Here is a 46,149-nt window from a genome sequence, read left to right as displayed (position 1 = left end):
GCGCGCGGCGTGCGCGGCGACCAGCGGGTTGTCGGTGCCGGCCCGGATCAGCTGGTCGCCGGGGCGGGCGAAGGAGTGCATGAGCTTCAGCGCGTGGTACGGCGCGAAGGGCGTGTTCATCGCCGGCTCGCAGACGTTGTTGGCGCACCCGCCGCTGGACAGCATGCCGAAGTCGCCGTAGTCGGTCTGCCCGGCGACGGTGGACACGGTGCCGATGCCGTTGTGCACGTCCCACCAGTCGACGGTGAAGACGCCGTTCTCCAGCATGCCGCTGTACGTCTGGGCCAGGAACAGCGCCCCCGGCTGGGTGTTCTGCCCGACCCCGACGTTCGTCTCGGTGAGGCTGATCCCGATCCGGCCGGCGTTCGCCCCCGCGTACCGCGCGATCTGCGCCTTGGCCAGGTACATCATGTCGTCGATCTGCGAAGGCTTGGCCAGCGCCTCGGCCTCGCTGCCGCCGCCCGGGTACCAGTGCAGGTCGACGAAGTCGATGGACGGCCCCGCGATCGACAGCACGACCTGGTTCCACGTCCCGGCGTCCCCGCCCCCGACCAGCCCGTCGGGCCAGTTGGCCGGCGTGGTGAGCACCGCGCCGATCTTCACCGTCGGGTCGACCGCCTTCATCGCCTGTGAGAAGGCGACGACCCCTTCGGCATACGCCTTGGGGCTCTTGTCGGCGTGGTCGTCGGCCTCCCAGGCCGTCCCGTAGTGCCCGTTGCCGTAGTTCTCGTTGCCGATCGTCCAGTACTGCGCGTGGTAGCCCTTGGTCACGTTGGCGTACCGCACCCAGTCGGCCGCCTCCTGCGCCGTCCCTGTCCCGTAGTTCGCGATGATCATCGGCTGCGCGCCGATCCGCTGCATCGAGGCCATGAACGTGTCGAAGTCGGTCCCGGGTGCGACGTAGCCACCCGGCGCGGTGTGCGTCTGCCAGTGGTAGATGTCGGCGTACGAGCCGCCGGGGTAGCGCACCATCCCGGCCCCGGCCGCCCTGAGCAGGTCCGACACGGCGGTGCTGCCCAGCTCGGAGTCCCAGATGGCATCGTTGACACCGAGCGCGGTGTCGGCCACGGTGGCCAGCCCGGCGCGTGCGTTGACGGTGACGTTGGCCGGCACGGCGTCGGCGAAGGCGGTGCCGGAGGCGGGCGCGCTACCGAGCGCCCCGGCGGTGAGCAGCAGCGCGAGCGCCCACCCGGCGCGGCGCACTGAACCCTGGGTCATGGCGGACCTCTCGACTCGGGATGCGGAAACGCTTCGACGCTCGATCCCGCCCGCCGCCAGGGCAAGGCCGCGCCCGTCTTGTCGGTGTTTGTCGATGTGTCAGCCGCGAACCTTTCATGAATGCTGGATGGGTGCTGACCGTCGAGGGCCGCGACGTGGCCGCCCGAGCCAACGCCGACCTGGAAGCCTTCTTCGGCCCGGGCTGGCGGGCCCGCGCCGAGGCGCGCCCGGCGGCCGAGCGCCCGGCCTGGCCGGCGACGTTCGTCGGGCTGGTCACGCTGTGGGCCAGCCTGCGCATCCTGATTCAGCAAGAGGTCCAGGGCATCTCGAAGCTGCGGGCCAACCTGTCCCGCAACGCGACCCGCGACGAGTACCGCCATGGCACTCTCCAAGCCCGCCTGGCCACCCAGGCGCTGCTGGCCGGGACCCGCCCGATCCTGGAGCCGCCGATCGGCGACATCCGCCTGAACGACCTCCTGCTGGAGCTGCGAGGCCTGAACCCGGCCGGCCCGGCGACCACCCGCCGCCTGATCCGCGCCGTGGAGCTGAAGGCCAAGCAGACGCGCGACTCCACCGCGGTATGGGTCTGGATCGAGGACGCCGGCGCCCTGCCCGAATTCCCTCGGGTCGACACCCTGGCCGAGGACCTGGACCGGGTCTTCACTGCCTGGCCGCACCTGCTGGGCGTGGTGCTGTCGACCCTGACCCCGCAGACCCCCGACGCCACCGAACTGTTCGAGCGCGGCGTCTCCTACACGAGACGCCTGCCGGACGCCCGCCACCGCCACACCGTCGTAGCCCACCGCCCGGCCCTGCCGGAGCCCCGCTTCGAGCTGATCCACCATCTCTGCGCCGAGGAGCCGGCCTGGCTGGACGCCGCCCTCCCCCTCCTGCAGATCCCGGGCGGCCTGCCGTCCCTGCTCAACCCGGCCCGATAGGCGTTGCCGCGAGCAACACCCGGCCTGCTCGACCGTCGTCGCGAGTAGGGCTCCCCGCCAGGCGGACCGCGACTACAAGCGGAGGGCGAGGCCACGGGAGTTACGGTCCGTACCCCGGCGGACATCGCGGTAGCTCGGAAATTTTTGAACTTGATCTTGCTTTCCGCCCGCGGCGGGCTTTTGCGTTGTCGCAGGCCACCGGCTTGGGCATAGCAGATCGTCGGGGTCCGCGCGACCCCGTCCACAAGCACCGAGTTATCCACAGGTTCGGGGGTCGGGCCGAGCGGCGGGGGCGCCGTTTCGCGCAGGCTTCGAGGCGAGCGAACCCGAGCAGTGGAGGGAGAAGCAGGTGTTCGAGACCATGGTGACCATGGTGAATGTTGGCAAACATCAAATAGCGCTGCGTGGTTTGCCATTCATTCACTTCAGCGGGCATCACGACCAGCACGGATGGGTCTATCGTGCAGGTGCACGCGGCGCAAAGCAGAACGCCCCACCCGCTCGCCTCGGGGGTCAGCCAAGGGGTTTGCGGGTGGGGCGCCCTCGGGCCAACCGGAGGTAGGACCCGAGCCCCAGTGCTCGGACAGTCGTCCACGATTGTGCACCTGTCGCACACCTGGTGTGCGCCGCGTGGCGCGCCGACGTGTCGATCGTTCGGAGACGAACGGTCGAATGTTGATCAGTAGAACGGCCGACCAGCAGCGACGTTTGTCGGATCATGGAAGCAATCCGCCCAGATTGATGCGACTTTGCCGCTTTCGGCAATTCACCCCTGGGGCTGATCACCCGAAAGTTGTCAGTCGGTAACCGACTCGCCCGTCCGGCCGTCCCCGCCCGCAATGTACGTGCCCTGGCCGCGCTTCGTGCGGATCTCCCCTGACAGCCGCAGCGCCGACAAAGCCATCTTCACCGTCGTGGCACCGACGCCATACTCCTCGGCGAGCTCGGAAATGGACGGCAGGCGATCGCCGGGCTTACCGGCGGCAATGCGTACACGTAGGCCAGCAACGACCTGCTCCCAGACAGGGCGGTCGTCGCCGATGTCTTCGGCGGGCATGGAGTTGAGTCCTTCAGCTTGGCAGCCCGTCCATCTGATCACTTCCTTGCGCGGTTCTCAACAACATGGGCGGCTAAGTCGACAAAGCTGTAGCTGTCTGGCCTAAGCCGCCTTAGGCGGCTATGTTGGCTGGTGGGCGCCGCCTTCAGCTTGGCAGCAGGGGGTGAGCCCAAGGGCCGGCGCGGCACCGTCTTGCTCGGATAGTCGCCGCGCCGGCCCGACCCCCGATCGTGTGGCGGTCTGCCCGTTGCACTTCCCAGGCCCGGCCGGGCGACCGCCGCACCTCGTGTTGGAGGTGCCATGCCTGAGCTCGCCCACCCCGTCTGGTGTTCGCGGGAGCGCTGCACCGCGGGCGCGCCGCCGATCCACGGGCACCGGGTCGGCTTGCATCGTTCGGCGCCGTCAGCGTCCGGTCTCACCGAGCTGGCGTTGGTGCAGTCGCCTGGCGCCTCGCTGCCGTCGGTGGAGCTGTCGCGGGAGGGGTGCCGCTTTGTGGTGCCGCTGGTCGAGGCGGGCGGCCTGGGCGATGCGGAGGCGGAGCTGCGTCGGGCGGCGGGGGTACGGCGGTGACGCCGCCGCGGCCGGTGGGCCGTGCCGAGCTCGAGCATCCTCCGTGGTGCGACGCGGAGAACTGCCCGCTGGAGTTGATGGCGGTTGGTGGCCGGCATCAGTCGCGTGAGGTGCGGGTGCACGACGATGAGGGCCGGGCGCGGGCGTCGGTGGTGTTGCAGCAGGCCGCGTTCGGACGGCTGATGGTGGCGATGTTTTCGCGCACGCAGTCGTGGGACCCGCATGTGGCGCGCAGGCTGGGGGAGGCGCTGGTGCGGATGGCGGACATGGCGGACGCGGAGCAGCAGACGGGCTGAGCTACTCGGCGGTCTTCTGGTGCTTCGGCATCGAATTGACCTCACTCCTGAGGAAGACCCACGTTGTGGAGCGGCCGAGGCGTCTGCCTTTGAGCTGCGACTTCCGGACCATCTTCAGTGCCGCCTGCTTGGACACGCCCATGATCTCGGCAGCCTCTTGGAGGCCGACGAGGTCGGGGATGCGCCGGTCATACGGCGGATCGCGGGGCGGATCGTCCACTGCGGCAGCGTAGCGATCACGGTTCACGAACGTCAACCAAAACCACCTGTTCGGCAGAGTGAACGTATCTCTATCGCGGTTGACAATTGTCAACCCAAAAGACATGCTCAGGAGGTAATTCACAGCGGACAGAAGGGAACTTGCTGATGCCCTACAACGCGTTCGCGACGGTTGACCCCCAGGGCGACCTCAACGCCTACAGCCTGGTCACGGTCGACGGCCTGCCCGGCGCCCTGCCGGTCCCGGAGTCCACCGAGGACGGCGACGCCACGTTCTGGCCGCGGATCGCGGCCGCCCTGCACGGGGCGGGCCTGACGCCGGTGCTCGGGCCGCACCTGCGGCGCGGCGTCAACGTTTGCTTCAACGTCGCCGCGAAGGAGTCCTGATGGCCGACCAGCGCCACGAGGGCGTCACCGACGACGGCGAGCCGTACGTCATCGTCCGTACCGACGCGACCATCGACGCCTACATCGGCTACGACGCCGAACCGTCGAGCTACACCTGCGATACCGAGCAGGAGGCGGTCGAGTTCTTCGACCAGATCGTCAGGGAGGTGAGCAAGCCGTGAACGCCGCCGACCTGCCCGACGGTTCGATCGTCGCCGCCCGCGACATCGTGTTCATCAAGAACGGCGACCGGGAGTGGCCGTGGCGGGGCACCCGGGGCGGCCTGCACGCCGACTGCGTGATCGACGACTACCTGCAGCGGGACGGCCGCGTGGTGCGGGTCGGCGTGGACGGGTGGCAGTCGTGACCCGCGTCCTCGGCGCCGCGCTGCACGTCGGCGACCGCATCGTCGACCCGGTGGATGGCTGCACCGTCCACGAGATCACCGCCCTGGTCGAGTACCCGGGCGGCTGGCGTGGCGACCACCTGCGACGCGCCCACGGCGACGACTGGCACGCCACCGTCGCTGACCATCACCTGTACGACCTGATCGCCGCCCAGCACCCCGTCCCGGCCTGAGTGGGACACGGCGGCGCCCGGCACATCCGGACGCTGGCCGTGGCCGTTCAGTCCGACGAGAGGAGCACCATGACCCGTACCACCACATGGCCGTTCGAGACCGACGCCGACCGCGACGACCCGCTGACCGCCCACCGCATCGCGGTCACCAGCTCTCACCCGCGCTGGTTCTACCTTGTCGCGTTCGACTGCGAGTCCGAGGCTCGGCCCACCGATGCCGAGACGGCGATGCTCGCGTCGTTCCTGGATGAGTACAAGGAGCACTGGTACGGGAACAGCGGCTTCCGGCAGAAGATGGAGCAGCGAGACCTGGACGTGGACGGCGGCGCCAACGGGGTCATCTTCCACAAGTGGGGCGAGGACGACTGGGGTTTCCGCCGGCACTCGTTCGAGTACGGCTACCTGTTCTCGATCGTCTGGCCGTCGCAGCGCGCCGGCAAGGAGCCGGGTAAGTATGTCGGCCCGTACTCGCTGGTCGAGCTGATGGACCTGATCCACACGATCGGCGACAGCAAGCCGATGCAGCGTTGGCTTGACTGGAAGGCCGCGCACCCGGAGGTGTTCGCGTGACCCGGGTTGCTGGCCACGGCCTGCTTCGTGAGGGCGCCATCTACGACGAGAACGGCCACCTGCCGCACGGTGCCGTCGTCCGCTCCGGTCCCGGCCGGGGGAAGTGCGAGTGCGGCTCCTTGTCGGAGGTGCTGCCGTCGACGGCGGCCCGCCGCAGGTGGCACGCTGACCACAAGGGCGAGGTGGGGCCGTTCTCGTCGCGGTACGAAAGCGGCGAGGAGGGGCGATGACCGCCGAGGACGCCGCCTACCGGGCGCTCGCTGTGTTCCGCATCCCGGCCGCCGAGCGGCGCGAGTTCGCCGCGAAGGTCGCCGCCACGGTGGCCAATGTGCCGACCGGCATGCTGCCGAACGTGGTTGAGCTCGGCCACGACGGAGGCCTCGCCGGGGACCTGTTCCACGATGTGCCGCTGTGCGTGTCGATCTACAAGCGGCGCGAGGCGGCGGGCGCTGCCGTGGTGGCTGCCGCGCGGGCGCTTCTGGAGGGTTCGGCGTCATGACGAATTGGACCGCAGTCAGCGTCACCGGGCACCGTGATCTCACCGATGCCCAGCTGGCGTGGCTGCGGCCCGAGCTCGACCGGGTCCTGGCCAAGCTCCGCGACGAGCACGGCACGACGGACGCGGCTACGGGTGTGGCGCTCGGCTCCGACATCGAGTTCGGCTGGGCGGCACTGCACGCCAACCTTCAGCTGCACGCGCACATTCCGTTCCCGCAGCAGCCCGATCGCTGGCCGTACCCGGACCGGGAGATCTACCGGCGGATGCTCGACCGCTGCACGTCCAAGACCGCGTACGGGCCGACCTACGATCCGCGCTGGTTCTTCGCCCGCAACCAGGGCCTGGTCGACTTCGCCGCCGAACGGGGCGGGGTCATGGTGGCGATCTGGGACCCGCGCCGGCGCGACGGTGGCACGTTCGACGCGGTCAAGCGGGCCGCCAGCGTGCTGCCGGTCATCCACTTCGACCTCGAGCGGCTGCAGGTGCACGGGCCGGGCTGCTCGTGTGTGGAGTCGTTGAAGCCGTCCGCGCTGTTCTGATTGCACACACGAGAAGCCCCGGCCACGCGGCCGGGGCTTCTGTTTTGCTGGAAGATGCTGGAACGTCAGTCGTCGACGACCTGCGCCTCGACGAGGTCCAACGCCTCGTCGAGCGCCGAGTACAGGTCGCTGAAGCTGAGCCGCGACGTGGTGCTGTTGCGCTCGTCGACGAGTTCGAAGCGGTCCGGGTCGCTGTCGACACGGCGGACGATGAAGTGGCCGTAGCCGGGCCGCGTGTACTGGTACGAGCCGCCCCAGCCGCCGATGATGTCCCACCTGTACTGCTCGCCCACGGCGTCACCCCTCGCCCGTCAGCGCGTTCGCGGCGGCCACGACAGCGGAGTGAATTGCGGACCTCGTCGCCGAGGTGAAAATCTCGTCCAGGAGGCCGTCAACGACGGCCTGCCGCTCGGCCGGGTCGGCAGCGAGCGCTTGCAGGCGCTCAACCCCGCCGGAGGTGCGCTCACGCAGCACGGCGACGGCAATCCGGTTGGCCATCTCCCCGCGCACCTGGGCCAGGGACACACCGTCGGCCTGCAGCGACTTGTACGCCGCCCAGAACGCAGCCTTGTCGACGTGGACGTCCATCGGGTCGTGGGACATGCAGCGATTCTCCATCCTCGTCAGCTGTAGTACTCAGGGTGGTTGGAGCGGAGGAACTCGTCGGTGTCGGCGCGCTCCTGTTCGAGGCGCTCGATGTGGGCGGCGGCTTCCCGGATGAGGCTGTAGTCGACGACGCCGCGGCCGGCGCGCTCGTACAGGTCGCGGAGGCGTTCGGGCATGTTGGACATGGGCTGCTCCTTCAGTCGATCGGGGCGATGGTGTAGCCGGCGGCGAGCCGCTCGGCGATGCGGTCGGCGGCGACGGTTACGGTCCGCCCGTCGCGGGGCCGGATCATGCGAACCGGCTGCTGGACTTCGACGGCGGCGAGCACCGCGGCCCGCTCGTCGGCGGTCATCTCGTTGGGGTCGGTCACTGTGCCGCCTCCTTAGCGGTCGCAGCGGTGCATGTCGGCCATGAGCTGGGCGCCGTCCCGGTTGGGCGCGAACGCGCGCGCGGGCGAGTAGTGGTCGACGCCCTCCTGGCAGGTGTCGCACGCCCAGGCCCATCCCCAGCCCCAGGTGAGCGGCAGGAAGACGCGAGCGCGGGGCTTGTCGAGGATGGTGCGGCGCATGATGTGTCTCCTTCAGGCGGCGAGGTTGATGGTGAGGGCGGTCGCGAGCCGGGCGGCGCGTTCGGCGGCCTGGCGCTCGGCGGCGGTGAGCTGGTCGAGGCGGGTGCGCCCGGCGGGGGTGATGGTGCCGCCGGTGACGACCTTGCGGGCGTCGCGGCGGCCGGCCTGGTAGGTGAGGTCGAGGTATCCGCGCTTGGCCAGGGCGGTGAGGACGCGGACGTTGAATTGGCCCTCCTTGCCGCCGCGCTCGACCCGCCCGTTCATCAGGGCGATGACCAGGGCGGTGTGCTGCGGGTCGGTGACCTTGGTGGCGGTGCCCTTGGCGGCGGCGGCGAGCCGCACGACCGGCGCGGCCGGGATGACCTCGGCGGCGGGGGCGGGCTCGACGGGGGCCGGGGTGTGCTCGGCGACGAGGGCCTCGTAGACGGGGATCGCGTGGGTGTCGAAGGTGTGCAGCGACGACGCGATCAGGTCGCGACCGCGGCGGGCTTCGACCTTGAAGCCGGCGCCGTTGACCCAGAACGCCTTCACCGTGACGTCGCCGACCTGGGCGGTGAGGCCCTCGGCGGGGATCTCGTAGATCTTCGCGGCGGTCGTCGTCTGCGTCATGCTCAAAGCGTCTCAGCCTGAGACGATTATGTCAACATGAGACGGTAACTGTTACCCTGGCGACATGATTCGACCCTCCTGGACCTTCAGAACCGACGAAGAACGACAGGCAATCGCCCGGCTTGAGATTGCTGCCGAGGAGCACAAGGTGGCAGAAGACCGACTCTGGCAAGCCGCCCAGCAGGCGCGCAAGCTGGGCATTGAAGCCAACTTCGTCGCCGAGAAGGCGCTCACATCCCGCGCCACCCTGTACCGCGAGCTTGGCAAGCGATTCCCGGCGAGCGGAGTCGCCGCCCCCGAGCAACTTGGCTAAGAGCCCTTGACAACATGCCGCTGGCGTCTCAAGATGAGATGGTCAAGCCAGTGAGCCGAGGGAGCAGAACGATGAACCAGTACCGCATCCTCACCGTCGTTCGCCTCCACGACGGCAGCACGACCGAACACGTCAGCAGCCCCATGAGCAAGGAAGGCGCCGAGGCCCACGCCAACGAAGGCAATCGCACCGGCGGCGGGCGCGCAACCTCAACCGTCATCACCGAGGCCGAATACGACGTGATGCTGGCCAGGTTCGCGTCCGGTCAGTAGCGCTTACACATGAAGCCCCGTGCCGCATCTCGCGGACGGGGCTTCGTCGTGTCTGCTAATCGATCTCACACATCATCATCCGCAGCCCGAACGGCGCGCCCAGGTCCGGCATCACCAGCAGATGCCGGCCCGGCTCCATCCGCGCCCGCACCTCCGCCCCGGTCTCGCCGACCTGCGGCGTATAGACGGTCGTCCCGGACGCCCAGCCGACGTCGTGGAGCCGCCGCCGGAACGCCGGGTCACGCAGCCTGCGGGCGAAGTCGAACGCCAGTGGGTTGTTCACTCCGCTCGACCCTCAAGGTAGGTCCGGCTGCACGGATCGTCGGGGAAGGTGCAGGTCAGGCACTCCCGCGTCGCCGGATCGTAGTTGGTGTCCCCGCACCGGTCGCACCAGTGGCCGGTGACGAGGAAGCCGATGGCGCCCTCAAGCACCACGGGGCTCGGGACGAGATCGGTCACGTCGCCCGTCCCTCCGGCGCCAACGCGACCCCGTAGTTCTGCCCGCGCTTCCGCACGATCCACGTGGCCTCGACCACGCCCATCGCCACGTCAGCGCGCCGCAGCAGGTCGACGCAGTCGGTCACGAACATCGGGAACCTGCGGCCGTCGACTGCCCGCCAGATCAGGTACTTGGCGCTGCGGCCAGACACCGTACCTTCGACCTCCAGCGTCGCCTTGAACGGTTCGTTGGGCACCCAGCGGTCCGGTTTTGCCCACCGGTCAGCGAAATGCAGCAGGTTCCCGTCGGCGTCGTATGGCACTTCGGTCACGGACGTCATCCGCGCGCCCCTCTCGGCCGCCACGCCAGATCCTCGAGCCGCCGGCTTCCGTCCGCCGGGTACACCGTCTCAAACTCGGGGCAGTCGCCGCGGTGCGCGCCGGCGTCGTTGCGCAGGCAGCCGCACGGCCACAGCGGGGAGCGGTCAGCCACGGCGCAACTCCTGGTCGACGTGGCAGTCCAGCATCACGCCCTCGTCGCCTGGCTCCCACGGTGGTTCGGCACCGCACACGTCGTTGCCGCTGTTGTCGATGACGAGCAAGTCGCCGTGCCCCTGCTCGATCAGCTCGCCGAGGCGAGCGTGCAACTCGTGAACCTTCACCGGCCGTACACGTCCATCGGATTCACGACCGGCGCCGTCCGCAGGTAGGCGAGCACGTCCCGCAGCGACTCCTCGGCGGCGCCGAGGTGCGCCTGATACTGCTCCCACAGGCCGGACGGCAGCTCCTGGTAGCTGTCGGCCGGCCCCGACACCTCGTGAACGAACGTCGTCAGGACCGTGTCCTCGCCGGACGTCACCTTCACCATGTTGCTCATCGCCCGTACTCCTCGTCGTCGAAAATGACCTCAACCTCGTCGTTCACGCCTCGTCGCCTCTCGCATCAGGGTCGTCCGGGTGCCGCTCGTCGCGGATCTGGTACTTCGCCTGCTGCGCCAGTTCGCCGCCGAGGATGCTCGTCCACTCACCCCAGGTCAGATCGTGTCCGCGGAGGAATTCGACGCAGAGCATCCCGAACTCGGCGCGGGCCTGCTGGACGAGCATCGTGCGCTCATGGAGCCTCATTCGTTCTCCTCGTCGGGCTGCGCGGCACACCACGCCGCCCACTGGATGTGCACGTCCAGCGGCACCTCCCACCGGACAACCTCGACCGGAGGCACGCCGGGCAGCTGCTGGCGGTGGCCGACGATCAGGCCCTTCTCGGCGAGCACCTTCAGGGGCGCCGGGTGGTTGCCGGTGTCGAGTCCGCAGGCAATTCGGCTGAGGGTGTCGCGTTGCCGTGAGGTCAGGGCGTCCATGTCCAGCACGGTCACGCCTTCACCGCCGCCAGCCGCTCGAACTCGCCGTCCTCGGCCGTGACCCAGCCGTGGCCCTGCGTGCACCACACCTTGCCCGGCATGAGCCGCCGTCCGTCGCTCCACACCGCCCGGAGCGTGATCAGAACGCGCGGGCCACCCTCGGTCTCGAACAGGTTCTCCTCGACCCCGTGGCCGCACGGCAGGCTGTCGACGGTCACGCCGGCACCCGCTCGAAGCTGATCTGCGGGGACCAGCGTCCGAACAGCGTGGCTACGTGGATGACCCCCGCGCCGCAGCCGGACTCGACGGTGTTCCCGTCCGCGTCGACTTGGCGGCGCTGAACCCGCGCCTGCCAGCCGGACACGGTGTTGCCCAGCGACGTGATCCGCACGATGTGCTGGTGGCCGTCCGGCAGCCACGTCACCGACCGGTCGATCCAGTCCTCGCCGACGTACGGCGGCGGGTCGAAACCGGCGGCGGTCAGGGCAGCGGCGATCTTCTCGGCGTCGGTCACCACTGCACCTGCCCCTTGTCGATGCGGTAGTAGTCCTGGGTGGTCTTCCAGCCGGTCTCACCGCGGTCGTCGGCCTGCCGGCCGCAGCACGGCGCCTTCCACAGCGTGCAGTCCGCATACCGGGCCGTCACCTCGACCTTGGCCAGGTCGTAGATCCGGCCGCAGGTGCAGCGGACCGGGAACATCATGTCGCGGATCTGCTCGGCCTCGAGCTGGCTGAACAGCGGGCGGCCGTAGATGTCGATCATCTGGTGGTCTCCTTCGTCTCGTCGCGGTCCAGCCACGACGTCTCGATGTTGTGCTCGACGTAGCCGGCGCCCCAGCGGACGGACGCCCGCCAGTACGGGCCGGCGAAGTGCCCGTACCGGGCGCAGTCGATCACAACGCCGGCCGCGCCTCTGCTGTCACGCCGCCCGTCGACGACGCGCTCACCGATCTTCGGCTCCCACTCCAGCATCGGCAGAACCCTCCTTCGCGGAGGAGCGGGCGCGCATCCGCGCCTGGATCAGGTCCGTGTTCGGCGGCGCGTACGCGTGCCAGCCGGCGTTCATCGTCCAGCGCTGGTAGTGACCGTGGCGGGGCCAGCCGCACTCGGCACAGCCCTCCGGTAGCGGCAGGGTCACGCCGCCACCTCGGCCGGCAGTGCCATGACCTCGGCGAGCTTCGCCTCCACCTCGGCGGTCGACAGACCCGGCGCGACGAACATGCCGTCCTCGCCGTCGTACTCGACGTCGAACCGGTACGGGTGCCGCTCGTGGTTCGCCGGGTACACCTGGGCACCGCGACCATTCGGGAACTCGTACCGCCACCACGGCGCCGGGGCGGCACGGTGGTCGGCGAGGTGGGCGGTGTAGTCGGTCACCGGGCGTCGCCGATCGCCAGCCGGCGGACCGCCGCGGCGAGGAGCTCCCCGAGGATCTCCGGCTCGAACGTGGCGTTGGCGGTGACGGCCAGGTCGGCGAGGGTCTGCGTCTCGCCGCGCTCGGCGGACGCCTCCCGGAAGCGGCGGATCATGAAATCGAGCTTGCTGTCGAGGTCGGCGAGATCCTGGTCGATTCCGGCGACGGCGTGCGGGGGCAGAGACATGGGGCTTCCTCCTTCAGGCGGGGTGGGGCCGGACGAGAGCCGCGTCGACCGGGTCGGCGAGCGGCCGGTACGCATAGCCGGACATCGGCGACCCGACCCGGCGGGACAGCTTGTAGCGGGCGACCCCGTCGGTGATGTCGTAGCCGAGCACCACGCAGTCGCTGAGACACTTCGGGTGCGGCAGGTCGGCGAGCACCTTCGCGCCAACCGGGAACATGCCTTCGGTCGCGTCGAGGAACGCGTCCTCGTCGACGCGGCGCTCCTGCTCGATCCGCTCCACGGCCCGGGTCGCATGCCACCCGTCGAACGGCTGAGCAACCGTCTTCGGCCGGCACGTGTCGGAGCCGTGCGCGTGCGTCCAGCGGTATTCGCGCAGACCGCTGATTGTCGGCCCGTCGGACGAGACGCGGGCGGTGGCGATGATCGGGTCTGCGCAGTTGCGGCAGCTGAGGTTCGCGTCGATCGGCGGGTTGTACGGGTAGTCGGTCACGGTCATCCGTCCTGGCTTTCGAACCGCGCCGCCTCGTCGGCCTCGCGGAATTCCTGGATGTGGTCGGCGAGGCGGACGATCATGCCGCCGCCGAGGTCGATGTACGGCTCACCGTGCGACTCGCGGGCCTCGGTGAGGAACGCGGTCACGTCGGGGATGTGGACCGGGCCGCCGCCCGGGTTGATCACGTAGCGGGCCATCTCAGGCATCCACCGGCACGATGTCGACTCCCCTGAGCCAGGTCTCGAAGCCGCCCATCTCGTACCCGGCGGTGGGGTGCGGTTCGGCGTCGATGCGCAGGAACCAGTGCTGCTCCCGTTCGACCCACTCCAGCAGCGTGCCGTGCCGGACGGTCCGCCCGTCCCCGGACCGCAGCGCGAACCGGTCGCCGGGGCGGATGTCGCAGGCGGCTACGGGGATGTCGATGTAGCCGGTCATGTGGTCGCCTCCTGTATCGGGTCGACGGGTCGGATTTCGACGGTGAGGCCGTCTTCGAACGCAAGTCGTTCGGCCGGCACTCCGAGTGCCGCAGCCAAGGCGACCAGGTCATCCAGGTCGACGTGGCGTTCGTTGCTCTCGATCCGGGACAGCGCCATGCGGCCGATCTGGCGGCCGTGGCGGGCAACGAGTGCCGACAGTTCGACCAGGCTGATTCGCTGCTGTTCCCGGATGCGCTTGATGTTTGCCGCGAGGCGCCGACCGTGATCGCCGATCGGAATTGCAGCTTTCATGCTCACTCCGAAGATGTGGACGTCCACTTATCGTACCACCCTGCACGGAAAAGGGGACGTCCACATGTGACACTGATCGGGTGACGGATCAGCAAGATCGGCCAGCGGATCGACACGCCGACCCGAAGCTGACCATCCGGCCGCCCGAAGAACTCCGGCGAGCCGTCCTCGAACTCCTCCAGCTGCGCGGACTGACCGCACAGGACTACGTCGTCGCCTGCCTCGCCGCGCTCGCCGCCGAACCAGACCGGCAACTTGAGGCCGTCAAACCGCACTGGCCTACACCGAAGCCGAAGGGCCGGCCAAGACGCCCCGCCGAGTAGCTCACGCCACCATCCCGTGCCCGCACGCCCCGCACCACGTCACCCCATCGTCCGGGTGCCCGCGCCGGCACTGGTCAACGTCCTGCTGCGCGTAGCCGCACCCGGTGGCCGGGTCGACGCAGTCGTCGCGCCACGAACGCCACCGCCGCGCGTGCTCGGCATGCGTCAGGATGCACACAGCACCCGACTTGCCGGCCTCGACCGTCACAGCACACCTCCGGATCGGGTTTTGCCGGTGAAGTGGAAGACGGCGAACCGCCACACCGTCTCCACGTCCGCGCGCAGGTTCGGGTCGGCGGCCCGCTCGCGGAGGTACGCGGCGAGGCTCTCCGGGTCGTCGAGAATTGCGGTGTAGTCCCAGCGGCGCGCCTGATCAGCCGCCAGGGCCTGGAACACTTCGAGCGGCGGCGTCAAATCTTCGGCGTTCACGGCATCCTCCCCAGCAGTGCCCGCGCGATCGTGAACGCCGCCGCCTTGTCCGCCAGCGCAATCGGACCCTCACCGCGCGCCTCCTGGCCGGGCTGCTGCCGCTCCAGCCGCTTCACCACGGACTCCAACCACCCCGCAAGCTCCAGGCCGGCGAACGGGCTGAACACGCCCGTGAATTCGCCGATCGGGCCGCCGAGCATGTTGTCGCACGCCCGCGCCCAGTCGTCGGTGTACGAGAAGTTGTCGCCCTCCGCGAACTCCCGCCGCGCCGCCTCCGCCCGCGACCGCAGCTTGATCACGGCCATGCGCAGCTCGAGCAGCGGGTCGTCGGCGAGCCGCGCCAGGATCTCGTCGGTCACGCCGCCGGTCACGCCTTCACCGCCCGATCGCGGATCGCCTTGTACTCCGGCAGCCGCTCGTCGAACGCCGCGATCACACAGTTGCCGGTGCCGAGGAACCGCATCTGCAGCAGGTTGGCCATCTTGCGCCACTGCATCGACTGCTCCGCGTTGCCGCGCTCGGCCGCCGTACGCTCCCAGCCGCGCAGCTTGTCCACCTCACGCTGCACCTTCGCCCGGGCCCACGCAATCGCCTCCGGGTCGCGGTCGTAGTCCGTCATGCCTCTACCTCCATCTGCGTCGGCGCCCCAGCCTCGGTCGGCACGGGAGTTAGCAGCCACAGGTCGTAGCGGTCCGGCCAGCCCTCGGCGAGAGCCCGCTCGCGACGCTCGGCGACCCGCTTGGATGCCCGGGCCTCGTCTGCGTAGATGACGTTGCCGAGGGTTCGCTCAACGCCCTCGGCGTCGGTGTGAACGATCACGAACCGCGCGGTCACCGCTTCATCTCCTCGTCGAGTCGCTGCAGCACCCAGTCGAGGGCGTCCGCAGCGTCGCTGCGCGGGCCCTCGTAGGCGTTCACGGTCGCGACCTGACCGAGCACCGTCGAGTGCAGCCGCTGCAACACCTCGGCGACGAGCAGCGGTGTAGCAGTCTCGAGACCGGCCCGGGTTGCCGCCCGGGCCACCTCAACCGCCTCGCCCTGCGTGATGGGCGCGGCGTCCTTCCATGCCTGCGCCTCGGTCGCCCGGAACACGTCGACGGCGGCGTCGGGAACGGTGGTCATCGGGTCACCGCCTGCGGCAGCGGCACCCGCAGCAGGCAGACCTGCCGCGTCAGCAGTTCGGCCATCAGCGCTTTCAGCGTGCCGCCCGGCAGCGCCTCGTGTAGGGCGTCGGCGATCTTCTTGGCATCGCCATCGAACAGGGCCTGCGCATCGGCGGCGAAGTTGTCGCCGCTGTGGGCCGGCTGGGTCAGATCGACTGCGATCGTGACGGCGGGAACCGGCTCGGTGCGGGTCGCGTCGGCGCGGTGCACGTGAACGGTGTCAGCCATGGCTAGTCCTTTCGGTTGGGTGGCGTCAACACGCACACCGGCTGTTGACGCCGTTAACGGATCTCTTCGTCGGTTGGGTTGGTCAGGCGCCGGGGTCGGACTTCATCCGCCGCGGCGTGTCGTCGAGCCGCTCGAGCACCTCGCCGATCCGGCGCACCACCTTGTTCGCCATCTCCAGCCGCCCGTGGTAGACGGCATGCGACGTGAGGCTCTGGTCCAGGCCGAGACCGATCACCGCCACCTGCTGCTCCGCGTCGCATTCGAGCAGCGCGGCGCGCAGGGCCGTCGCCAGCACCGACTCCGGCGAGGTGGTGCCGTCGACGAAGCGGATCAGCCGGTCGGCGAGCGACTTCGGGTCGACAACGTACGGGCCGATCATGCGCTCTCCTCGTTGCAGTAGCACGGCGCAGCGCACCACTCGCCGCCGTGGAACGTTCCGTATCCGACCCTGGTCGCCCGCCGGCCGCCGCCCTCGTACGCGAACCAGAAGTCGTCGCCGATCGGCACCGCGTGCAGGTCGCCGCCGTGGTGGACGGACAGGCCGCAGTCGCCGAACGGGCTCTTGGAGCGGCACCGAATGCGGGCCGGGGCAACCACGACCGCTCGGCGCGTCACCGTTCACCCGCCGCGAGTTCGGCAAGCTTCCCGGCACCCGCCTCCGTCAGGTGAATCGCGTAGTACCCGTCCGGTCTGGCCAAGCCGCGCTCGATCAGCCGGTCGACGTCGGGCAATCGGTACCCCTGCGGCACGGTGTCGTCGTAGATGTACCAGTAGTCATCGCCGATCGACGAGATCTCGCCCTCGTCGATCAGGCGCAACAGTGTGCGAACGTGCCCTCGCTGGGCTGCCTTGCGGTCCTCAACGGTCGCCATGGCCAGACCCCTCCTTGTTGATCGGCGGCACGACGTGCACCGCCCGCGGGTCGTCGAGCGACACGAACGTCCCGTCCTCGGCCGCGGCGAGCTCACCGGCCAGCCAGCGACGGAAGTCGGCCACGATCTGCCGGTCGCCGTCGGGCAGCTGGTCGAGCGGCACACCGAAACCGCAGCGACGGGCGTTCATCGGCTCTCCTCATGCCGACGCCACAGCCCGGCGATCCGCTCGCCGGGCAGCCGTAGTTGCCGGGCAGGCTGGCCAGATGCTGCAGCGCTGCGTCGCGAGCCTCAGCGGTCCGGTACGGGCCGATCAGGTACAGCTTCTGGTAGTCGTCGACGTCGCCCCAGAAACATGCGACACGGATCGAGTAGGGCAGGTCTGCGGCAATCACTGGGCCACCTCCGCCGGCACGTAGAACTCGTGGGGCATGTGCAGCGGACCCGGTTCGACGTGATGCACGACGATCAACCCTGCGTCGACCGCCTCGTTGAACGCGGCGGCAATGCCGCGCTGGGCGTCGCCGAGCCCCATGCCGGACAGGATCGCGCCGCCGCTGAACGGCTTCCCGGCCCGGCGGACCAGCGCGGTGATGTCCTCAGCGGTCGCCTTGCGGTACGTGCGCTCTCCGCTCACCGGGCCACCGCCTCGACGAGCTCGCCCACCGGCGCCGCCTTAACCGCGTCGTACTGCCGGATGCCCCACGCGATCGCATGGCACGACCACACGAAGTGGAAGTCGTACTCCCGCAGATCCCACTCGTAGACGCCCGACACGATGTCGACGGACTCCCAGTCGGCCAGGAACCGGCGGGCGCCGTCCTCGTACGACAGCTCGCCATCACGGCGCGCCTCGGCCACCTCCCGGCGGAGTTCCGCGACCGTCTTCGGCTTCACCGGCTCGCGGACGCCCTGCCACGCGCGCGGGTATCGCTGGTCCGGCGGCGTCACCTTCCACGTCGACAGGTCCACCTCGTACCGGGCCTGCAGCTCATCAACCTGCCGGCCGTGCTCCGTGTAGACCTCGACGAGCCGCTTCGTGGTCGCCTCTTCCGAGTACACCTTCACCGACTGCCGGCCATCTGGGGTCTTCTCCGCCCAGTAGTCGACGTTCACGCCGTTCGACTGGCGGAAGAACCCGAACATGTCCGTCTCGCGGGAGAACGTGTACGTGCCGTGCGAACCCTTCACGGTCAGGTTGCCGGGCCACGTCACCAGGTCGAACCAGGTGAAGCCGGAGCCCTTGAACCGGATGTGCCGGTAGAGGCCGTCGTCGTGCAGCACCGTCATCTCGGCGCCGGCAATGTCGCTGGTGAAGATGGTGTTGGCGTCGCGCAGGATCGCCTTGTAGCGGTCGTAGTTCATGAGATCTCCTTCGGGGTCGTTGCGGGCTGAAAGTCGCAGAGGGTGAGCCGCTGCACGAGGCCGGAACCTTCGCCCGGCCCCCACGTCGGCAGGCAGTCGCCGCAGAGGTAGGCGCCCGGCCGGCCCGGGACGTGGGCGAGCGGCGCGTCGAACTCGGCGGAGCGGTGCGTGCCGAACATCTGGCGGTGGATGTCGCAGTCGGGGAGTACGGCAACGACGACGGACGGGGCGGCCATCAGACGTCCTCCATCGCGAACGGCGCCCCGACCGCCCCGCCGATCGTCTTCACCGGGTCGCACGGCCAAGCCCCGCCACACCCGCCACAGAACGGCGTCTCACAGCCGCACACACCGCCGAACACCGGCCCGTCCTCGCCGAACCCGTGGAACACCTCGCCGGTGCCGCCACACGCCCCACACGAACCCGACGGCGACGGGGCCGGGCCAGGCGCCTCGTGCCGCCAATGTCCGACCAGCAGCCCCTCCAACGCGTCCACCGCCGCCCGCAGCCGCAGGTGCGTGGTCGTCGCCAACACCGGGCCGGACAGGTCGGCACGCCACCGGCCGAGCCGCTGCGCCACGTCGCGGACCTCGGCGCCGTGCGCCGGGCACGACACCTCGAACGCCGGCGGGGACGACGCGAACGGGTCCTCGCAGGTGCACGAGTCCTCCCAGTCGAAGCCGGTCATCAGAACGCCCCGTCCGCGACCTGCAGAACCGTCAGGCCCATCGCCCGCCACATGGCGACGACCTGGTCGCGGTCATCGAGGACGAACCGGACCGCGTATCGGCCGGCGATGTGCTCCTCGAACAGCTCCCGCTTCACGATCGAGTCCTTGCGCTGGTCGCCGGCGGGCCGCATGTGAAGCACCGGCGGGAACGCATCGGTCAGATGCTCGGACAGCCATCCCTCGGTCTCGGCGCGGCACGACTCGTCCCGGCCCGACATGAACACCACGGACTCGCCAACCTGGAGCAGGTCCCTGACGAGGCGGACGATCGGCTCGATCGGAGCGTCCTCGCCGACCCGCGCCCAGTCGTACGGGCTGCGGCGCCCCGGGAGGCCCTTGCCCATGTCGGCGAGCGTCCCGTCGATGTCGACCAGCACCACCTCGGGCGCGCCCTCCGGCGCGACATAGAGCGCAGACGGCAGGACATCGGCCGGCTCGGCCGGCAGCGTCATCGGCCGACCCTTCAGCGGCGCGATGTGCTTCGCGTGCATGCTGAGAATGACCTCCGGCGGCACGAACGCAGGCGTGTCGAAGCGGTCCATGTTGCGCTCCAGGCAGGTGGCGAGCGGCACGTCGGTCAGGTCCCACACCTCGAACCCGGCGCCGGCTGCGGTTGCCAGCGTCCGGAACGCGCGGGCGTGCTGGTTGCGGAGGTTGGTGTCGTCCACGACGACATCCAGGCCGCGGCGGAGCAGCGCCGACACCGCGGCGTGCTGGGCAGCGGTCACCGCCTCCTCGTGCTCGTGAACACCCGTCCAGCCGCCGAACAGCTGGATGCGCAGGTCGTCGCGGTTCACGCGGGTGCGGTGCTTGTCGTCCTCCGCCACCCAGGCGCGGGCGCGAGTCGTCTTGCCGCTGCCCGGCAGACCGCGGGTGATCGTCAGTGTGGGCATCAGGTGGGGCTCCTGTCGGTGCGGGTTTCGAGCTCGCGGTCAACGCCGTCGAGCAGGGCGAGGGTCAGGTGGCCGGACTGGGCGGGCGGTGCCGCACCCTTCGGACCGCACGTCGTGAACGTGCCGTCGTCGAGCGACCCGGCGACCCGGTCGAGGCCGGCCAGCAGGTTCAGGCGGACCGCCTCCAGGGCAGCGGTCGGCGCCGCGGCGAAGCCGCTCACAGGTACTCCCGCCGGACCTGCAGCAGCCATGCCTCAACCACAGCCCGGTCCGGGTCGACCGGCAGCGGCGACGTGGCCTCATCGAACAGCGCCTCATACTTGGCCATCACGCTCCGGGCGTGCTCGATGTCGCCGCCGGCCACCCGCTCCCCGAAGTCAAGGAACCGCTGCGGGTCCGCAACACGGATACGCAACTCACCCGTCGCGAACAGGTCATAGCCCTGGTCGCACAGCCGAAGCAGGTGCCGGGCGTGCTTTGCCGTCCGCTTGCGGGTGTCGGCGGAGAACGAGCCGTCGCCGCGCGCCTCCAGCCGCTTGAACTGCTGGGTGGCGTAGCCGAGGTAGGCGTCACGGACCCGCTTCGCCGACGGAAACGCCCGGCGAATCCCGATCAGCGCGACGCCGAGAGACGTCGTGGTCTCGTACAGGTCGGCTGGCAGCCACATCAGCTCCGACACGGTCGGGTTCCCGCCGAGCGCCAGCTGGCAGTACTTGCGGGCCTCGTGGAACGTGGTGTCCGGCTTCGACGACACGACCGACTCGGTGGGCGTGGTCAGACCGTGGAACGCGGCCGTGGGCGCCGCAAACACGCCGAGGCGGTCAACGTCGGAGTCGGGGCCAGCCAGACCGTAGGCGGTCGATCCGACAATGCCGGACAGCAACACGTTGGGCGGGGTCACCGGGCACCGCCCAGCACCGTCTCGACGACCGCACAGAACTGGGTCGCCGACGCCAGCAGCGCATCCGCCTCGACGCCAGTCACCGCCTGCGGGATGCCCGCCTCGGCCGCGGCCCGCTTGCTTGAGGTGGCGGCGAAGTGCGACGCCCACTCGGTGAGCTCCGGCGCCACCAGCGGCAGCAGCGACCAGACTGACGTCACCCGTGCACGAGGTCTGCCCGGGGCCGGCAGGGCACGAGCGGCCAGCACCGCCGCCGCGCAGCGCAACGCCGCCAGGTGGGCGGTCGCGTACCGCATGCCGGGGGTGCCGATCTCCGCCGCCTCGGCCAAACCCTCCCGAGCCTTCACCAGAAGCTCACGGGGCGTGCGGGCTGGCAGGGCGTGGGCGGGGACCGGGAGCGTGACGCGGGCGGCGGTCATCGGGCCGCCTCCGCCCACGGGTCGGCCGGCTCCGCATCCAGCCACGGCCCGATCCACGCCGACCCGTCCGGGAACCTGCGGTGCGTACGGTGGTGCACCGTGAAGCCGACGATGTTGTACAGGCCAACCCTGGTCGAACCAATCGCCTCCGCCGCCTCACGCGACGACAGCTGCTGCGCGTCCATGGCGATCCCACCTCCGGCGGCCAGCCAGCGCACCTCCCACTCCACTGACACCTCGGCCGGGTCGCCGTGCTCGTCGTGGACGCAGCAGTCGTGGAACATCGGCGCAGGCGGCTCGTTGAAGTCGATCGCCACTCCCAGCCGCTCCCCGGCATGCCGGGGCATCTCGGCCAGGCCAGTCGCCAGGTTGACGCACGTCGGGCGGTCGAAGCCGGGCAGGTCCTGATCGAACGCATGCGTCCAGTCGGCGGCCTTCCGCAGGCCACGGACGTAGCCGATCGACTCGGCATCCCGGGCGATGTCCTCGACGGGCTTCGGGGCGGTCACCGGACCCCGCCGTTCGCCCGGTCGACCTCGGGCGCGAACCGCTCCGCCAGATCCTCGTACGACAGGTCCGCGCCCGTCTCCGTGTACAGGTCCAGCGGCTCGACGCCGGCAACCGCGGCGTGCGCGGCCGGCCGGACCTTCGCCGTCATCGGGTCCCGGAGGATGTACAGCGCCAGGTCGACCCAGTGGTCCCAGTGGCCCTCGGCGTGGCTGTTGCCGTTCCGCGGCGAATACGAGACGAACCAGTCGCCCACCCACGGCGTCCACTGCAGACCGCAGCGCTTCCCGCCTTCGTGGACGATGACGCCCTCGTAGGTGGTGCCGAGCGCGTGGATGCGGTCCTCGGCGGTCGTCCGGGCGGTTGCCTGTTCGGGGGCTTCGGTCATGTCTATGCCTTTCGTAGTCAGTGAACGGCGGCGGCGAGCGCCGCACCGAACGGGATCTGCGTGAACTCCGGCGGCACATCCGGCACCGAGTCGTAGGGGACGCCGCACCACGGGTCCCAGTCCTTCTCCCGGAACACAACCCGCCACGCGTTGCCGTCGGCGTCCAAGTTCAGGTAGCCGCGGGTGTCGTGGTGCTTGTACTGCTCGATACGCAAGCCGTCGTGCTCAACGGTGCCCATCCACATCCAGTCGCCCCACCGGTCGGCCGGAAGCCGCAGTTCGAGGGGACGCCAGCGGGCCAGCACCTCAACCGGGGTGAACACGTCGGCGCAGTTGCCGAGGCCGCGCAGGATCTCGGCGCCGTGACGCTTCACCAGGCCGAGGCCGACGTGGATGTGACCGGTGCCGCCTGTCCCGTCGCCGCCATCGTCCTCAACGTCGGCGTTATACGTCACGCCCCCTTCGATGTCTCCGCCAACAAGCCGGATGACGGAGATTTCGGCCGTACCGCGCGACCAGCGGTGCACATACCAGCCGTCGTGCCAGGGCGCGCCGTCCAGGTCGCGGGGCGACTCCTCGTGCGTGACGCGGTACCGCCAGCCGGCGGCGTGCAGGGCCCGGATCAGGGCGGGGATCGTGGTCACGACAGCCTCGCCAGGTCGTTGGCCTCCAGCGAGGCGGCGGCTTTCGGGTCGACGCGGCGGAGCACCTCAACGAACACCATCGGCCACACGATCGGCTCGCCGGGCGCCGAACAGATCAGGATGTCCCGCGAGCCATCGGTGGGGATCTCCTGGCCGAGGGCCTTGCTGAGCTTCCGGGCGGGCACGGTCTTCGGGACGGTGAACATCGTGATCGACTGGGCGCCGACGATGTCGGCGAGCGTGCTCTGCGCGATGAGCAGCTGCAGGTCGCCGGTGACGAGGACCATCCCGGACGTGTTGATGACGTACGCCGTCCAGGCTGCGAACGGGTCGAGGCGGCGGGCGACGTGCAGGTCGAGGTTCAGGCCGGCGAGGACGATGAACGCGGTTCGGTCGGCGTAACAGTCGGCGATCCGGTCGACGGCGGTTGCGTGGTCGATGACTTCGGCGGACATGGACGGCTCCTTGCTGTTGTCGGGGGTTGAAGCGGCGGGGATGGCAATGGACTGTGGTGGGTGTGGTGGGTTTGACCCCGTTTTTGGGTTAGCTCTTACATGCGTGGTGAAAGCCGACCCCGAAATGGGCCTCAACCCACCACACCCACCACACTTGACCGGTCAAGCTGCCCGGAGTGCACCGAACATCCCGGTTTCGTACTTCTCGTTGAGGGTCACGCCGACGTACCAGGTGCCCTTGCGGTCGCTAACTTTCGGATAGCCGAGCCGCGGCAGCTCCCGGCCAAACTTCGTCTGCGTCATCGGCGACAGGACGTTCGCCGTCTTCGCCCACACGAGGTATCCCGCGAACAGGTCATTCGCTGCGCTCATCGCCGCCGGCGCGGCGATCAGCGCCGCTTTGGCAAAATCCGCAAGCGGAGATGCCTCAGCAGTACCGAGCCGCGTCTGCTTGTCGATGACATCCGGCATGACCGGCTTGGCGGCACCCGTCCACTGGTCGAGAATCGCGTTCAAGAACCCCGACGCCTCAGCCTTCAGCGCCTCCTTGAAGTCCTCGCGTCCGCCCCCAGCAACGGACCCCTGGATCGAGAAGTTCCACGCGATCTCCACATACCGGCGGGTCATCGCGTCGTCGGCGGGCCAGCCGGGCCGCTTGTTCGCCGCCATCTCGAACAGCCACTTCGCCGGAAACTCGACCCCGTCTTTCCCCATCGCGCGCCCGCTGAGCGTCCCGCCGCCCGTGATCTTTTTGAGGATGCCGAGGTCGTACTGGGCGCCCTCGTCGGGTTCCTCGCAGAACAGCAGCCGGCACCCGCGCAGCTTCGCCAGTTCCGATCGGTACACCTCCCTGGCGGCGCCGCGGGACTTGAGGATTACCTCGATCGGCAGTTCGGCCGCATACTCGCCGCCGGCCGCGGCGACACAGCCCCACATGGTGCCCTTGCCGTTGCCGCCGCCTTCGCCGATGTTCGCGATGAAGTTCTCGGCGCCCATTCCGGACAGGCCGCGGCACCACATCTGCAGCTGGTATCTGCGGACGTCTTCGTCGGGCTGGTAGAGCTTGAACGCTGCCGCGATGTTCGGCGCGGTTGCGTCTGGGTCGTAGGCGCAGGCGGTACGGGTGTTGAGGTCGTCGGGTGTGGTTGCCCTGACCTTCTTCGTGCCGTCAGCGTGAAGCTCGATGGTGACGCCGTTCGCGCACGGCAGCGTCCACGGTTGGCCGAGCGCAACCGCGGGTAGTGCATCAAACTCGGTGTAATGGGTGCGAATGCCGGCCGCGCCGCGCAGGATCTTGATCGCGTGGTTCTGTGTGGCTCCAGCGGAGAACCCGGCGAGCTCGCGGCAGTCGTCGCGGCTCAGCGGTCGCTGGGCGACGATGTCTGCGGTGTAGAGCCGGATGACTTCGACGACGGCCCGGAGCACCTCGGGTTCCGCTTCGGTGGCCCATTTGGCGCCGTTGTGCGCGAGCCAGCCGAGTTCGGGGCACCAGCGGAATCGGCCGCGGAGTGCCGGTTCGGCGAGGTCGGCGAGCTTGACGGCGCCGAACGTCTCAATGTCGGGCGTCGTCACTTGGTCCCCCGTCGGCCGGCCGCCCGCAGGGATGTGCCGCTGCGGGCGGCCGGCATGGTGCTGCACATTGGGTGGGCCCTCCTCGGGCGTCGGGAGGGGTGGTCAGTTGGTCGGTCGCGCCGAACGGCGCTTGCCGCGCCGGTTCCACAGCAGCCGCAAGATCGCAACGCCGTAGCCGACGTTGACGAGCCCGGCGCCGACCCACAGGACGACACCAGGCCACAGCAGCGGCCGCCACCAGTGGCTCGCCGCGACGAGCGCCATGCCGGTGCCGAAGACGACCCAGTTCAGCCAGCGCCACGCACGGTCGAGAGTGGCCCGGGCGCTCACGCGACCTCACCTTCCACGACGTTGCCGGTCCAGCCCTCGGCGGCCAGCACGTACGTTTTGGTGAAGACCCGATCCCAGCCGTGGCGCCACAAGGCGTCAGCGGCGGCATAGCGGTCCCCGCCGACCTCCTGGAGAACAAGCCAGGCGGTTTCGAGCGCGTCCCGCAGGAACCGGTTCTCGCCAAGCCAGATGTACTGGCCGTTCGGGAACGGGGCGACCGCGTCGATGGGCTCGGGGAGGATGACGTTCATCGGGCACCGCCGGGCGTGCCGCAGACGTTCGGGCAGGTGCAGCCGTCCCACACCGGGTTGTGCGCGGTGTCGGCGTCCATTCCCGTTGCGTTGCGGTCGTGTTCCTTGCCGCGCTGGCACGTCGCCATGTGCCCGGCCCAGACCAGCGCGCCGCCGACGATCACCTCCCGCAGCACGAAGCACCGCATGCCGCAGAACTTGCAGTAGGCGCCGGCCATCAGGCGCTCGCCAGGACGCGGTCGAAGTGGATCAGGCCGCGGGCCTCGTTGAGGGCGTCACGCAGGTCGCGCAGCTCGTAGCGGTGGCGCAGTTCGGCGCGCGTGGCGCGGTGCGCGGTCTGCGGGTCGCTGGCCAGGGTGCTGTTGGTCTTGGTACGGTTGCGAGCAGACATCACGGAAACTCCGATTCCGTTGAGAGCCGGTACGCGCGGTCGAGGCGCTGCCGGCTCAGTCCTTTTGAGGGGTCAGGCGGCCTTCGCGGCCTCGGTCGCAGCGATGCACTCCTGCTCGACGAGAGCGCCGAGGAGTTCAGCCCACTTGACCGCGGGTCCGCCGTGAGGGGCGGTCAGGCCGATCTCCCAGTTGGAGAGAGTCGGGCTACTGACGCCGATGGTTGCGGCTACTTCACGCATTGACAGTCGGGCCCGCTTGCGGATCTCCCGACCGGTGCCGTCCTTGGCGTAACGGCGCGCAGCGGCGACGCCCAGCAGGGCTTCTTTCGTCATGTCATCAATGATGGCAGCTTCTTGAGTGGTGTGCAACCTCTTGAAAACTTGGCAAGATCTTGGAAAGTGCGGCGGGTCGGCGGGAGATGTTTGCCAGCCTCTTGAGAACTGCCTACGGTTGCGGCGTGGGGGAGAAGCTAATGCCGGCCCGTGTCCACGTCGACCAGGCTGCGAGCACCGAAGGTGTGGACGCGGCCGAGCTGCGCGACTTCGGTGACGTCACGCTGACCTTCCAGCGTTTCCCCGACGAGGAGCAGGGCCCGTGGATGCTGCGCCTGTACTGGCAGCAGATCGACGGCCGGACCGAATGCGTGGGGATGAAGCTGTCGTCTATGGCCAGCCCGGCAGAGAACCGGGCGGTTCCACCCCACCTGCAGATGCCGACGGTTGGGGTGCCGCTACCCCTGACCTTGGTCCGCGACCTGAAGCTCGGCGAGATCATCCGTGCTGAGCGGGAACGGCTCGACGCCGGGCAGGTGGTGGCCCCGGCGAAGCCCCCCAGCCTGCGACAGTCGACGTGGGAGCGGCTTCAGGAGGCCGCCACGATCTACCGGGCCGCGTACGCCACCAGCGGCAAGCCGACGTCGGCGGTCGCCGACCACTTCGGCCTGACGGTTGGCGGGGCATCGAACCTGGTGTCCCGGGCGCGCGAGCTGGGGCTGCTTCCACCAACATCGCGAGGTGCGTCGCAGGGCTAGGCCGCAAGCTTCGCCGGCAGCAGGTCGAGGCGCTTCCTCAGCGTCAGGTACTCGACGACGCGCTGCGCCGCTTCGGGGCTTGCATTGTGTGCCTTGTTGAAGATCGGGGCTTCGCTGCGGATCGCCGCGCGCTCGGCAACTTCGGCCTCAGCACGGCTCGGGAACCACTCAACGTCCTGACGCCGGGCGAACGCCCACCAGATCGACGTAGCTGCATGCGCGTAGGAGCGCGTCGCCACGTGTTCCGTAATCCCGACGTAAAGCAGGGCCTGCTTCTGGTCGCGCCACCTGTACAGCGCGCAACGCCGTTCTTCTTGAACGCCCTGCGACACGATGGGCGCCGAAGCGCGAGCCTGAACGGCTACTGGCTTCTGGTGGGATGCGGCTCGTTCGACCGCGAAAACCGGCTTCTTGCCGGGTGTCGGGAGGGGGCGTGCGTAGCTGGGGATGGCGAACTCGTACCGGTCGAGGTCCATCCTGATTAGCCAGCCATGCTGATCCATTGCGTCGAGCAGGTCGAGGGCCAGGTCCCGGTTCTGTGGACCGAGACGGGCGGTGATGCGGTCGATGACGTCAGGGGTGATCGGCGTGCCGACGTCGTTGCCCAGCTCTCGGATCGCCAGGAATGTCTCACCTGCCAGGCCGGTGAAGCCGCCGGCCTGCGTGGATTTCAGAGCTTGATACCAGCGCTCCTTGGTGAGCCTGCTCGCCTCCGATGTCATTTACATATTCTAGCCAACATCTCAAAATGTTGCCGTCCTCTTTGCTGGTTGCGATGGCTGCGAGTCGGTCAAGTTCAGGCCTGCTGGCAGGCCCTTCCGGCGCCGTCCGGTTGAGACGCCCCGAGCCGCCGCCTTCGCCCCGGCCTTCCGGTCGGGGCGTTGTGCTGCTGCAGGCGATTCGGCTGCCCGTACGCCGATCCCATTCCGGCATGAACGCGAACAGGATCCGCGGATGACCTTCCGCCACGTCGCCGCCGCAGCCTTCGCCGTTCTCGCCCTCACCGGCTGCGGCGATCATCCCGAGGACGCGGCGGTGCCCGCAGCGTCGCCGTCCGCCACTGTGTCGCCGTCCGCGACACTGTCGCCGTCCAGTGGGGCATCGCCGCGGCCGACACCGACGTTCTGCGCGAGCGGCCGGTTGGTGAACGGCGACTGTGCCGGGGCGGCTGAGGTCCCGCCGACGACGGCCGTCGTCGTGCCACCTCCGCCGACGACGGAGACGGCAGCGCCCGATCCGACGGAGCCGGACGAGAACGTCTACTACAAGAACTGTGCGGCGGCGCGGGCGGCTGGTGCGGCGCCGCTGTACCGCGGTGAGCCGGGTTATCGGTCTGGTCTGGACCGGGATGGTGACGGGGTGGCGTGCGAGTAGTGGGCGCGGCGGCTGCCGTGCTGCGTTGGACGGCGCCACCTTCCGGTATTCCGGGCGAATCGGCGAGACATCGCCTTAAGTCGCTGCTACCGTGACCCCTGCTGTTCCTTTGTGAAGCCATGCGGTTACTTCTTTGGCTGAAAACACCGCGCGGCGTCTTGTTCTCGGGACGGCCCACAACTTCATGAGCGGTGCCTGTGCGCAGGTGAGGGCTACTTCCACTTTTAATGGGTTGGTCGCGGGTTCGAGTCCCGCCGCCGGCTTCGGCCGGTGTAGCTCAGTTGGCAGAGCAACTATGTTTCCCTCGCCGACCTGGTTCTCGGCACCGCTCAGAAGTTGATGAGCCTCCCCATGCGAAGGGTTGAGGCAATGTCGAAGTTCAACACCACGGCCACCCGTGCCGCGTCCGGGACCGGCCCGATCATCTCCGAGCAGCGGCCGAGCGGTACCACCCACGAAGGTGGGGTCGGCTACGCCCGTGACGTCAAGTCGGAGCTGTTCCTGCTCGCCGTCGCCAACATGGTCGGTGAAGCCACGTTCTACGAGGCCGCCAACGGCCGGGACTCCCGTTACACCGAGCTCGTCCGCGCCGTCGCCGTCGAAGACCCCGACTGGACGAGCCGGTTCCTGCGCTGGCTGCGCGCCGGCGCCAACATGCGCTCCGCGTCCCTCGTCGGCGGGCTCGAAGCCGCCCGGGCGATGCTCGCCGCGGGCCTGCCCGGCGGCCGGCAGGTGGTCGCGTCGGTGCTGCAGCGTGCCGACGAGCCCGGCGAGGCGCTCGCCTACTGGACGTCCCGGTACGGCCGGAAGATTCCGATGCCAGTGAAGAACGGTGTCGCCGACGCCGCGGTCCGGCTCTACTCGGAGCGGTCACTGCTGAAGTACGACACCGTGTCGAAAGGCTGGCGGTTCGGCGACGTCATCGACATGACCCACCCGAAGCCGGCGGCGCCGTGGCAGGGGGACCTGTTCAAGGTGGCGCTCGACTGGCGGCCGTGCCGCGACGACGTGACTGTGCCCGGCACGCTGTCGACGCTGATCGCCAACCTGCAGCTGCGGCTTGACGCCGTGGCCGACCCGGCGGTGCTGCTCGACCCGGAGCGGCTGGCCGAGGCTGGGTGGACGTGGGAGAACGCCCTATCGTTGGCCGGCGGAAGGGTTGACAAGGCGAGGTTGTGGGAGGCGCTGATCCCGTCGATGGGGTACATGGCGCTGCTGCGGAACCTGCGCAACTTCGACGAGGCCGGCGTCTCCGACCAGGTCGCCGACCAGGTCGCGGTACGTCTTGCAGACCCGGAGCAGGTGGCGAAGTCGCGGCAGTTCCCGTTCCGGTTCTACGCGGCACACAGCGCGGTGCAGTCGCTGCGGTGGGGCAACGCGCTCGAGAAGGCGCTGCGGGCGTCGCTGGCGAACGTGCCGGCGCTGCCGGGCCGGACGCTGGTGCTGGTCGACCAGTCGCCGTCGATGTTCCCCGGCTACGGCTTCTCGACGGCACAGCAGAACCGGGACATCTCCAACGCCGACCTGGCGAAGCTGTTCGGCGCGGCGGTCGCCCTGCGGGCCGCGGACGCGACCCTCGTCGGGTACGGCAACACCAGCGCCCGGGTGCCGTTCGCGAAGGGTGAGGCGGTGCTGCGGTTGATGGGCAAGTTCCAGATGATCGACGGCACGGATACGTTCGGTGCGATCGCGCAGCACTTCGACCGGCATGACCGGGTGGTGATCGTTACGGACGAGCAGAACCAGCCGGGTCGGTACCGGACAATCGACGATGTGCTGCCGCGGACGGTGCCGGCATACGTGTGGAACATCGGCGGCTACCAGGTGGGTTCGACGGCGTCGGGCCGGAACCGGTGGACGTTCGGCGGGCTGACCGATGCCGGCTTCCAGATGATCCCGCTGCTGGAGGCGGGACGCGACGGCGAGTGGCCGTTCTGATTCAAGACTGCGACGCCCCGGACCGTTCGTTACGCGGCCCGGGGCGTCGTGCTGTTCGCGGCCGGCGCGACGACTGCCGTGCTGCGGAAGGCGGCGACTCCGGTGGAGCCACCTGGCCGTCGCGCCGGCCCGCCTCCTGCCTACTCGCGTCGCAGCGGGGGCGCTTCGGCTGATCGGGTGGTGTCGCTGCGGGCTGGCCGCAGATCGACTGTCGGTTGGGACTGAGCCCAGCTCGATTCCGGCCGGGAGCTGATCGTGCCGCGACGGGCTGCGGTAGCCGAACTGCCAGTCTGGGCGCAGCTGGCAGCAAACTGGCAGTTCAGTCCTCGATGAGGACCGTGTCGACGGCGTCGCCGTACACGTCAGGGCTTCGGGTCGCCACATACCAGACCTGCCCCTCGGCCACCAGAAGCGCCGCGGCGCCGGCACCCGGGCTGCCGAACAGGGCGGCGGCCGACGCGTGCGGCTTCCAGCCGGCGGCGTCCAGCCCGACCACCACCGCGGCCGGGTGCCGTGCGAGGACGTCGAGCATCGGCCACGACGCCTCATCCAGCTTCAGCCCGGCCTCGACCAGGCACACGGCGGGGATGGCGAAGCGGTGCTTCTCCTCCGTCACCTCGCCCAGCAGCTCCCCGAGGCCGGTCGACCCGGCGACGTAGGCGAGGACAGCGGAAGTGTCGAGGGCGAGCTGGGCGTCGGTCACGCGGCGCGGAGCCGGGCCAGCAGTGCCTGGCGGCGTTCCTCGCGCTGCTCCGGCGTCCAGCGGTTCGCGAGTTCGTCCAGCTTTTCCCGCATCCGGGCACGGCCGGCGGCGGTGATCAGGACGCCGCGCTCGTCGACGTAGTCGCCGCGGGTGTCGGGCTGCTGGTCGGCCATGACCTCAGGGTACCGCCGGGCCACGAGGCTCGGCTAGGATCGAACGGCAAGCGTGGCGGGGCGAGGCTAGGCCGGGTATGGCCTGGCTTGGCGGGGCCGGGCTAGGCAGGGGATTTGGAGTGACGCCCGAGGTTTGACCTCGGGCGTTTTCTTTTGCGCCGCTACTCGCAGCGGTCGCTGCCGCGGACGGTCTGGGTAGGCGTGGTGACGGGGGTGAGGTCTCCGATGTCGAGTCCGCTCCGGCGAAGCAACCGTTCCAGTTGGCTGGTGGTCACCCAGTACTCGCCGCCACGCGGGTCGGCCGCCAGATGCCACATGCGTTCGCCGGTGCCGTCCCGGTCGCACCAGACCGCCTCGACCCGCCACCCGCCGGCGTGCAGCACCGCCTCCACCATCAGCCCATGATCGCTCGGAGTTCGCGCAGTTCAAGGGGCATGTGTGAACTACAGCGCTGGGATTCGCCAGTCGACAGCGACGCGGAACAGGTCACCGGACCGGCCACCCTCCGGTCGTCTCCCGGCCCGGTCAGGCGGCCAACTGCCCGGTTGCCAGGTGGCCACCACCTCGGCAGGATCGAGGCTCCGCGATAGAGGAGGCCCAGTGATCTCACCCGCCAGCCGCACGCGAGGCATCCCCAGCATCGCCGTCGCGATGAACGTCCTCGGCGCCCTGTGGGTGGTCCTCGCCGTCATCGGCGGGCTCAACCTGTGGCCGGACGACGGCGGCTACGGCGCCAAGACGAAACCCGCGGACCTGGCCCCGGCGATCAGCGTCATGTTTCTCGGCGGCGTTGCGGCCACCGTCGCATTTGGTGCCGCGGCGGTCGTGGCGCAGGTGGCCAAGCGGGGCGACGCTGACGCGTCCTGACCAGGCCGGTCAGCGTCGGCGCCAGACGTAGGTCATGCTGACCGCCGTGCTGCCCGCATGGTTGATGATGCCGGCCGTGACCAGCTCCCAGCCGGCGACCGCGACCGCGTTCAGCACCGGGTTGATGTCGTCGGCCTTCGCAGGCAGCGAATACCCCTTCGGCTGTAGCCCCATGTGGGCGCTGAGCGTCAGCGTGTGCTGGTAGACGGCATCGCCGCGGGCGTGGGCGGCACGGGCGGCGGCAACAGCGGGATGTTCGGCCATCCGCGGATCCTGCACCGGGCGGGAGGCGACACGCCAGATAGAAGCGCGCGAGCAGGCGGTCGGCTACCCTTCGATCACCCGACGAGACCCCTCGACCCCGGATGGTGACCATGGCCCTGCAGCGCTACACGATGCAGCTTCGCCGCAACCAATACAACGAACGCCTCGACCCGTTCAGCCGCACCCTTGACCTCGACGACCCCGAACAGCTTGGCATCGACGGGCTCCTCACCAAGCTGTTCGTCGACGCCGTCAAGCGGGCTGGCGGCAAGATCGATAACCTTCACGAGTACGACCTGCAGATCAAGCGGCACGGCAGCCGCGACATCGAGATGGTGTTCGTGGCCCACTCGTCGGAGGTTGACGAGAAGGACCGCTAGGCCGTCCGTTTACGGAGCATCGCCCCGCGGTTGGCGTCGGCGAGCAGCTCGAGCATCGACTCCAGCCGCCGGCGATCCTCGGCGGGAAGCGGCGATTCGGGGTCGAGCATGGCGGCCAGTTCGACCAAGACCGGCGGGAGAACCTTCGGCGGCTGAAGGTCGCCCATTCGGCGCGCAACAAGGTCAGTGGCAGGCACACCGAGCGCCTCAGCGATCCGCTCCAAGGTGCGGACGTCGGGTGTGAACTCGCTGGAGTAGATGAGCCGGCTGATCGTCGCGTCTCCGACGCCGGCCGCCCTGGCAAGGTCGACCTGACGCTGCATGCCCTTCGTGCTCATCCTCCCGAGGAGGTAGGCCCCGAAGTCGGTCGGTGTGCGCGTGCCCTCTGCCACGTCGGCCAGTATGCCTGGACTCTTCCGCAGGTGGCGGCTAGCCCCGTCATGGACGGTGGCTTTCATGAATAGGTGGTAGACTTCCAGCTATGAAAGCTGGATCTACTGTCGAGGGCGGCATCTACCTCCGGCTCGACCGTTTCGAAGACTTCCTCGGCGAACTTGCGCTCCTCAGCATCGAAGGCCAGGCAAGGCAGCTTCACATGCGCTCCCTGAACCTCTACCGCGCCCGCAAGGGATACCGGGTCGGCGACCGCAGTCTCGCCGAAATCCTGACTGGCACCGCAGCGGTCGCGAGGCGCCGCCGGATCAACGCGCCCACTTTCGAAGACCTCTTCGAAATCCGGCTCCCGGCCGGGTCCTGACGCCACAAAAGCAGAGGCCCGGCGCGGTAATCCCCACCGCATATGCCGGGCCCAGGATTGAACATGAGGGGTTCAACCGTGCTCGCAGATGAGCATACGACAACACGTTGCCCCGGCGCGATACGTCCAACGGCGGGCGTCTCGTGACCGACCTCAGCCGCGACAACTGCAGCCTCAAAGTACTCGCGCTCCCTGAAGGCGAACGGGTCGGCGAAGTTCGCCGCATCGTCGCCCAGATCGCCCTCTGCGATGACGTTCAGCTCCTCGAATGGAAAGACTGGGCCGTAAGCCACGGCCTGAACAAGGGCGACTTCAACACCATCGTCAGGGCGATCCGTCGCGAGCGCAAAGAGCAACGCGCCGCCGGCGCCCTCGAAGCGCAGGTCGTCAACCGCAACACCCAGGTCGAAATCGCCAGGGAACGTGGCACCCTGCTACCGCCGCCGCGCGCGCCGATGGACGTCTCCCGGGAACTGGTGTCCCGCTGGCGAAGCACCGACGGCCATCCGCACGTTCGCTACTGGCGCGGCGAGTGGTACCGCTACACGGGCTGCAACTGGAAGCCCATGGATGAGTCCACCATTATCAACCGGCTCTACGAGGCGACCGAGCACGCCGAGTACGTCGACGACGAAGACACCGTCAGACCGTGGTCGCCGTACATGGGCAGCATCAACGCGCTACTCCACGCGCTGCAATTTGGGGTGCTACACCGCGGCGCCGACCTCGAAGCGGAGATCGGCCTGTACTGCCGTAACGGTGTCGTCGACCTCGCCACCCGCGAGCTCCTCCCGCACCACCCGAGCCGGTTCAACTTCACCGCCCTCCCGTTCGACTACGATCCGCAAGCCACCTGCCCGCATTGGCTTGCGTTCCTCGCCCAGGTCTTCCCGGGTAAGCCGCTCTCGATTGCCTTCCTGCAGGAGTGGTTCGGCTACCTGCTCAGCGGCGACACGAAGCATCAGAAGATCGCCGCGCTGATCGGACCGAGACGCTGCGGCAAGGGCACGATCGGCCGGATCTTGCTCGCGCTGATGGGTGGCAGCGAAAACGTCACCAGCCCCACCCTCGGGGAACTCGCATCCCACTTCGGCCTGGAGCAGCTCATCGGTAAGACGCTCGTGCTGATGGGCGACGTCAACTGGCGCATCCGGGACGGCGTTGAAGCGGCCGAGCGGGTCAAAACGATCAGCGGCGAGGACTCGATCAGCGTGCCCCGCAAAAACCGCAAGGCGTGGCAAGGACGGCTCGGGGTGCGATTCACGTTCATGTCCAACGACATGCCGGTCATCCCCGACGCGTCCGGCGCCGCGCAGCTGCGGCTGATCCCGCTGATGTTCGAAGAGTCGTTCGCCGGGCGCGAGGACATCGAGTTGGAGGGGAAACTCACTGCGGAGATGACGGGCATCCTGCTGTGGGCGATGCAGGGCCTGACGCGGCTGCGCGCGGCCGGCCGGTTCACGATGCCGGAGGAAGCCGAGGAGATCGGCAAGGAGATGGAGCGCTCCGGGTCGCCGGTTGCCGGCTTCTTGCAGGACCGGGCCGAGCCGCTCTCGCCGGAGCGCCGGGACGGTGCAACGCCGCGGTCCGTTGATGACGTGTTCGCCGCCTACCTGTCGTGGTGCGACAAGAACGGCCGCGAGCATCGGATGGAGAAGAACCAGTTCTCGCAGGCGCTGCGGTCGGCGGGAAACGGGCTGCTGCGGTTCAAGCGCGAGGGCAGCCGCGAGGACCGCTATCAGGCGGTGTTCGGCCTGGATGAGCTGTGGCCCGGGTCGCTGTCCGGCCCGCCGGCTGGCCAGCGGTGGCTTGCCGCCGCCTGATCACTTCGTGCTGAAGCCCCGGCCGTTGTGGCTGGGGCTTTTTGGCGTCGATGTACCAGGCGGCCGGGTGGGTGTACCAGGCGCGTGCCAGGCATGTGCCAGGCGGCTTGCGGGCTGTTTGTGCAGGTCAGCGTCGATGTACCAGGCGTACCAGGCGTACCAGGCGCCTACTTGCTCCTATGGAGGAGCAGCGAAATGCAAATCATGCGAACGGCGACCGCCTATCAGCTGAACGGTTGAGTTGCTTTACTGCTCGCGCGTATGACGCTGATACGTCAAGGTGCCTGGTACGCCTGGTACATCAGGTTCTGACCAGGGGAAACGTTGATCGACACGCCTGGTACGTGCCTGGTACATGCCTGGTACGCCTGGTACATCGAAGCGTTCGGCTGGCCCTTCCGCACCCAACGCGGCGCAAGCGGCCCGCGAAGCAGGCTCAGCGACTCGTCCCGTCCTCGCCGCCTCAACCCCAGCCACGACGAGCCGGAACACGCCCTGAAACGGCAAGGCGCCCCGAACCTCCGCAGAGGCCGGGGCGCCCTTCACTTCCGGTCAGGCGGCGCGGCGGCAGTGCTGATCCGCGTACATCCCGGCCAGCGCCGGGTCCAGGCCCGACAACGCCGACAGCCAGTGCTCGTCGAGCACCGCGGCGGCGGTCGCGTCCCGGTCCCGCAGGAACGCGACGTGCCGGATCGCGTGGAGCAGGCAGTCGACGTACCGCGGCGCCGGCGCCTCGTCGGCGGCGTGCGTGGGCGGCTTTCCGACTGCGGCCGGCAGGAGTGGACTGATGGGTTCCGCCCCGGGCCAGTTCTGCCGGACGTAGCCGGGTTTGCGCACGATGGCGATGTAGGTCAGGACGATCGCGGGCCCGTCGGCGCGCCAGCTGGTCGAGTGCAGCAGCACGACGTCGGCGCGGTCGATGCCGTTGCTGGACAGCTCGAGCTCGACCTCTTGGTGCACGTCGCCGTCGGCGTAGATCGGCAGTGCCGGCCGCCATGGCCCGTCGCCGGAGATCAGCCACAGCCCTTTGGCGTCGGCCGCTACCGGCCAGACTTCGGGGTAGACGGTCATCGGCTCACTCATGGCTGGTGTCCTTCCTGCGGGGGGTGCGTTTCGAGGCGGGCCGTCCGGTCTGTTCGCGGATGATCTGGTCGGCGCGGGCCTTTGACAGGCCGACGCGGTCGGCGAGTTTGGCGAGCGACAGGCTTTCGCTTTGCCAGATCTCGGTGACGACCCGGTCGCGTGCACTCATGGCGAGGTCGTGCAGTTCGCTGAGCTTTTCGGTGAGCGCGTTCCATAGCTCGAATCGGCGCTGCATGTCGGCGGCGCCGTCTGCATGGCTGCCGGCGGTGTTGTAGGCGCGGACGAGGTCGCCGAGGTCGTCCGCCTCTTGGGGCGGCCCGCCCGTTGGCCTGTCCTGATCTCTCATAGGCAGAGGGTACGGGACGTGTATAGGCCACTGTACGACGTGACTGGTTAGCCCTGGACAAGTCGTTTAGCGCGCTGTACGGTTAGCTCTAACCACATCGTTTAGCGCACTAGACGGGAGTTGAGGTGTCAAGTCCAACGTTGAGCGCCGCCCCGTCGGTCGACGAGCTGCGCGCGATCAAGTCCCCCGTGGAGCGGGCGGCTGCGATCACGCGAGTTGCGCGCCGTTGCGGCACGTTGTCGCCGGAGCTGTACGAGCTGCGGCGCCTGGCGCTCGCGGAGGCCCGCACCAAGCATTCGGCCGGCGCGATTGCGCGCCTGGTCGGCCTGTCCCGCGCCCGGGTGTTCCACCTGACCCGGCCCGCCACTCCCGAAGGGATCGCCGCGTGAACGCCAACGAGTCCGAGTGCTTCGCCCGCCGTGCCGCGTCCAAGGTCACCGACCCGCTGTCCCGCGCCAGCCTCGCCGAGAAGCTCCGTGAGGCCGCCGCGATCTGCACCGGCGCCCAGGGTGGCCTGCACCTCGCCGCCGCCGACCTCGGCGTCTGCGTCGACTCTGGCGTCGAAGCGCACCTGAAGCTCGCCGAGACGATCCTGACCGAGCTCGCCGACCACATCGCGCAGGCGCAGGTGTTCATGTCGCAGGCCGAACGCGACGACCTCGAGCAGGACAAGCTGGCCCGCTACGCCGACTACGAGCGGAACCCGCTGTACGCGGTCACCCGCGACCAGCTCGACCAGTACGCCGCCGAGGCGTACGCGGCCGGGCTCGAGCAGCGCGAGGCGGTGCTGGCGTGAACACCATGTTCACCGTCCGGTTCGTCACCATCAACGGCGACGGCTCCTTCTGCGGGCACGGCGACCTCGCCATGTCCGGCGTCATGCCGACCGACGGGGCCGACCCGGTGACCGTCGCCGGCTACTGGGCCGGGACCGCCGAGGCCATCCGCAACCACATGCTCAGCCGCGGCCAGGTCGGCGCCGGCATCCGTGTCGTCGTCACCGACGTCCGGCCCCAGTGAAACCCCACAAGCCCCCGGCCGCCGTCAGAGGGCGGCGGCTGGGCCCCAACGTCCGGCCGGGAGGCTGCGTCCCCCGTCGCGCCCCCGGCCGGGCCTAACCGCGTGAAGGAGGTGACCACATGACAACGCTGTTCACAGACGCCCGGGCTTCGGCCTCCCCGTTCGGCGCCCGCGCCAACGGCCACCAGCCGCCGCTCATCCACCCGATCCAGGTCGCCCAATGGGTTGAGCGGCCCATCGTGAAGCCGACCGCCGAGCAGGACGCCGCGCCCGCCCAGCCGACCGTCGAGACCGCCGCGCCGACCGCCGAGCAGATCAAGCTCGACGCCGAGCTGGCGAAGGCCGTCCGGCAGTCCGGCTACATGCGGCAGCTGTTCTACGCCGCCGTTCTTGCCACCGCCCTCGGCGGTCAGGTGTCCGGCGCGGTCGAGGCCCTCGGCCTGGAGTGGTATGTCGCGATCGGCCCGGTCGCCGCCCTCGAGGTTGGCGCTGTCGTCGTCCTCAACAACGCTGACGTCCGCCGCCGCCTCGGCGAGCGCGCTGTCGCCTCCCGGCTGCTGTCCGCGGCGATCTCCGCCGGTGCTGTCGTCTTCAACTGGATGGCCCACGCCAACCACCTGCTCGGCGGGTTCTTCGCCGGCATGTCGGCCCTGGGCTACCTGGTGTGGCTGATGCACACCGAGAACCAGCGCCGGGACCGGCTCCGCGCGAAGGGCGACCTGCCCCCCACCACTCCTGCCTACGAGATGGTCGGGCATTGGCTGCGGCACCCGTGGCTGACGCTGCGGGCCAAAAACCTCGCCAAGGCCAACCAGAAGCTCGGGCTGTACAGCTCGATCGAGGCGGCGAAGGCGGAGAAGCGCAAGGAGCGGCGTACCTCGGCGATCGCCAAGGTGCTGCACCGCAAGATCCGCGCCGCCGTCGACCCGACCACGGCCGACATCGCGATCAGCGCCTACAACCTCGACGAGGTCGCGGTGCGTCTCGCGGACGGCGCCGACTACGACGGGCTGACCGCTCTCATCGCTGCCGACCTGACTCCGGCGCGGCTGGCCGCCGAGGCGCCCACCAGCGTGGTGCGGGTCGAGTCGTCGGTGGGCCAGCCCACCCCGGCCGTGATCGAGGCGCCCACCGCCCACACGCCCACGCCCATGTTGGAGATGGGCGGGTCAGCCCACGCCCACACGCCCACCCAGCCCACGCCCACTGTGGGCGGGGATGGGGTCGCCCAGGCTTGGGCGGACTGGGCGGGGTCGCTCGAGCCGATGTGGGCGCCCACCACGAGCGCCCACCTGGGCGCCCAGCCCACGCCCACCAGTCAGCCCACTGCGCCCACGCCCACCGCCCAGCCCACCTGGGCGGCCAGTGATGAGGGCGCCCACCGGGGCGACGCCCAGCCCACGCCCAACCTGGGCGACCAGGCCGAGGCGCCCACCGCCCAGCCCACGCCCACCCCGCCCAGGGTGCCCAAGCCGCCCACCAAGCCCACCGCGGTCCAGCCCAAGTCGGCCGCCCAGGGTGCCCACACGCCCACGCCCATTCCCGGGCTCACCGACCTGCAGCAGTCCCGCTTGGCCGACCTCGCCCGCGAGTTCCCCGGCGACCTGCCCGGCCGGGACAAGGTCATGGCCCACATGCGTGAGCAGGGCTACCAGGGCTGGTCGTCGAAGGAGCCGGCCAAGACCCTCATCAACCTGCTGCGCGCCCAGCGTGCGGACGCCCAGCCCACCGCCCACGCCCACACGCCCACCGAGGGGGAGCAGTGACCGCCCAGCCCACGCCCACCATGGGCGCCCAGCCCACTGGGCGGAAGTCAGCCCAGGGCGCCCACCCGGCCCAGCCCACTGCGGAGGTGGGCGGGTCAGCCCACGCCCACCCCGCCCACTCGACTCAGCCCACGCCCAACCTGGGCGCCCGGCCCACTGGGCTGGCGCCCGCCGGGGCCGCCCAGCCCATCCAGCCCACCGCCCACCATGGGCAGCCCGCCCACTGGGCGTTCGGCGCTGCCGCCGCCTTCTGGGCAGTGGGCGCCCTCGCCCACTGGGCGGGCTGCCCCGCCCAGGGCTACGCCGGCGTCGTACTGGGCGGGGTCGCGTTGGGCGTGTCGATCGCCCACGCCGCCGCCCACAACTGGGCCGCCCACCGTGCCCGCCGCCAGCCCACTGGGCGGGCGGACGAGTGGGCGCCCATCAGCGCCGCCCAGGCCCGAGCCGCCCTGCGGCTGATCACCGCCCAGATCGGATCGGAGGTGACCAAATGACCGACGTGACCACGACCCGCCGCCAGCAGCAGAAGATCGCCACCTTCAAGTGGGTGCCGTACGCCCTGCTAGCCCTGCCGGCGCTGTTCGCCTTCGCCTTCTGGCTCGGGGCCAGCTGATGGCCGGCCGCAAGAAAAGCCCAGCCCAGAACAAGCGGCAGCATCACGCCGCGCAGGTCGCGAAAGCGCCGACCAGAAAACAGCAGCTCCTGGCCATGGGCCAGTGGCTGACCGCCCTCGCCGGCGACCGTGGCCCCACCGAACTGGAAGGGGCGGTCGCGCTGGTGTGGGGCCGCATCAACGAACTCGACCCGGAAGCGGAAGCCGCATTGGAGGTGGCGCAACAGTGACCACGGTGACGGAGCGTGAAATTCCTGCCCCGACGAACGGGGCGGTGCCGCGGCTCTACAGCCCGGCTGTGCGCGCGCCTGCGCGCGCGAGAATACCGATCACTGAGCGTGTCGGCAAGATCCCCGGGCTGACCGGTTCGATCACCGCCGGATGGCGTCGCTGGTGGGGGTTCACCGCCAGGCCGATGAGCATCCGCGCCCTGTGGCGGCTCTCCGCCGTCGACAACACCCGAATCCCCGCCCAGTCCGGCACCCTCCACACCCTGTGGCAGGTCTCGAACTGGACAGACCGGCTGCTCATGTTCGCCCTCATCCTGCTGCTGCCGACCGCGCTCACCGGGCCGCTGCGCTGGATCGCCGTCCGCCCCACCCGCCGGGTGGGGTTCTACCTGGTCGCCGCCGCCCTGACGGTGACCTACCTCATCGGAAGGATGTGAAGCCATGCTGTCCGTAGGTTCCCGGTTCGGCATGCTCCTGATCGCCGCGGCGCTGCTGTTCGTCGCGATCAAGATGAACAAGTCCCAGAACAAGAAGATGAAGCACACGTCGATCATCTCGGCGTTCCTCGCCGGGCTGTTCTTCCTCGGCACCATCGTCGGCAACTGGATCGCCGGCGCCCAGTGGCTCGCCGGTGTCGGCGTCGCCGGACTGATCGTCTGCGCGTGCGTCATCATCGTCGACTGGCTCGCCGACAAGAAGCCCGACAAGCCCGCCCTGTACGCGTCGTTCGCGCTGCCCCTGTTCATCATCATGGGCGCCGCTTCGCTGCCTGCCGTCGGAGGCCAGATCGCCGACAGTGGGCGTGAGGTCGGCAACCAGATGCAGCAGATGGGCAAGTAAGTGGAACTCCTCGTCGCCTGCGTCTTCGCCTACTGGCTGTTCAAGCACGGCCCGCAGTTAGTCGCGGAGGCGATCGCCGAACTCGAGTTCGCGCGGCGCGGCGAGATGTCCCCCCTCGCCGAGGCCCGGCTGAAGCGGCTGCTGGACGCCGGGATCGACCCGGCGGCTGGCGGGCCGATGCGGCAGTACGTCGGCAACGCGTGGCGTGACCTGTGGCTGGATCTGGAGCATGACCGCCGCCAGCGGCGGGCCGCCCGGCGGGTTGCCGAAGCGGCCGGGAAGCAGACCGCGGGCCTGTTCGACCGCATCCGCGACCATATCGACGCTGCGGTCACGGAACGGGCGAACCGGTGGCGGGAGCGGCCGGAAAGCCCGCCCGCCACACCCGGCCCGACCATGCCGGATGCCGCCGGTCGCGCAACCGCCGCTGCGGGCGCGGCCGACCCCGACAACGACCCGCCGCTCATCCACGAACCGGACCCCACCCACCAACCGCAGACAGACACAGCTGACACCGCCCAGCCCGGCAGCGGCAACCCGGACCCGGCCGCCACCACGGCCGGCCCGGAGCCGATCCGGGTCCCGTCAACGGTCGGCGAGCCGATCCGCGACACCACCCCCACACCGACAGCAGCACCCGCCTCCGAAGGGGAACCCATGACCGCCGTCGTCCACGTCACCGGCGTCGTCTCCGGCGCCGCCGAGGCCCGCGCCATCCAGCGAGACATCGACAATGCCACCGCCGCCTACGTCGCCGCGATCGCCGCGGCCCGCCGCCGCATCCAGCACCTCGGCGAAGCCACCGTCGGCGAAGTGCAGCAGGCCGTCCACTCGCGTGTCGTCGCAGCCCTCGCCAGCACCGCCGAGGCCGCCGCCGCCGCCGAGGCTGCCGCGAAGGGATGCGCCAGCGAGGTCGGCCCGCAGCTGCTCGGCGTCGCCCGCCAGTTCGACCGTCTCAACAGCTGACCCGGAGGATTCGATGGCCAAGACCGACCACCGCCCCGCCTCGCTGCCGACCGTCCAGGCCGGCGGCGGGTTCGGCGCGGCCAGCAGCGGGCAGGGCAAGGTCCCCCCGCCGGCGGGCGCGGCCCGGATGCAGTCCTGGTTCATCGACCCGGGAACCGGCATCCGGCAGCGGATGCCGCACCCGGTGCCGGTCAACGACGACAACGAGCCGACCGGGCACGTCCGGCACCTGTGCCCGAAGAAGATCAACGCCAACGGCGGCGGCACCACCGCCTGCGACACGGCCGCGTGGCTGCTGCCGGGCGAGACGGCGCCGTTCTGTCCGAAGCATGGCGAGAAGCTGCAGCCGCCCGCCGAGCGCGGGCAGTCGGCGATCGTCGCCAAGGCCGCGGTCGAAAGGTACGGCGCGTCGCTGTGGCCGTGGACGCTGCCCGCGGCCGGTGGCGTCGCCGACGTCGCCCTGTCGCTGGCTGATACCGGCGTTTCCACGCTGGCGGCGGCGCCCGTGCTTGCGGCCGGCGCGTTCTTCGTGACGAAGCGGACCCTGACCCGGCGCGCGGTGAAGCGGGGCCGGATTGAGAAGGGCCAGCGATCCGGCCGTCGGGTCTGGGAGATCCGGCGTAAGGCTGTCGACGCCGCCCAGTACGGCGCTGAGGCTGGCCTGTGGGCGACCGCGTTCGCCGCCACCGACGCTATGGCCCTGCCGGGGCTGCTGGTGTGGGCTGCGGCGATGGCCCGCTGGGCGATCGGCTGCAAGCGGTGGTGGGATGCGGCGGAGGCGCGGAGGCTCCGCGGCGTGCCCGCCCCGGTCGCGGTGGCGCAGCCGGAGGTGGAGGTGGCCGCGGCCCCTGACCCGGTGCAGCTGCGTGCCGAGTCGACATGGGCGACCATCATCGGCTGCAACGGCGGCCCGCTCGCCGGGACGAAACTCGCCGACTTCCGACGGCTGCCGAACTGCCCGATCCGGGCGTCGGAGCGGACGGTCCTGCCGAACTGGACCGCGACCGTCGTCGCAGCCAACCCGGGGACGATCAACATGCGGGAGCAGCGGCCCCTCCTGCTCGGCAGGATCGCCGCCGCGTACGGCTGCACCTATGCCGACGTGTCGTTCACCGCCGACGAGTCCGACCTTGGTGTCGCCTACCTGCGGGTCCAGCCGGACAACCTGCTCGCCGAGGTGAAGATGTGGCAGGGTGCCGGGGCGTCCGACTGGAAGAAGGGCGTGTCGCGGATCGGCCGGCACGACGACGGCGCCGACATCCGCTACACGTGGTGGACGTCGACCGGCGCCGCGCACGACCTGATCTCCGGATGTACCGGCTCCGGGAAGTCGGAGCTGGTCGCGCAGCTGCTGCTGACGTCACTGCACTCGGACGGGCTCGTCCTGGATTGGGTTGGTGACCCGCAGGGCGGCCAGTCCTACGGGCTGCTGAAGGACGCCGTCGACTGGTTCGCCCGGGACAAGACCGAGATCACGCTCATGTTGCTGGCTGCGCTGAAGGAGATGCTGCGCCGCAACGACGAGCTCGCGAAGAACAACATCAAGACGTGGCGGCCCACCAAGGACATGCCGCTGCTCGCCATCACCCTGGACGAGGTCCAGTCGTACATCGACGACCCGGTCATCCTCGACCTGGTTGAGAAGCTCGTTGGGCAGGGCCGCAAGTGCGGCATCAAGATGCGGCTCATCACCCAGGTTCCGGCCGCCTACAACCTGGGCGGCTCCACGTACATCAAGGAGCAGCTGAAGGCCGGCCAGACGCTGATCTTCCGGGCGATGACCGACATTGCGGGCCGGTCCGCTGTCGAAGGGGACTGCCCGATCGACCCGGTGCAGCTGCCCGCCCGCTGGGGCAAGCACACCTGCAACGCCGGCGAGACCACGGCCGGGCTCATGTTCGTGCAGGGGTTGAACGCCCGCGACGTGTACGGCCGTTCGGACTACACCGGCGACGACATGGCGGTGTGGCTGGCGGACCCCACCCCGGGCGTGTTCGGGCCTGAGGCGCAACTCGAGTCTGGGGTGTTGTGGGGTGACCGGCGTGAGCGGGTGAAGCGCCTTCTTGCCGCTGGCCGCGCCGATGAGGATCTGCTGCCGGGCGGGAAGGCTGTCGAGCTGATCCAGGCCGCGGCGGTTGCTGCGGCGACGGGGACGGTGGTGCGGCTCTCTCAGCCCGCCCCGGAGATGCCGGGTACATCCCGCGATGTGGTGCTGCAGGCGGCGCAGGCCGCGGCCGGTTCGGACGGGGTGGTGACGAAGAAGGCGATCGAGCAGGCGACGAAGGACATGCCGGATGGCACCCGCAACGGGGCGCTGACGGACTTGGTGGCGGCGGGGAAGCTCCGCCGGATCAGGAACGGCGTGTACGAGGTGCCGGGCGGAGGCCGCCAGGAGGCGCCGACGGCTTCGGGTGCCGAGAGCGCCGTCTGACATTTGACGTGGTCACGGCGCAGGGCTGTGACCGAATAGCTGGCGCAGCATGCGCCGCAGGAGGGAGTGCGATGAGCAAGGTTCTGGAAGACCCGCGGGTGGCTGAGCGGCCCGGCGGCGGGTACACGATCCGGCAGCCGTCAGGTGCGGTTGACGTGCTGGAGGTCGGCACGTCCAGCTGGGCGGTGTTCGACGGCGAGGCGCCGCAACTGATTCCGGTCGGCGGCACCAGGCTGGCGATCAACTTCGCGTCGGCCGAGGCTGCGGTTGCCGCGGTGCTGGGCGCGGCGGCGTGACGGTGCTGCATCCGCGGCTGCGGCAGCTTGTGCCCGCCGCCGAGTGGGCGCGGATCGTGCAGCGCAAATGCCCGGCCGGTGCCCGTGTCGACCCGTGCCAGCAGCCGCCTGACCCGCGGTCCCGGTACGGCTACTGCACCAGCCACGACCATTCGGCCCGCGCGCAGCTCGGCGACGACTACTTCGCCGACTAGGCCCGGACGCCGCACAGGGCGGCGTGAGAGGAGAGGAACGCGATGAGTACGTACAGAATCAACGCCGACGGGTCGGTGACGCTGCCCGGCCCGCCGGATGTCGGCGACTGGACGGTCCACGAGATGGACGACGGCCTGTGGACGGCGGACAACCCGGTGCAGGGGTTCCTCCGGTCGAGGTTCAACGCCGACTTCCGGGCGACGTTCCGGACCCGCGACGAGGCCCTGGCTGCGTTCGGCGTGGAGGTGCCGGCGTGAACGCCCAGGTAGTTCGGAACAACGACGGGTCGGCGCGGGTCGTGACCGGGTCCGGGAACTGGCGGGTGTGGAACTCGCACCGCGGCTGGATCGCGGTCAACGACGGCCCCGGCGACAGGACGGTCACCGACGGGAACGGCGGGACGAAGGTGTTCGCGTCGGCCGACGAGGCGATCGACGCCCTGGTCAACGAGTAGTACCGCCTCCGGGCCCGCCCCCATGCCTGGCAGCTGTCGGCGGGCCCGGAGCCACCCATCAGCCATCAGGAAGAAGGGCAACATCATCATGAGCCACGCCATCGAGACCGGGATCGTCGAGGTGCTGAGCCGCGGGACGGCCACCTGGGACGAGCTGAAGTACACCGTAACGACCGGTGCTGCCGAGCGCAGGCTGTTCGGCGGCGCTATCGACCGCCTGCAAGAGGGTGGGCGGGTGCGCGCCGTCGGCTGCCTGTGGGGGTGCGTCCACCGCGGGGACTGCCGCTTCGAGGCGGTGACGTCGTGACCGCCACGAGTGCAGCGGCGGTGATCGAGTACCGGGATGGCCGTCCGCCGGTTGCGGTTGTGGCGGCCGGCGACGACGCGGTGGCCCTGCGCGCGTTCGCCACGACCGCGTGCGAGCCGGGCAGGTCCAAGTTCACTGCCAGGGTTGCCGGCGGCGGCCTGTGGCAGTTCGACATCGACCACACCGACGTGGCCGCGGTGCGGCTGGTGACGTCGTGACCACCACCGACCTGGTCCGCGCCGTCCAGCAAGGCGCGCACACCGTGCCGCAGTTGGCGGCTGAACTGCACGTCATGCAGTGGGATGCCGACCTGCGCGAGCAGCTACACGCCGCGGTACTGCGGCAGGAGCTGGTTGCCGTAGGCCAGGGCGTCTACGACGTGCCGGGAGGTGCACAGTGAGCGCCGACCCGGTCGCCGCCCTCAACGAGCTCGGCGCCGTCTGGTCACCCGACTTCGACGCCTACGCGGAGGGCCGCATGCCGCACGGCCTGGTGCGGTGCGTCCTGTGCGGCAAGGCGCCGTGCGAGTGCCCGCCGTTCGGGTCGCCTGAGTATCTGGAGCTCGTCAACCGTCTG

Annotated in this window: 104 protein-coding genes and 1 tRNA gene (1 of these 105 only partly in view); 40 read left to right on the top strand and 65 right to left on the bottom strand. The window is 69.7% G+C overall.

Features of this window, described 5'->3' with window-relative positions; all coding sequences use genetic code 11:
• Positions 1-1,218: the 5' portion of a cellulose binding domain-containing protein gene (locus ABD352_RS17690; protein ID WP_344613476.1), read on the bottom strand. It extends 834 nt beyond the left edge of the window; 1,218 of the gene's 2,052 nt are visible here — the first part of the coding sequence; its start codon is at positions 1,216-1,218; the stop codon falls past the left edge of the window.
• Between the two features lie 131 nt (positions 1,219-1,349).
• Between ABD352_RS17690 and ABD352_RS17685 the strand changes: the two genes are divergently transcribed.
• Positions 1,350-2,156 carry a hypothetical protein gene (locus tag ABD352_RS17685; RefSeq protein ID WP_344613475.1) on the top strand — a complete coding sequence of 269 codons (807 nt, stop codon included), beginning with the start codon at positions 1,350-1,352 and terminating at the stop codon, positions 2,154-2,156.
• Between the two features lie 796 nt (positions 2,157-2,952).
• Here ABD352_RS17685 and ABD352_RS17680 read toward each other — a convergent pair.
• Complete coding sequence (locus ABD352_RS17680; RefSeq protein WP_344613474.1) at positions 2,953-3,213, bottom strand: GntR family transcriptional regulator; 261 nt, start codon at positions 3,211-3,213, stop codon at positions 2,953-2,955.
• Between the two features lie 300 nt (positions 3,214-3,513).
• Between ABD352_RS17680 and ABD352_RS17675 the strand changes: the two genes are divergently transcribed.
• Entirely contained in the window at positions 3,514-3,783 is a 270-nt protein-coding gene (locus tag ABD352_RS17675; RefSeq protein ID WP_344613473.1) for a hypothetical protein, read from the top strand.
• Positions 3,780-4,079, top strand: a complete 300-nt coding sequence (locus ABD352_RS17670; RefSeq protein ID WP_344613472.1) for a hypothetical protein — start codon at positions 3,780-3,782, stop codon at positions 4,077-4,079. Before ABD352_RS17675 ends, ABD352_RS17670 begins: the two co-directional genes overlap by 4 nt.
• Position 4,080: 1 nt before the next feature.
• Here ABD352_RS17670 and ABD352_RS17665 read toward each other — a convergent pair whose 3' ends face one another.
• Positions 4,081-4,326: a helix-turn-helix domain-containing protein gene (locus ABD352_RS17665; RefSeq protein WP_344613557.1), complete on the bottom strand. Its 246-nt coding sequence runs from the start codon at positions 4,324-4,326 to the stop codon at positions 4,081-4,083.
• Positions 4,327-4,445: 119 nt separating this feature from the next.
• Here ABD352_RS17665 and ABD352_RS17660 point away from each other — a divergent pair, with 119 nt between their 5' ends.
• From ABD352_RS17660 to ABD352_RS17625, 8 genes are all read left to right on the top strand, one after another.
• A complete protein-coding gene (locus ABD352_RS17660) occupies positions 4,446-4,685 on the top strand; it encodes a hypothetical protein (protein WP_344613471.1) in 240 nt (79 codons plus the stop codon).
• Positions 4,685-4,867, top strand: coding sequence for a hypothetical protein (locus ABD352_RS17655; protein ID WP_344613470.1), 183 nt, complete (start codon positions 4,685-4,687; stop codon positions 4,865-4,867). The genes ABD352_RS17660 and ABD352_RS17655 overlap by 1 nt, the downstream gene beginning before the upstream one ends.
• Complete coding sequence (locus ABD352_RS17650) at positions 4,864-5,052, top strand: hypothetical protein (RefSeq protein ID WP_344613469.1); 189 nt, start codon at positions 4,864-4,866, stop codon at positions 5,050-5,052. The genes ABD352_RS17655 and ABD352_RS17650 overlap by 4 nt, the downstream gene beginning before the upstream one ends.
• Positions 5,049-5,264 (top strand): hypothetical protein, encoded by a 216-nt coding sequence (locus tag ABD352_RS17645; RefSeq protein WP_344613468.1) that lies wholly within the window; start codon positions 5,049-5,051, stop codon positions 5,262-5,264. Before ABD352_RS17650 ends, ABD352_RS17645 begins: the two co-directional genes overlap by 4 nt.
• A gap of 69 nt (positions 5,265-5,333) precedes the next feature.
• Entirely contained in the window at positions 5,334-5,834 is a 501-nt protein-coding gene (locus tag ABD352_RS17640) for a hypothetical protein (protein WP_344613467.1), read from the top strand.
• Positions 5,831-6,064 carry a hypothetical protein gene (locus ABD352_RS17635; protein ID WP_344613466.1) on the top strand — a complete coding sequence of 78 codons (234 nt, stop codon included), beginning with the start codon at positions 5,831-5,833 and terminating at the stop codon, positions 6,062-6,064. Before ABD352_RS17640 ends, ABD352_RS17635 begins: the two co-directional genes overlap by 4 nt.
• Entirely contained in the window at positions 6,061-6,333 is a 273-nt protein-coding gene (locus tag ABD352_RS17630; RefSeq protein WP_344613465.1) for a hypothetical protein, read from the top strand. The genes ABD352_RS17635 and ABD352_RS17630 overlap by 4 nt, the downstream gene beginning before the upstream one ends.
• Positions 6,330-6,872 (top strand): hypothetical protein, encoded by a 543-nt coding sequence (locus ABD352_RS17625; RefSeq protein WP_344613464.1) that lies wholly within the window; start codon positions 6,330-6,332, stop codon positions 6,870-6,872. The genes ABD352_RS17630 and ABD352_RS17625 overlap by 4 nt, the downstream gene beginning before the upstream one ends.
• Positions 6,873-6,937: 65 nt before the next feature.
• Here the strand turns inward: ABD352_RS17625 and ABD352_RS17620 are convergent, their stop codons facing one another.
• From ABD352_RS17620 to ABD352_RS17595, 6 genes are read right to left on the bottom strand one after another with little or no spacing between them, the layout of a single operon-like run.
• Positions 6,938-7,165: a hypothetical protein gene (locus ABD352_RS17620; RefSeq protein WP_344613463.1), complete on the bottom strand. Its 228-nt coding sequence runs from the start codon at positions 7,163-7,165 to the stop codon at positions 6,938-6,940.
• Positions 7,166-7,169: 4 nt separating this feature from the next.
• Positions 7,170-7,475 (bottom strand): hypothetical protein, encoded by a 306-nt coding sequence (locus ABD352_RS17615; protein WP_344613462.1) that lies wholly within the window; start codon positions 7,473-7,475, stop codon positions 7,170-7,172.
• A gap of 20 nt (positions 7,476-7,495) precedes the next feature.
• Positions 7,496-7,663 carry a hypothetical protein gene (locus ABD352_RS17610; RefSeq protein WP_344613461.1) on the bottom strand — a complete coding sequence of 56 codons (168 nt, stop codon included), beginning with the start codon at positions 7,661-7,663 and terminating at the stop codon, positions 7,496-7,498.
• Between the two features lie 11 nt (positions 7,664-7,674).
• The gene (locus ABD352_RS17605) at positions 7,675-7,848 is read right to left on the bottom strand and encodes a hypothetical protein (RefSeq protein WP_344613460.1); all 174 of its coding nucleotides are present in this window, start codon (positions 7,846-7,848) and stop codon (positions 7,675-7,677) included.
• A 12-nt stretch (positions 7,849-7,860) separates the two neighbouring features.
• On the bottom strand, positions 7,861-8,046 hold the full coding sequence (locus ABD352_RS17600) for a hypothetical protein (RefSeq protein ID WP_344613459.1): 186 nt from the start codon (positions 8,044-8,046) through the stop codon (positions 7,861-7,863).
• Positions 8,047-8,058: 12 nt separating this feature from the next.
• Positions 8,059-8,655, bottom strand: coding sequence for a hypothetical protein (locus ABD352_RS17595; protein WP_344613458.1), 597 nt, complete (start codon positions 8,653-8,655; stop codon positions 8,059-8,061).
• A gap of 64 nt (positions 8,656-8,719) precedes the next feature.
• Between ABD352_RS17595 and ABD352_RS17590 the strand changes: the two genes are divergently transcribed.
• Complete coding sequence (locus ABD352_RS17590; protein WP_344613457.1) at positions 8,720-8,968, top strand: hypothetical protein; 249 nt, start codon at positions 8,720-8,722, stop codon at positions 8,966-8,968.
• 71 nt (positions 8,969-9,039) lie between these two features.
• Positions 9,040-9,240: a hypothetical protein gene (locus tag ABD352_RS17585; RefSeq protein WP_344613456.1), complete on the top strand. Its 201-nt coding sequence runs from the start codon at positions 9,040-9,042 to the stop codon at positions 9,238-9,240.
• A 55-nt stretch (positions 9,241-9,295) separates the two neighbouring features.
• On the opposite strand, the gene ABD352_RS17580 is transcribed toward ABD352_RS17585, so the two are convergent.
• The 48 genes from ABD352_RS17580 to ABD352_RS17345 all read right to left on the bottom strand — a co-directional run bounded on the left by ABD352_RS17580 (position 9,296) and on the right by ABD352_RS17345 (position 26,049).
• Complete coding sequence (locus ABD352_RS17580) at positions 9,296-9,523, bottom strand: hypothetical protein (RefSeq protein ID WP_344613455.1); 228 nt, start codon at positions 9,521-9,523, stop codon at positions 9,296-9,298.
• Positions 9,520-9,699 carry a hypothetical protein gene (locus tag ABD352_RS17575; RefSeq protein WP_344613454.1) on the bottom strand — a complete coding sequence of 60 codons (180 nt, stop codon included), beginning with the start codon at positions 9,697-9,699 and terminating at the stop codon, positions 9,520-9,522. Before ABD352_RS17575 ends, ABD352_RS17580 begins: the two co-directional genes overlap by 4 nt.
• A complete protein-coding gene (locus ABD352_RS17570) occupies positions 9,696-10,043 on the bottom strand; it encodes a hypothetical protein (protein WP_344613453.1) in 348 nt (115 codons plus the stop codon). The genes ABD352_RS17575 and ABD352_RS17570 overlap by 4 nt, the downstream gene beginning before the upstream one ends.
• A gap of 120 nt (positions 10,044-10,163) precedes the next feature.
• A complete protein-coding gene (locus ABD352_RS17565; protein ID WP_344613452.1) occupies positions 10,164-10,325 on the bottom strand; it encodes a hypothetical protein in 162 nt (53 codons plus the stop codon).
• Between the two features lie 11 nt (positions 10,326-10,336).
• Positions 10,337-10,555, bottom strand: coding sequence for a hypothetical protein (locus ABD352_RS17560; protein ID WP_344613451.1), 219 nt, complete (start codon positions 10,553-10,555; stop codon positions 10,337-10,339).
• A 43-nt stretch (positions 10,556-10,598) separates the two neighbouring features.
• Positions 10,599-10,802: a hypothetical protein gene (locus ABD352_RS17555; protein WP_344613450.1), complete on the bottom strand. Its 204-nt coding sequence runs from the start codon at positions 10,800-10,802 to the stop codon at positions 10,599-10,601.
• The gene (locus ABD352_RS17550) at positions 10,799-11,050 is read right to left on the bottom strand and encodes a hypothetical protein (protein WP_344613449.1); all 252 of its coding nucleotides are present in this window, start codon (positions 11,048-11,050) and stop codon (positions 10,799-10,801) included. The genes ABD352_RS17555 and ABD352_RS17550 overlap by 4 nt, the downstream gene beginning before the upstream one ends.
• Positions 11,047-11,253 carry a hypothetical protein gene (locus tag ABD352_RS17545; protein ID WP_344613448.1) on the bottom strand — a complete coding sequence of 69 codons (207 nt, stop codon included), beginning with the start codon at positions 11,251-11,253 and terminating at the stop codon, positions 11,047-11,049. Before ABD352_RS17545 ends, ABD352_RS17550 begins: the two co-directional genes overlap by 4 nt.
• Entirely contained in the window at positions 11,250-11,549 is a 300-nt protein-coding gene (locus tag ABD352_RS17540) for a hypothetical protein (protein WP_344613447.1), read from the bottom strand. Before ABD352_RS17540 ends, ABD352_RS17545 begins: the two co-directional genes overlap by 4 nt.
• A complete protein-coding gene (locus ABD352_RS17535) occupies positions 11,546-11,797 on the bottom strand; it encodes a hypothetical protein (protein ID WP_344613446.1) in 252 nt (83 codons plus the stop codon). The genes ABD352_RS17540 and ABD352_RS17535 overlap by 4 nt, the downstream gene beginning before the upstream one ends.
• Positions 11,794-12,006 carry a hypothetical protein gene (locus ABD352_RS17530; protein ID WP_344613445.1) on the bottom strand — a complete coding sequence of 71 codons (213 nt, stop codon included), beginning with the start codon at positions 12,004-12,006 and terminating at the stop codon, positions 11,794-11,796. The genes ABD352_RS17535 and ABD352_RS17530 overlap by 4 nt, the downstream gene beginning before the upstream one ends.
• Positions 11,978-12,172 (bottom strand): hypothetical protein, encoded by a 195-nt coding sequence (locus ABD352_RS17525; protein ID WP_344613444.1) that lies wholly within the window; start codon positions 12,170-12,172, stop codon positions 11,978-11,980. Before ABD352_RS17525 ends, ABD352_RS17530 begins: the two co-directional genes overlap by 29 nt.
• Entirely contained in the window at positions 12,169-12,411 is a 243-nt protein-coding gene (locus ABD352_RS17520) for a hypothetical protein (RefSeq protein WP_344613443.1), read from the bottom strand. The genes ABD352_RS17525 and ABD352_RS17520 overlap by 4 nt, the downstream gene beginning before the upstream one ends.
• A complete protein-coding gene (locus ABD352_RS17515) occupies positions 12,408-12,635 on the bottom strand; it encodes a hypothetical protein (protein ID WP_344613442.1) in 228 nt (75 codons plus the stop codon). The genes ABD352_RS17520 and ABD352_RS17515 overlap by 4 nt, the downstream gene beginning before the upstream one ends.
• 13 nt (positions 12,636-12,648) lie before the next feature.
• Complete coding sequence (locus ABD352_RS17510) at positions 12,649-13,125, bottom strand: hypothetical protein (protein WP_344613441.1); 477 nt, start codon at positions 13,123-13,125, stop codon at positions 12,649-12,651.
• A 2-nt stretch (positions 13,126-13,127) separates the two neighbouring features.
• Complete coding sequence (locus ABD352_RS17505; protein ID WP_344613440.1) at positions 13,128-13,334, bottom strand: hypothetical protein; 207 nt, start codon at positions 13,332-13,334, stop codon at positions 13,128-13,130.
• Positions 13,327-13,563 (bottom strand): hypothetical protein, encoded by a 237-nt coding sequence (locus tag ABD352_RS17500; protein ID WP_344613439.1) that lies wholly within the window; start codon positions 13,561-13,563, stop codon positions 13,327-13,329. Before ABD352_RS17500 ends, ABD352_RS17505 begins: the two co-directional genes overlap by 8 nt.
• Entirely contained in the window at positions 13,560-13,883 is a 324-nt protein-coding gene (locus tag ABD352_RS17495; RefSeq protein WP_344613438.1) for a helix-turn-helix domain-containing protein, read from the bottom strand. The genes ABD352_RS17500 and ABD352_RS17495 overlap by 4 nt, the downstream gene beginning before the upstream one ends.
• Entirely contained in the window at positions 13,859-14,131 is a 273-nt protein-coding gene (locus ABD352_RS17490) for a hypothetical protein (RefSeq protein ID WP_344613437.1), read from the bottom strand. Before ABD352_RS17490 ends, ABD352_RS17495 begins: the two co-directional genes overlap by 25 nt.
• Before the next feature lie 49 nt (positions 14,132-14,180).
• Complete coding sequence (locus ABD352_RS17485) at positions 14,181-14,387, bottom strand: hypothetical protein (protein ID WP_344613436.1); 207 nt, start codon at positions 14,385-14,387, stop codon at positions 14,181-14,183.
• Positions 14,384-14,608, bottom strand: coding sequence for a hypothetical protein (locus ABD352_RS17480; protein WP_344613435.1), 225 nt, complete (start codon positions 14,606-14,608; stop codon positions 14,384-14,386). The genes ABD352_RS17485 and ABD352_RS17480 overlap by 4 nt, the downstream gene beginning before the upstream one ends.
• The gene (locus ABD352_RS17475; RefSeq protein ID WP_344613434.1) at positions 14,605-14,979 is read right to left on the bottom strand and encodes a hypothetical protein; all 375 of its coding nucleotides are present in this window, start codon (positions 14,977-14,979) and stop codon (positions 14,605-14,607) included. Before ABD352_RS17475 ends, ABD352_RS17480 begins: the two co-directional genes overlap by 4 nt.
• Entirely contained in the window at positions 14,976-15,227 is a 252-nt protein-coding gene (locus ABD352_RS17470; RefSeq protein ID WP_344613433.1) for a hypothetical protein, read from the bottom strand. Before ABD352_RS17470 ends, ABD352_RS17475 begins: the two co-directional genes overlap by 4 nt.
• The gene (locus tag ABD352_RS17465) at positions 15,224-15,442 is read right to left on the bottom strand and encodes a hypothetical protein (RefSeq protein WP_344613432.1); all 219 of its coding nucleotides are present in this window, start codon (positions 15,440-15,442) and stop codon (positions 15,224-15,226) included. The genes ABD352_RS17470 and ABD352_RS17465 overlap by 4 nt, the downstream gene beginning before the upstream one ends.
• Complete coding sequence (locus tag ABD352_RS17460; RefSeq protein ID WP_344613431.1) at positions 15,439-15,729, bottom strand: hypothetical protein; 291 nt, start codon at positions 15,727-15,729, stop codon at positions 15,439-15,441. The genes ABD352_RS17465 and ABD352_RS17460 overlap by 4 nt, the downstream gene beginning before the upstream one ends.
• Positions 15,726-15,998 carry a hypothetical protein gene (locus tag ABD352_RS17455; protein WP_344613430.1) on the bottom strand — a complete coding sequence of 91 codons (273 nt, stop codon included), beginning with the start codon at positions 15,996-15,998 and terminating at the stop codon, positions 15,726-15,728. Before ABD352_RS17455 ends, ABD352_RS17460 begins: the two co-directional genes overlap by 4 nt.
• An 82-nt stretch (positions 15,999-16,080) precedes the next feature.
• Positions 16,081-16,377: a hypothetical protein gene (locus tag ABD352_RS17450; RefSeq protein ID WP_344613429.1), complete on the bottom strand. Its 297-nt coding sequence runs from the start codon at positions 16,375-16,377 to the stop codon at positions 16,081-16,083.
• Positions 16,374-16,613, bottom strand: a complete 240-nt coding sequence (locus tag ABD352_RS17445; RefSeq protein ID WP_344613428.1) for a hypothetical protein — start codon at positions 16,611-16,613, stop codon at positions 16,374-16,376. The genes ABD352_RS17450 and ABD352_RS17445 overlap by 4 nt, the downstream gene beginning before the upstream one ends.
• Positions 16,610-16,870: a hypothetical protein gene (locus ABD352_RS17440; RefSeq protein ID WP_344613427.1), complete on the bottom strand. Its 261-nt coding sequence runs from the start codon at positions 16,868-16,870 to the stop codon at positions 16,610-16,612. The genes ABD352_RS17445 and ABD352_RS17440 overlap by 4 nt, the downstream gene beginning before the upstream one ends.
• Complete coding sequence (locus tag ABD352_RS17435; RefSeq protein WP_344613426.1) at positions 16,857-17,060, bottom strand: hypothetical protein; 204 nt, start codon at positions 17,058-17,060, stop codon at positions 16,857-16,859. The genes ABD352_RS17440 and ABD352_RS17435 overlap by 14 nt, the downstream gene beginning before the upstream one ends.
• Before the next feature lie 201 nt (positions 17,061-17,261).
• Entirely contained in the window at positions 17,262-17,507 is a 246-nt protein-coding gene (locus tag ABD352_RS17430; protein ID WP_344613425.1) for a hypothetical protein, read from the bottom strand.
• Positions 17,504-18,235, bottom strand: coding sequence for a hypothetical protein (locus ABD352_RS17425; RefSeq protein ID WP_344613424.1), 732 nt, complete (start codon positions 18,233-18,235; stop codon positions 17,504-17,506). The genes ABD352_RS17430 and ABD352_RS17425 overlap by 4 nt, the downstream gene beginning before the upstream one ends.
• Complete coding sequence (locus tag ABD352_RS17420; protein WP_344613423.1) at positions 18,232-18,471, bottom strand: hypothetical protein; 240 nt, start codon at positions 18,469-18,471, stop codon at positions 18,232-18,234. Before ABD352_RS17420 ends, ABD352_RS17425 begins: the two co-directional genes overlap by 4 nt.
• Positions 18,471-18,923, bottom strand: coding sequence for a hypothetical protein (locus ABD352_RS17415; RefSeq protein ID WP_344613422.1), 453 nt, complete (start codon positions 18,921-18,923; stop codon positions 18,471-18,473). Before ABD352_RS17415 ends, ABD352_RS17420 begins: the two co-directional genes overlap by 1 nt.
• Positions 18,923-19,858 carry a phosphatase domain-containing protein gene (locus ABD352_RS17410; protein ID WP_344613421.1) on the bottom strand — a complete coding sequence of 312 codons (936 nt, stop codon included), beginning with the start codon at positions 19,856-19,858 and terminating at the stop codon, positions 18,923-18,925. Before ABD352_RS17410 ends, ABD352_RS17415 begins: the two co-directional genes overlap by 1 nt.
• Positions 19,858-20,079 (bottom strand): hypothetical protein, encoded by a 222-nt coding sequence (locus ABD352_RS17405; protein WP_344613420.1) that lies wholly within the window; start codon positions 20,077-20,079, stop codon positions 19,858-19,860. The genes ABD352_RS17410 and ABD352_RS17405 overlap by 1 nt, the downstream gene beginning before the upstream one ends.
• Entirely contained in the window at positions 20,076-20,759 is a 684-nt protein-coding gene (locus ABD352_RS17400) for a nucleotidyltransferase domain-containing protein (protein WP_344613419.1), read from the bottom strand. Before ABD352_RS17400 ends, ABD352_RS17405 begins: the two co-directional genes overlap by 4 nt.
• A complete protein-coding gene (locus tag ABD352_RS17395; protein WP_344613418.1) occupies positions 20,756-21,178 on the bottom strand; it encodes an SAV_6107 family HEPN domain-containing protein in 423 nt (140 codons plus the stop codon). The genes ABD352_RS17400 and ABD352_RS17395 overlap by 4 nt, the downstream gene beginning before the upstream one ends.
• Positions 21,175-21,687 carry a hypothetical protein gene (locus ABD352_RS17390; RefSeq protein WP_344613417.1) on the bottom strand — a complete coding sequence of 171 codons (513 nt, stop codon included), beginning with the start codon at positions 21,685-21,687 and terminating at the stop codon, positions 21,175-21,177. Before ABD352_RS17390 ends, ABD352_RS17395 begins: the two co-directional genes overlap by 4 nt.
• The gene (locus ABD352_RS17385; protein WP_344613416.1) at positions 21,684-22,073 is read right to left on the bottom strand and encodes a hypothetical protein; all 390 of its coding nucleotides are present in this window, start codon (positions 22,071-22,073) and stop codon (positions 21,684-21,686) included. The genes ABD352_RS17390 and ABD352_RS17385 overlap by 4 nt, the downstream gene beginning before the upstream one ends.
• Positions 22,074-22,090: 17 nt before the next feature.
• Positions 22,091-22,717 carry a hypothetical protein gene (locus ABD352_RS17380; RefSeq protein WP_344613415.1) on the bottom strand — a complete coding sequence of 209 codons (627 nt, stop codon included), beginning with the start codon at positions 22,715-22,717 and terminating at the stop codon, positions 22,091-22,093.
• The gene (locus ABD352_RS17375) at positions 22,714-23,172 is read right to left on the bottom strand and encodes a hypothetical protein (RefSeq protein WP_344613414.1); all 459 of its coding nucleotides are present in this window, start codon (positions 23,170-23,172) and stop codon (positions 22,714-22,716) included. The genes ABD352_RS17380 and ABD352_RS17375 overlap by 4 nt, the downstream gene beginning before the upstream one ends.
• Positions 23,173-23,334: 162 nt before the next feature.
• Entirely contained in the window at positions 23,335-24,744 is a 1,410-nt protein-coding gene (locus tag ABD352_RS17370; protein WP_344613413.1) for a DUF5906 domain-containing protein, read from the bottom strand.
• A gap of 102 nt (positions 24,745-24,846) precedes the next feature.
• Positions 24,847-25,074, bottom strand: coding sequence for a hypothetical protein (locus ABD352_RS17365; RefSeq protein WP_344613412.1), 228 nt, complete (start codon positions 25,072-25,074; stop codon positions 24,847-24,849).
• Positions 25,071-25,325: a hypothetical protein gene (locus ABD352_RS17360; RefSeq protein WP_344613411.1), complete on the bottom strand. Its 255-nt coding sequence runs from the start codon at positions 25,323-25,325 to the stop codon at positions 25,071-25,073. Before ABD352_RS17360 ends, ABD352_RS17365 begins: the two co-directional genes overlap by 4 nt.
• Complete coding sequence (locus ABD352_RS17355; RefSeq protein ID WP_344613410.1) at positions 25,322-25,543, bottom strand: hypothetical protein; 222 nt, start codon at positions 25,541-25,543, stop codon at positions 25,322-25,324. The genes ABD352_RS17360 and ABD352_RS17355 overlap by 4 nt, the downstream gene beginning before the upstream one ends.
• On the bottom strand, positions 25,543-25,716 hold the full coding sequence (locus tag ABD352_RS17350) for a hypothetical protein (RefSeq protein ID WP_344613409.1): 174 nt from the start codon (positions 25,714-25,716) through the stop codon (positions 25,543-25,545). Before ABD352_RS17350 ends, ABD352_RS17355 begins: the two co-directional genes overlap by 1 nt.
• Before the next feature lie 72 nt (positions 25,717-25,788).
• Positions 25,789-26,049, bottom strand: a complete 261-nt coding sequence (locus ABD352_RS17345; protein WP_344613408.1) for a helix-turn-helix domain-containing protein — start codon at positions 26,047-26,049, stop codon at positions 25,789-25,791.
• Positions 26,050-26,135: 86 nt separating this feature from the next.
• On the opposite strand from ABD352_RS17345, the gene ABD352_RS17340 reads away from it, so the two are divergent.
• Positions 26,136-26,747, top strand: a complete 612-nt coding sequence (locus ABD352_RS17340; RefSeq protein ID WP_344613407.1) for a hypothetical protein — start codon at positions 26,136-26,138, stop codon at positions 26,745-26,747.
• Here the strand turns inward: ABD352_RS17340 and ABD352_RS17335 are convergent.
• Entirely contained in the window at positions 26,744-27,469 is a 726-nt protein-coding gene (locus tag ABD352_RS17335; protein WP_344613406.1) for a hypothetical protein, read from the bottom strand. The two genes, ABD352_RS17340 and ABD352_RS17335, sit on opposite strands and share 4 nt — an antisense overlap.
• Positions 27,470-27,701: 232 nt before the next feature.
• Between ABD352_RS17335 and ABD352_RS17330 the strand changes: the two genes are divergently transcribed.
• The 3 genes from ABD352_RS17330 to ABD352_RS17320 all read left to right on the top strand — a co-directional run bounded on the left by ABD352_RS17330 (position 27,702) and on the right by ABD352_RS17320 (position 30,059).
• Entirely contained in the window at positions 27,702-28,121 is a 420-nt protein-coding gene (locus tag ABD352_RS17330) for an excalibur calcium-binding domain-containing protein (RefSeq protein ID WP_344613405.1), read from the top strand.
• A 201-nt stretch (positions 28,122-28,322) separates the two neighbouring features.
• A tRNA-Ser gene (locus tag ABD352_RS17325) sits at positions 28,323-28,384 on the top strand.
• A gap of 106 nt (positions 28,385-28,490) precedes the next feature.
• Entirely contained in the window at positions 28,491-30,059 is a 1,569-nt protein-coding gene (locus ABD352_RS17320; RefSeq protein ID WP_344613404.1) for a TROVE domain-containing protein, read from the top strand.
• A gap of 319 nt (positions 30,060-30,378) precedes the next feature.
• On the opposite strand, the gene ABD352_RS17315 is transcribed toward ABD352_RS17320, so the two are convergent.
• From ABD352_RS17315 to ABD352_RS17305, 3 genes are all read right to left on the bottom strand, one after another.
• Positions 30,379-30,762: a hypothetical protein gene (locus ABD352_RS17315; RefSeq protein WP_344613403.1), complete on the bottom strand. Its 384-nt coding sequence runs from the start codon at positions 30,760-30,762 to the stop codon at positions 30,379-30,381.
• Complete coding sequence (locus tag ABD352_RS17310; RefSeq protein ID WP_344613402.1) at positions 30,759-30,935, bottom strand: hypothetical protein; 177 nt, start codon at positions 30,933-30,935, stop codon at positions 30,759-30,761. The genes ABD352_RS17315 and ABD352_RS17310 overlap by 4 nt, the downstream gene beginning before the upstream one ends.
• Positions 30,936-31,096: 161 nt before the next feature.
• Complete coding sequence (locus ABD352_RS17305; RefSeq protein WP_344613401.1) at positions 31,097-31,330, bottom strand: hypothetical protein; 234 nt, start codon at positions 31,328-31,330, stop codon at positions 31,097-31,099.
• A gap of 205 nt (positions 31,331-31,535) precedes the next feature.
• Here ABD352_RS17305 and ABD352_RS17300 point away from each other — a divergent pair, with 205 nt between their 5' ends.
• Positions 31,536-31,802, top strand: coding sequence for a hypothetical protein (locus ABD352_RS17300; RefSeq protein ID WP_344613400.1), 267 nt, complete (start codon positions 31,536-31,538; stop codon positions 31,800-31,802).
• A 9-nt stretch (positions 31,803-31,811) separates the two neighbouring features.
• On the opposite strand, the gene ABD352_RS17295 is transcribed toward ABD352_RS17300, so the two are convergent.
• Positions 31,812-32,066 (bottom strand): hypothetical protein, encoded by a 255-nt coding sequence (locus ABD352_RS17295; RefSeq protein WP_344613399.1) that lies wholly within the window; start codon positions 32,064-32,066, stop codon positions 31,812-31,814.
• Positions 32,067-32,176: 110 nt separating this feature from the next.
• Between ABD352_RS17295 and ABD352_RS17290 the strand changes: the two genes are divergently transcribed.
• Positions 32,177-32,446 carry a hypothetical protein gene (locus ABD352_RS17290; protein WP_344613398.1) on the top strand — a complete coding sequence of 90 codons (270 nt, stop codon included), beginning with the start codon at positions 32,177-32,179 and terminating at the stop codon, positions 32,444-32,446.
• On the opposite strand, the gene ABD352_RS17285 is transcribed toward ABD352_RS17290, so the two are convergent.
• Positions 32,443-32,904 carry a helix-turn-helix domain-containing protein gene (locus ABD352_RS17285; RefSeq protein WP_344613397.1) on the bottom strand — a complete coding sequence of 154 codons (462 nt, stop codon included), beginning with the start codon at positions 32,902-32,904 and terminating at the stop codon, positions 32,443-32,445. The two genes, ABD352_RS17290 and ABD352_RS17285, sit on opposite strands and share 4 nt — an antisense overlap.
• Before the next feature lie 23 nt (positions 32,905-32,927).
• On the opposite strand from ABD352_RS17285, the gene ABD352_RS17280 reads away from it, so the two are divergent.
• Both ABD352_RS17280 and ABD352_RS17275 read left to right on the top strand, forming a co-directional pair.
• On the top strand, positions 32,928-33,203 hold the full coding sequence (locus tag ABD352_RS17280) for a hypothetical protein (protein WP_344613396.1): 276 nt from the start codon (positions 32,928-32,930) through the stop codon (positions 33,201-33,203).
• Positions 33,204-33,346: 143 nt separating this feature from the next.
• On the top strand, positions 33,347-35,026 hold the full coding sequence (locus ABD352_RS17275) for a DNA primase family protein (protein ID WP_344613395.1): 1,680 nt from the start codon (positions 33,347-33,349) through the stop codon (positions 35,024-35,026).
• Between the two features lie 552 nt (positions 35,027-35,578).
• Here the strand turns inward: ABD352_RS17275 and ABD352_RS17270 are convergent.
• On the bottom strand, positions 35,579-36,109 hold the full coding sequence (locus ABD352_RS17270) for a hypothetical protein (RefSeq protein ID WP_344613394.1): 531 nt from the start codon (positions 36,107-36,109) through the stop codon (positions 35,579-35,581).
• Positions 36,102-36,455 carry a hypothetical protein gene (locus tag ABD352_RS17265; protein WP_344613393.1) on the bottom strand — a complete coding sequence of 118 codons (354 nt, stop codon included), beginning with the start codon at positions 36,453-36,455 and terminating at the stop codon, positions 36,102-36,104. The genes ABD352_RS17270 and ABD352_RS17265 overlap by 8 nt, the downstream gene beginning before the upstream one ends.
• A 125-nt stretch (positions 36,456-36,580) precedes the next feature.
• Between ABD352_RS17265 and ABD352_RS17260 the strand changes: the two genes are divergently transcribed.
• The 19 genes from ABD352_RS17260 to ABD352_RS17170 form a co-directional block, all read left to right on the top strand.
• Positions 36,581-36,844: a hypothetical protein gene (locus ABD352_RS17260; protein WP_344613392.1), complete on the top strand. Its 264-nt coding sequence runs from the start codon at positions 36,581-36,583 to the stop codon at positions 36,842-36,844.
• Entirely contained in the window at positions 36,841-37,251 is a 411-nt protein-coding gene (locus ABD352_RS17255; RefSeq protein ID WP_344613391.1) for a hypothetical protein, read from the top strand. Before ABD352_RS17260 ends, ABD352_RS17255 begins: the two co-directional genes overlap by 4 nt.
• Complete coding sequence (locus ABD352_RS17250) at positions 37,248-37,475, top strand: hypothetical protein (protein ID WP_344613390.1); 228 nt, start codon at positions 37,248-37,250, stop codon at positions 37,473-37,475. The genes ABD352_RS17255 and ABD352_RS17250 overlap by 4 nt, the downstream gene beginning before the upstream one ends.
• Positions 37,476-37,594: 119 nt before the next feature.
• A complete protein-coding gene (locus tag ABD352_RS17245; protein ID WP_344613389.1) occupies positions 37,595-39,241 on the top strand; it encodes a hypothetical protein in 1,647 nt (548 codons plus the stop codon).
• Positions 39,238-39,735 (top strand): hypothetical protein, encoded by a 498-nt coding sequence (locus ABD352_RS17240; protein ID WP_344613388.1) that lies wholly within the window; start codon positions 39,238-39,240, stop codon positions 39,733-39,735. Before ABD352_RS17245 ends, ABD352_RS17240 begins: the two co-directional genes overlap by 4 nt.
• The gene (locus tag ABD352_RS17235) at positions 39,732-39,854 is read left to right on the top strand and encodes a hypothetical protein (RefSeq protein ID WP_344613387.1); all 123 of its coding nucleotides are present in this window, start codon (positions 39,732-39,734) and stop codon (positions 39,852-39,854) included. The genes ABD352_RS17240 and ABD352_RS17235 overlap by 4 nt, the downstream gene beginning before the upstream one ends.
• Entirely contained in the window at positions 39,854-40,084 is a 231-nt protein-coding gene (locus tag ABD352_RS17230; RefSeq protein WP_344613386.1) for a hypothetical protein, read from the top strand. Before ABD352_RS17235 ends, ABD352_RS17230 begins: the two co-directional genes overlap by 1 nt.
• 185 nt (positions 40,085-40,269) lie before the next feature.
• Positions 40,270-40,521, top strand: coding sequence for a hypothetical protein (locus ABD352_RS17225; protein WP_344613385.1), 252 nt, complete (start codon positions 40,270-40,272; stop codon positions 40,519-40,521).
• A gap of 31 nt (positions 40,522-40,552) precedes the next feature.
• Complete coding sequence (locus ABD352_RS17220) at positions 40,553-40,924, top strand: hypothetical protein (protein ID WP_344613384.1); 372 nt, start codon at positions 40,553-40,555, stop codon at positions 40,922-40,924.
• A complete protein-coding gene (locus tag ABD352_RS17215) occupies positions 40,925-41,890 on the top strand; it encodes a hypothetical protein (protein WP_344613383.1) in 966 nt (321 codons plus the stop codon).
• Between the two features lie 13 nt (positions 41,891-41,903).
• The gene (locus tag ABD352_RS17210) at positions 41,904-44,321 is read left to right on the top strand and encodes a hypothetical protein (RefSeq protein ID WP_344613382.1); all 2,418 of its coding nucleotides are present in this window, start codon (positions 41,904-41,906) and stop codon (positions 44,319-44,321) included.
• 71 nt (positions 44,322-44,392) lie between these two features.
• Positions 44,393-44,617 carry a hypothetical protein gene (locus tag ABD352_RS17205; protein WP_344613381.1) on the top strand — a complete coding sequence of 75 codons (225 nt, stop codon included), beginning with the start codon at positions 44,393-44,395 and terminating at the stop codon, positions 44,615-44,617.
• On the top strand, positions 44,614-44,811 hold the full coding sequence (locus tag ABD352_RS17200) for a hypothetical protein (protein WP_344613380.1): 198 nt from the start codon (positions 44,614-44,616) through the stop codon (positions 44,809-44,811). Before ABD352_RS17205 ends, ABD352_RS17200 begins: the two co-directional genes overlap by 4 nt.
• A 42-nt stretch (positions 44,812-44,853) precedes the next feature.
• Positions 44,854-45,069: a hypothetical protein gene (locus tag ABD352_RS17195; protein ID WP_344613379.1), complete on the top strand. Its 216-nt coding sequence runs from the start codon at positions 44,854-44,856 to the stop codon at positions 45,067-45,069.
• The gene (locus tag ABD352_RS17190) at positions 45,066-45,266 is read left to right on the top strand and encodes a hypothetical protein (protein WP_344613378.1); all 201 of its coding nucleotides are present in this window, start codon (positions 45,066-45,068) and stop codon (positions 45,264-45,266) included. Before ABD352_RS17195 ends, ABD352_RS17190 begins: the two co-directional genes overlap by 4 nt.
• Positions 45,267-45,354: 88 nt before the next feature.
• On the top strand, positions 45,355-45,573 hold the full coding sequence (locus ABD352_RS17185; protein ID WP_344613377.1) for a hypothetical protein: 219 nt from the start codon (positions 45,355-45,357) through the stop codon (positions 45,571-45,573).
• A complete protein-coding gene (locus ABD352_RS17180; protein ID WP_344613376.1) occupies positions 45,570-45,791 on the top strand; it encodes a hypothetical protein in 222 nt (73 codons plus the stop codon). Before ABD352_RS17185 ends, ABD352_RS17180 begins: the two co-directional genes overlap by 4 nt.
• A complete protein-coding gene (locus tag ABD352_RS17175; protein ID WP_344613375.1) occupies positions 45,788-45,973 on the top strand; it encodes a hypothetical protein in 186 nt (61 codons plus the stop codon). The genes ABD352_RS17180 and ABD352_RS17175 overlap by 4 nt, the downstream gene beginning before the upstream one ends.
• Positions 45,970-46,149 (top strand): hypothetical protein (locus tag ABD352_RS17170; RefSeq protein ID WP_344613374.1); only part of this gene is annotated, 180 nt, incomplete at its 3' end. The genes ABD352_RS17175 and ABD352_RS17170, both read left to right, overlap by 4 nt.

It is taken from the genome of Dactylosporangium salmoneum (genome assembly GCF_039532525.1).
GTDB classification, from domain to species: domain Bacteria; phylum Actinomycetota; class Actinomycetes; order Mycobacteriales; family Micromonosporaceae; genus Dactylosporangium; species Dactylosporangium salmoneum.
This window is presented reverse-complemented; position numbering and strand designations above follow the sequence as displayed.

Excerpts from the sequence above, each read along its gene's own strand:
- ABD352_RS17680 (WP_344613474.1), bottom strand. The coding sequence starts at position 3,213 with ATGCCCGCCGAAGACATCGGCGACGACCGCCCTGTCTGGGAGCAGGTC.
- ABD352_RS17675 (WP_344613473.1), top strand. The coding sequence starts at position 3,514 with ATGCCTGAGCTCGCCCACCCCGTCTGGTGTTCGCGGGAGCGCTGCACC.
- ABD352_RS17660 (WP_344613471.1), top strand. The coding sequence starts at position 4,446 with ATGCCCTACAACGCGTTCGCGACGGTTGACCCCCAGGGCGACCTCAAC.
- ABD352_RS17655 (WP_344613470.1), top strand. The coding sequence starts at position 4,685 with ATGGCCGACCAGCGCCACGAGGGCGTCACCGACGACGGCGAGCCGTAC.
- ABD352_RS17640 (WP_344613467.1), top strand. The coding sequence starts at position 5,334 with ATGACCCGTACCACCACATGGCCGTTCGAGACCGACGCCGACCGCGAC.
- ABD352_RS17630 (WP_344613465.1), top strand. The coding sequence starts at position 6,061 with ATGACCGCCGAGGACGCCGCCTACCGGGCGCTCGCTGTGTTCCGCATC.
- ABD352_RS17625 (WP_344613464.1), top strand. The coding sequence starts at position 6,330 with ATGACGAATTGGACCGCAGTCAGCGTCACCGGGCACCGTGATCTCACC.
- ABD352_RS17615 (WP_344613462.1), bottom strand. The coding sequence starts at position 7,475 with ATGTCCCACGACCCGATGGACGTCCACGTCGACAAGGCTGCGTTCTGG.
- ABD352_RS17610 (WP_344613461.1), bottom strand. The coding sequence starts at position 7,663 with ATGTCCAACATGCCCGAACGCCTCCGCGACCTGTACGAGCGCGCCGGC.
- ABD352_RS17600 (WP_344613459.1), bottom strand. The coding sequence starts at position 8,046 with ATGCGCCGCACCATCCTCGACAAGCCCCGCGCTCGCGTCTTCCTGCCG.
- ABD352_RS17595 (WP_344613458.1), bottom strand. The coding sequence starts at position 8,655 with ATGACGCAGACGACGACCGCCGCGAAGATCTACGAGATCCCCGCCGAG.
- ABD352_RS17590 (WP_344613457.1), top strand. The coding sequence starts at position 8,720 with ATGATTCGACCCTCCTGGACCTTCAGAACCGACGAAGAACGACAGGCA.
- ABD352_RS17585 (WP_344613456.1), top strand. The coding sequence starts at position 9,040 with ATGAACCAGTACCGCATCCTCACCGTCGTTCGCCTCCACGACGGCAGC.
- ABD352_RS17560 (WP_344613451.1), bottom strand. The coding sequence starts at position 10,555 with ATGAGCAACATGGTGAAGGTGACGTCCGGCGAGGACACGGTCCTGACG.
- ABD352_RS17555 (WP_344613450.1), bottom strand. The coding sequence starts at position 10,802 with ATGAGGCTCCATGAGCGCACGATGCTCGTCCAGCAGGCCCGCGCCGAG.
- ABD352_RS17535 (WP_344613446.1), bottom strand. The coding sequence starts at position 11,797 with ATGATCGACATCTACGGCCGCCCGCTGTTCAGCCAGCTCGAGGCCGAG.
- ABD352_RS17530 (WP_344613445.1), bottom strand. The coding sequence starts at position 12,006 with ATGCTGGAGTGGGAGCCGAAGATCGGTGAGCGCGTCGTCGACGGGCGG.
- ABD352_RS17515 (WP_344613442.1), bottom strand. The coding sequence starts at position 12,635 with ATGTCTCTGCCCCCGCACGCCGTCGCCGGAATCGACCAGGATCTCGCC.
- ABD352_RS17505 (WP_344613440.1), bottom strand. The coding sequence starts at position 13,334 with ATGCCTGAGATGGCCCGCTACGTGATCAACCCGGGCGGCGGCCCGGTC.
- ABD352_RS17500 (WP_344613439.1), bottom strand. The coding sequence starts at position 13,563 with ATGACCGGCTACATCGACATCCCCGTAGCCGCCTGCGACATCCGCCCC.
- ABD352_RS17470 (WP_344613433.1), bottom strand. The coding sequence starts at position 15,227 with ATGACGGACTACGACCGCGACCCGGAGGCGATTGCGTGGGCCCGGGCG.
- ABD352_RS17460 (WP_344613431.1), bottom strand. The coding sequence starts at position 15,729 with ATGACCACCGTTCCCGACGCCGCCGTCGACGTGTTCCGGGCGACCGAG.
- ABD352_RS17455 (WP_344613430.1), bottom strand. The coding sequence starts at position 15,998 with ATGGCTGACACCGTTCACGTGCACCGCGCCGACGCGACCCGCACCGAG.
- ABD352_RS17450 (WP_344613429.1), bottom strand. The coding sequence starts at position 16,377 with ATGATCGGCCCGTACGTTGTCGACCCGAAGTCGCTCGCCGACCGGCTG.
- ABD352_RS17440 (WP_344613427.1), bottom strand. The coding sequence starts at position 16,870 with ATGGCGACCGTTGAGGACCGCAAGGCAGCCCAGCGAGGGCACGTTCGC.
- ABD352_RS17435 (WP_344613426.1), bottom strand. The coding sequence starts at position 17,060 with ATGAACGCCCGTCGCTGCGGTTTCGGTGTGCCGCTCGACCAGCTGCCC.
- ABD352_RS17425 (WP_344613424.1), bottom strand. The coding sequence starts at position 18,235 with ATGAACTACGACCGCTACAAGGCGATCCTGCGCGACGCCAACACCATC.
- ABD352_RS17420 (WP_344613423.1), bottom strand. The coding sequence starts at position 18,471 with ATGGCCGCCCCGTCCGTCGTCGTTGCCGTACTCCCCGACTGCGACATC.
- ABD352_RS17415 (WP_344613422.1), bottom strand. The coding sequence starts at position 18,923 with ATGACCGGCTTCGACTGGGAGGACTCGTGCACCTGCGAGGACCCGTTC.
- ABD352_RS17410 (WP_344613421.1), bottom strand. The coding sequence starts at position 19,858 with ATGCCCACACTGACGATCACCCGCGGTCTGCCGGGCAGCGGCAAGACG.
- ABD352_RS17395 (WP_344613418.1), bottom strand. The coding sequence starts at position 21,178 with ATGACCGCCGCCCGCGTCACGCTCCCGGTCCCCGCCCACGCCCTGCCA.
- ABD352_RS17385 (WP_344613416.1), bottom strand. The coding sequence starts at position 22,073 with ATGACCGAAGCCCCCGAACAGGCAACCGCCCGGACGACCGCCGAGGAC.
- ABD352_RS17375 (WP_344613414.1), bottom strand. The coding sequence starts at position 23,172 with ATGTCCGCCGAAGTCATCGACCACGCAACCGCCGTCGACCGGATCGCC.
- ABD352_RS17360 (WP_344613411.1), bottom strand. The coding sequence starts at position 25,325 with ATGAACGTCATCCTCCCCGAGCCCATCGACGCGGTCGCCCCGTTCCCG.
- ABD352_RS17355 (WP_344613410.1), bottom strand. The coding sequence starts at position 25,543 with ATGGCCGGCGCCTACTGCAAGTTCTGCGGCATGCGGTGCTTCGTGCTG.
- ABD352_RS17350 (WP_344613409.1), bottom strand. The coding sequence starts at position 25,716 with ATGTCTGCTCGCAACCGTACCAAGACCAACAGCACCCTGGCCAGCGAC.
- ABD352_RS17345 (WP_344613408.1), bottom strand. The coding sequence starts at position 26,049 with ATGACGAAAGAAGCCCTGCTGGGCGTCGCCGCTGCGCGCCGTTACGCC.
- ABD352_RS17340 (WP_344613407.1), top strand. The coding sequence starts at position 26,136 with ATGTTTGCCAGCCTCTTGAGAACTGCCTACGGTTGCGGCGTGGGGGAG.
- ABD352_RS17335 (WP_344613406.1), bottom strand. The coding sequence starts at position 27,469 with ATGACATCGGAGGCGAGCAGGCTCACCAAGGAGCGCTGGTATCAAGCT.
- ABD352_RS17330 (WP_344613405.1), top strand. The coding sequence starts at position 27,702 with ATGACCTTCCGCCACGTCGCCGCCGCAGCCTTCGCCGTTCTCGCCCTC.
- ABD352_RS17320 (WP_344613404.1), top strand. The coding sequence starts at position 28,491 with ATGTCGAAGTTCAACACCACGGCCACCCGTGCCGCGTCCGGGACCGGC.
- ABD352_RS17310 (WP_344613402.1), bottom strand. The coding sequence starts at position 30,935 with ATGGCCGACCAGCAGCCCGACACCCGCGGCGACTACGTCGACGAGCGC.
- ABD352_RS17305 (WP_344613401.1), bottom strand. The coding sequence starts at position 31,330 with ATGGTGGAGGCGGTGCTGCACGCCGGCGGGTGGCGGGTCGAGGCGGTC.
- ABD352_RS17295 (WP_344613399.1), bottom strand. The coding sequence starts at position 32,066 with ATGGCCGAACATCCCGCTGTTGCCGCCGCCCGTGCCGCCCACGCCCGC.
- ABD352_RS17290 (WP_344613398.1), top strand. The coding sequence starts at position 32,177 with ATGGCCCTGCAGCGCTACACGATGCAGCTTCGCCGCAACCAATACAAC.
- ABD352_RS17285 (WP_344613397.1), bottom strand. The coding sequence starts at position 32,904 with ATGAAAGCCACCGTCCATGACGGGGCTAGCCGCCACCTGCGGAAGAGT.
- ABD352_RS17280 (WP_344613396.1), top strand. The coding sequence starts at position 32,928 with ATGAAAGCTGGATCTACTGTCGAGGGCGGCATCTACCTCCGGCTCGAC.
- ABD352_RS17270 (WP_344613394.1), bottom strand. The coding sequence starts at position 36,109 with ATGAGTGAGCCGATGACCGTCTACCCCGAAGTCTGGCCGGTAGCGGCC.
- ABD352_RS17265 (WP_344613393.1), bottom strand. The coding sequence starts at position 36,455 with ATGAGAGATCAGGACAGGCCAACGGGCGGGCCGCCCCAAGAGGCGGAC.
- ABD352_RS17245 (WP_344613389.1), top strand. The coding sequence starts at position 37,595 with ATGACAACGCTGTTCACAGACGCCCGGGCTTCGGCCTCCCCGTTCGGC.
- ABD352_RS17235 (WP_344613387.1), top strand. The coding sequence starts at position 39,732 with ATGACCGACGTGACCACGACCCGCCGCCAGCAGCAGAAGATCGCCACC.
- ABD352_RS17230 (WP_344613386.1), top strand. The coding sequence starts at position 39,854 with ATGGCCGGCCGCAAGAAAAGCCCAGCCCAGAACAAGCGGCAGCATCAC.
- ABD352_RS17225 (WP_344613385.1), top strand. The coding sequence starts at position 40,270 with ATGAGCATCCGCGCCCTGTGGCGGCTCTCCGCCGTCGACAACACCCGA.
- ABD352_RS17220 (WP_344613384.1), top strand. The coding sequence starts at position 40,553 with ATGCTCCTGATCGCCGCGGCGCTGCTGTTCGTCGCGATCAAGATGAAC.
- ABD352_RS17210 (WP_344613382.1), top strand. The coding sequence starts at position 41,904 with ATGGCCAAGACCGACCACCGCCCCGCCTCGCTGCCGACCGTCCAGGCC.
- ABD352_RS17205 (WP_344613381.1), top strand. The coding sequence starts at position 44,393 with ATGAGCAAGGTTCTGGAAGACCCGCGGGTGGCTGAGCGGCCCGGCGGC.
- ABD352_RS17195 (WP_344613379.1), top strand. The coding sequence starts at position 44,854 with ATGAGTACGTACAGAATCAACGCCGACGGGTCGGTGACGCTGCCCGGC.
- ABD352_RS17185 (WP_344613377.1), top strand. The coding sequence starts at position 45,355 with ATGAGCCACGCCATCGAGACCGGGATCGTCGAGGTGCTGAGCCGCGGG.